The organism is Snodgrassella gandavensis, from assembly GCF_914768025.1.
In the GTDB taxonomy this organism is placed as follows: Bacteria; Pseudomonadota; Gammaproteobacteria; order Burkholderiales; family Neisseriaceae; genus Snodgrassella; species Snodgrassella gandavensis.
On record NZ_CAJZCE010000004.1, the window covers coordinates 1 to 57,671 of the forward strand.

48 protein-coding genes, 2 rRNA genes and 2 pseudogenes (1 of these 52 running past the window's edge) are annotated in these 57,671 nt (G+C 44.9%); 31 read left to right on the top strand and 21 right to left on the bottom strand.

The genetic code is table 11. The features are described 5' to 3' along the window. Positions 1 to 149: ribosomal RNA gene (locus tag MJ764_RS04245) — 23S ribosomal RNA — on the top strand; the annotation flags it as partial. A 108-nt stretch (positions 150 to 257) separates the two neighbouring features. Next, a 5S ribosomal RNA gene (rrf, locus tag MJ764_RS04250) occupies positions 258 to 370 on the top strand. A gap of 169 nt (positions 371 to 539) precedes the next feature. Here the strand turns inward: rrf and MJ764_RS11605 are convergent. The 3 genes and pseudogenes from MJ764_RS11605 to MJ764_RS04260 all read right to left on the bottom strand — a co-directional run. Next, positions 540 to 702 (bottom strand): annotated as a pseudogene (locus tag MJ764_RS11605) (transposase); the annotation flags it as partial. A gap of 119 nt (positions 703 to 821) precedes the next feature. After that, positions 822 to 1,964: an AAA family ATPase gene (locus MJ764_RS04255; protein ID WP_239324934.1), complete on the bottom strand. Its 1,143-nt coding sequence runs from the start codon at positions 1,962 to 1,964 to the stop codon at positions 822 to 824. Next, positions 1,964 to 2,824: an RNA ligase family protein gene (locus MJ764_RS04260; RefSeq protein WP_239324935.1), complete on the bottom strand. Its 861-nt coding sequence runs from the start codon at positions 2,822 to 2,824 to the stop codon at positions 1,964 to 1,966. The genes MJ764_RS04255 and MJ764_RS04260 overlap by 1 nt, the downstream gene beginning before the upstream one ends. 1,282 nt (positions 2,825 to 4,106) lie before the next feature. Between MJ764_RS04260 and MJ764_RS04265 the strand changes: the two genes are divergently transcribed. Next, the gene (locus MJ764_RS04265) at positions 4,107 to 5,294 is read left to right on the top strand and encodes a M20 aminoacylase family protein (protein ID WP_239324936.1); all 1,188 of its coding nucleotides are present in this window, start codon (positions 4,107 to 4,109) and stop codon (positions 5,292 to 5,294) included. Positions 5,295 to 5,334: 40 nt separating this feature from the next. Continuing rightward, positions 5,335 to 6,615: an MFS transporter gene (locus tag MJ764_RS04270; RefSeq protein ID WP_239324937.1), complete on the top strand. Its 1,281-nt coding sequence runs from the start codon at positions 5,335 to 5,337 to the stop codon at positions 6,613 to 6,615. Between the two features lie 60 nt (positions 6,616 to 6,675). On the opposite strand, the pseudogene MJ764_RS04275 reads toward MJ764_RS04270, so the two are convergent. Beyond that, positions 6,676 to 7,515: pseudogene (locus tag MJ764_RS04275) on the bottom strand (transketolase-like TK C-terminal-containing protein); the annotation flags it as partial. A gap of 12 nt (positions 7,516 to 7,527) precedes the next feature. On the opposite strand from MJ764_RS04275, the gene MJ764_RS04280 reads away from it, so the two are divergent. Both MJ764_RS04280 and MJ764_RS04285 read left to right on the top strand, forming a co-directional pair. Further along, positions 7,528 to 7,965, top strand: a complete 438-nt coding sequence (locus tag MJ764_RS04280) for an MFS transporter (RefSeq protein WP_239325272.1) — start codon at positions 7,528 to 7,530, stop codon at positions 7,963 to 7,965. Between the two features lie 49 nt (positions 7,966 to 8,014). Continuing rightward, positions 8,015 to 9,202, top strand: coding sequence for an MFS transporter (locus tag MJ764_RS04285; protein ID WP_239324939.1), 1,188 nt, complete (start codon positions 8,015 to 8,017; stop codon positions 9,200 to 9,202). Between the two features lie 165 nt (positions 9,203 to 9,367). Here MJ764_RS04285 and MJ764_RS04290 read toward each other — a convergent pair whose 3' ends face one another. After that, a complete protein-coding gene (locus MJ764_RS04290) occupies positions 9,368 to 9,988 on the bottom strand; it encodes a LysR family transcriptional regulator substrate-binding protein (protein WP_239325274.1) in 621 nt (206 codons plus the stop codon). A gap of 30 nt (positions 9,989 to 10,018) precedes the next feature. On the opposite strand from MJ764_RS04290, the gene MJ764_RS04295 reads away from it, so the two are divergent. Next, entirely contained in the window at positions 10,019 to 10,312 is a 294-nt protein-coding gene (locus MJ764_RS04295) for an MFS transporter (protein WP_239324941.1), read from the top strand. Between the two features lie 182 nt (positions 10,313 to 10,494). Here the strand turns inward: MJ764_RS04295 and tkt are convergent, their stop codons facing one another. Continuing rightward, positions 10,495 to 12,480: a transketolase gene (tkt, locus tag MJ764_RS04300; protein WP_239324942.1), complete on the bottom strand. Its 1,986-nt coding sequence runs from the start codon at positions 12,478 to 12,480 to the stop codon at positions 10,495 to 10,497. 292 nt (positions 12,481 to 12,772) lie between these two features. Between tkt and MJ764_RS04305 the strand changes: the two genes are divergently transcribed. Further along, complete coding sequence (locus MJ764_RS04305; RefSeq protein WP_239324943.1) at positions 12,773 to 13,090, top strand: ComEA family DNA-binding protein; 318 nt, start codon at positions 12,773 to 12,775, stop codon at positions 13,088 to 13,090. Between the two features lie 21 nt (positions 13,091 to 13,111). Here MJ764_RS04305 and MJ764_RS04310 read toward each other — a convergent pair whose 3' ends face one another. After that, positions 13,112 to 13,999, bottom strand: a complete 888-nt coding sequence (locus MJ764_RS04310) for a LysR family transcriptional regulator (protein ID WP_239324944.1) — start codon at positions 13,997 to 13,999, stop codon at positions 13,112 to 13,114. Between the two features lie 227 nt (positions 14,000 to 14,226). Between MJ764_RS04310 and MJ764_RS04315 the strand changes: the two genes are divergently transcribed. From MJ764_RS04315 to MJ764_RS04345, 7 genes are all read left to right on the top strand, one after another. Next, on the top strand, positions 14,227 to 15,585 hold the full coding sequence (locus MJ764_RS04315; protein ID WP_239324945.1) for a CitMHS family transporter: 1,359 nt from the start codon (positions 14,227 to 14,229) through the stop codon (positions 15,583 to 15,585). 42 nt (positions 15,586 to 15,627) lie between these two features. Continuing rightward, positions 15,628 to 16,965: an acyclic terpene utilization AtuA family protein gene (locus MJ764_RS04320; protein WP_239324946.1), complete on the top strand. Its 1,338-nt coding sequence runs from the start codon at positions 15,628 to 15,630 to the stop codon at positions 16,963 to 16,965. 2 nt (positions 16,966 to 16,967) lie between these two features. Then, on the top strand, positions 16,968 to 17,270 hold the full coding sequence (locus tag MJ764_RS04325; RefSeq protein ID WP_174828386.1) for an AtuA-related protein: 303 nt from the start codon (positions 16,968 to 16,970) through the stop codon (positions 17,268 to 17,270). Between the two features lie 130 nt (positions 17,271 to 17,400). Then, positions 17,401 to 18,054, top strand: coding sequence for an acetate CoA-transferase subunit alpha (gene atoD, locus MJ764_RS04330; protein WP_239324947.1), 654 nt, complete (start codon positions 17,401 to 17,403; stop codon positions 18,052 to 18,054). A 13-nt stretch (positions 18,055 to 18,067) separates the two neighbouring features. Then, positions 18,068 to 18,733: a 3-oxoacid CoA-transferase subunit B gene (locus tag MJ764_RS04335; RefSeq protein ID WP_239324948.1), complete on the top strand. Its 666-nt coding sequence runs from the start codon at positions 18,068 to 18,070 to the stop codon at positions 18,731 to 18,733. A gap of 30 nt (positions 18,734 to 18,763) precedes the next feature. After that, a complete protein-coding gene (locus tag MJ764_RS04340; RefSeq protein ID WP_239324949.1) occupies positions 18,764 to 19,945 on the top strand; it encodes an acetyl-CoA C-acetyltransferase in 1,182 nt (393 codons plus the stop codon). Positions 19,946 to 20,255: 310 nt separating this feature from the next. Continuing rightward, positions 20,256 to 20,543 carry a hypothetical protein gene (locus tag MJ764_RS04345; RefSeq protein WP_239324951.1) on the top strand — a complete coding sequence of 96 codons (288 nt, stop codon included), beginning with the start codon at positions 20,256 to 20,258 and terminating at the stop codon, positions 20,541 to 20,543. Positions 20,544 to 20,986: 443 nt separating this feature from the next. Here the strand turns inward: MJ764_RS04345 and MJ764_RS04350 are convergent, their stop codons facing one another. Continuing rightward, complete coding sequence (locus MJ764_RS04350) at positions 20,987 to 21,370, bottom strand: MAPEG family protein (RefSeq protein ID WP_239324953.1); 384 nt, start codon at positions 21,368 to 21,370, stop codon at positions 20,987 to 20,989. Between the two features lie 254 nt (positions 21,371 to 21,624). Here MJ764_RS04350 and MJ764_RS04355 point away from each other — a divergent pair, with 254 nt between their 5' ends. Beyond that, positions 21,625 to 22,800, top strand: coding sequence for a phosphoglycerate kinase (locus tag MJ764_RS04355; RefSeq protein WP_239324957.1), 1,176 nt, complete (start codon positions 21,625 to 21,627; stop codon positions 22,798 to 22,800). A gap of 620 nt (positions 22,801 to 23,420) precedes the next feature. Beyond that, positions 23,421 to 23,924: a Spy/CpxP family protein refolding chaperone gene (locus MJ764_RS04360; RefSeq protein ID WP_239324959.1), complete on the top strand. Its 504-nt coding sequence runs from the start codon at positions 23,421 to 23,423 to the stop codon at positions 23,922 to 23,924. A 102-nt stretch (positions 23,925 to 24,026) separates the two neighbouring features. Here the strand turns inward: MJ764_RS04360 and MJ764_RS04365 are convergent, their stop codons facing one another. The 7 genes from MJ764_RS04365 to recC form a co-directional block, all read right to left on the bottom strand. Then, positions 24,027 to 26,096 carry a TonB-dependent copper receptor gene (locus tag MJ764_RS04365; protein ID WP_239324961.1) on the bottom strand — a complete coding sequence of 690 codons (2,070 nt, stop codon included), beginning with the start codon at positions 26,094 to 26,096 and terminating at the stop codon, positions 24,027 to 24,029. A gap of 109 nt (positions 26,097 to 26,205) precedes the next feature. After that, entirely contained in the window at positions 26,206 to 27,522 is a 1,317-nt protein-coding gene (locus MJ764_RS04370; RefSeq protein ID WP_239324963.1) for a DUF445 domain-containing protein, read from the bottom strand. A 203-nt stretch (positions 27,523 to 27,725) separates the two neighbouring features. Further along, complete coding sequence (locus MJ764_RS04375) at positions 27,726 to 28,289, bottom strand: hypothetical protein (RefSeq protein WP_239324965.1); 564 nt, start codon at positions 28,287 to 28,289, stop codon at positions 27,726 to 27,728. A gap of 22 nt (positions 28,290 to 28,311) precedes the next feature. Beyond that, complete coding sequence (locus MJ764_RS04380; protein WP_239324967.1) at positions 28,312 to 28,695, bottom strand: hypothetical protein; 384 nt, start codon at positions 28,693 to 28,695, stop codon at positions 28,312 to 28,314. 354 nt (positions 28,696 to 29,049) lie between these two features. After that, positions 29,050 to 29,451: a hypothetical protein gene (locus tag MJ764_RS04385; protein WP_239324969.1), complete on the bottom strand. Its 402-nt coding sequence runs from the start codon at positions 29,449 to 29,451 to the stop codon at positions 29,050 to 29,052. Positions 29,452 to 29,504: 53 nt separating this feature from the next. Continuing rightward, the gene (recB, locus tag MJ764_RS04390) at positions 29,505 to 33,131 is read right to left on the bottom strand and encodes an exodeoxyribonuclease V subunit beta (protein ID WP_239324971.1); all 3,627 of its coding nucleotides are present in this window, start codon (positions 33,129 to 33,131) and stop codon (positions 29,505 to 29,507) included. Then, positions 33,128 to 36,355 (bottom strand): exodeoxyribonuclease V subunit gamma, encoded by a 3,228-nt coding sequence (recC, locus tag MJ764_RS04395; protein ID WP_239324973.1) that lies wholly within the window; start codon positions 36,353 to 36,355, stop codon positions 33,128 to 33,130. The genes recB and recC overlap by 4 nt, the downstream gene beginning before the upstream one ends. Positions 36,356 to 36,605: 250 nt before the next feature. On the opposite strand from recC, the gene MJ764_RS04400 reads away from it, so the two are divergent. Next, complete coding sequence (locus MJ764_RS04400; protein WP_239324975.1) at positions 36,606 to 36,977, top strand: hypothetical protein; 372 nt, start codon at positions 36,606 to 36,608, stop codon at positions 36,975 to 36,977. 80 nt (positions 36,978 to 37,057) lie between these two features. Here the strand turns inward: MJ764_RS04400 and dsbD are convergent, their stop codons facing one another. Together dsbD and folE2 are read right to left on the bottom strand one after the other, a co-directional pair. Next, positions 37,058 to 38,917, bottom strand: coding sequence for a protein-disulfide reductase DsbD (gene dsbD / locus MJ764_RS04405; RefSeq protein ID WP_239324977.1), 1,860 nt, complete (start codon positions 38,915 to 38,917; stop codon positions 37,058 to 37,060). A 154-nt stretch (positions 38,918 to 39,071) separates the two neighbouring features. Further along, the gene (gene folE2, locus MJ764_RS04410; RefSeq protein WP_239324979.1) at positions 39,072 to 39,845 is read right to left on the bottom strand and encodes a GTP cyclohydrolase FolE2; all 774 of its coding nucleotides are present in this window, start codon (positions 39,843 to 39,845) and stop codon (positions 39,072 to 39,074) included. A 256-nt stretch (positions 39,846 to 40,101) separates the two neighbouring features. Here folE2 and MJ764_RS04415 point away from each other — a divergent pair, with 256 nt between their 5' ends. From MJ764_RS04415 to MJ764_RS04435, 5 genes are all read left to right on the top strand, one after another. Further along, complete coding sequence (locus tag MJ764_RS04415; protein ID WP_239324981.1) at positions 40,102 to 41,259, top strand: trans-sulfuration enzyme family protein; 1,158 nt, start codon at positions 40,102 to 40,104, stop codon at positions 41,257 to 41,259. 20 nt (positions 41,260 to 41,279) lie between these two features. Continuing rightward, positions 41,280 to 42,062 (top strand): J domain-containing protein, encoded by a 783-nt coding sequence (locus tag MJ764_RS04420; protein WP_239324983.1) that lies wholly within the window; start codon positions 41,280 to 41,282, stop codon positions 42,060 to 42,062. A gap of 47 nt (positions 42,063 to 42,109) precedes the next feature. Then, a complete protein-coding gene (locus MJ764_RS04425) occupies positions 42,110 to 42,886 on the top strand; it encodes a ferredoxin--NADP reductase (RefSeq protein ID WP_239324985.1) in 777 nt (258 codons plus the stop codon). A gap of 215 nt (positions 42,887 to 43,101) precedes the next feature. Next, positions 43,102 to 43,518, top strand: coding sequence for a DciA family protein (locus tag MJ764_RS04430; RefSeq protein WP_239324987.1), 417 nt, complete (start codon positions 43,102 to 43,104; stop codon positions 43,516 to 43,518). Positions 43,519 to 43,753: 235 nt separating this feature from the next. Next, positions 43,754 to 43,963 (top strand): hypothetical protein, encoded by a 210-nt coding sequence (locus MJ764_RS04435; protein ID WP_239324989.1) that lies wholly within the window; start codon positions 43,754 to 43,756, stop codon positions 43,961 to 43,963. A 97-nt stretch (positions 43,964 to 44,060) separates the two neighbouring features. On the opposite strand, the gene MJ764_RS04440 is transcribed toward MJ764_RS04435, so the two are convergent. The 3 genes from MJ764_RS04440 to MJ764_RS11440 are packed head-to-tail and all read right to left on the bottom strand — an operon-like array spanning position 44,061 to position 45,672. Beyond that, on the bottom strand, positions 44,061 to 44,966 hold the full coding sequence (locus tag MJ764_RS04440; RefSeq protein WP_239324991.1) for a DMT family transporter: 906 nt from the start codon (positions 44,964 to 44,966) through the stop codon (positions 44,061 to 44,063). An 11-nt stretch (positions 44,967 to 44,977) separates the two neighbouring features. Next, positions 44,978 to 45,256: an SDR family NAD(P)-dependent oxidoreductase gene (locus tag MJ764_RS11435; RefSeq protein WP_420853925.1), complete on the bottom strand. Its 279-nt coding sequence runs from the start codon at positions 45,254 to 45,256 to the stop codon at positions 44,978 to 44,980. Between the two features lie 14 nt (positions 45,257 to 45,270). After that, the gene (locus MJ764_RS11440; protein WP_275415249.1) at positions 45,271 to 45,672 is read right to left on the bottom strand and encodes an SDR family oxidoreductase; all 402 of its coding nucleotides are present in this window, start codon (positions 45,670 to 45,672) and stop codon (positions 45,271 to 45,273) included. Positions 45,673 to 45,790: 118 nt separating this feature from the next. Here MJ764_RS11440 and MJ764_RS04450 point away from each other — a divergent pair, with 118 nt between their 5' ends. From MJ764_RS04450 to MJ764_RS04485, 8 genes are all read left to right on the top strand, one after another. Beyond that, positions 45,791 to 46,681, top strand: a complete 891-nt coding sequence (locus MJ764_RS04450; protein WP_239324993.1) for a LysR family transcriptional regulator — start codon at positions 45,791 to 45,793, stop codon at positions 46,679 to 46,681. Positions 46,682 to 46,695: 14 nt separating this feature from the next. Beyond that, the gene (locus MJ764_RS11610) at positions 46,696 to 46,881 is read left to right on the top strand and encodes a LysR family transcriptional regulator (RefSeq protein WP_239324995.1); all 186 of its coding nucleotides are present in this window, start codon (positions 46,696 to 46,698) and stop codon (positions 46,879 to 46,881) included. Between the two features lie 190 nt (positions 46,882 to 47,071). Then, positions 47,072 to 47,278: a hypothetical protein gene (locus MJ764_RS04460; protein ID WP_239324997.1), complete on the top strand. Its 207-nt coding sequence runs from the start codon at positions 47,072 to 47,074 to the stop codon at positions 47,276 to 47,278. Positions 47,279 to 47,631: 353 nt separating this feature from the next. Beyond that, a complete protein-coding gene (gene secA, locus MJ764_RS04465) occupies positions 47,632 to 50,298 on the top strand; it encodes a preprotein translocase subunit SecA (RefSeq protein WP_239324999.1) in 2,667 nt (888 codons plus the stop codon). A 267-nt stretch (positions 50,299 to 50,565) separates the two neighbouring features. Next, positions 50,566 to 51,342 (top strand): ferredoxin--NADP reductase, encoded by a 777-nt coding sequence (locus MJ764_RS04470; protein WP_239325001.1) that lies wholly within the window; start codon positions 50,566 to 50,568, stop codon positions 51,340 to 51,342. 110 nt (positions 51,343 to 51,452) lie between these two features. Further along, positions 51,453 to 52,370: a LysO family transporter gene (locus MJ764_RS04475; RefSeq protein ID WP_239325003.1), complete on the top strand. Its 918-nt coding sequence runs from the start codon at positions 51,453 to 51,455 to the stop codon at positions 52,368 to 52,370. A 1,294-nt stretch (positions 52,371 to 53,664) separates the two neighbouring features. Beyond that, positions 53,665 to 54,933, top strand: a complete 1,269-nt coding sequence (locus tag MJ764_RS04480; RefSeq protein ID WP_239325005.1) for an MFS transporter — start codon at positions 53,665 to 53,667, stop codon at positions 54,931 to 54,933. A 22-nt stretch (positions 54,934 to 54,955) separates the two neighbouring features. Then, positions 54,956 to 55,780: an amidohydrolase family protein gene (locus tag MJ764_RS04485; RefSeq protein WP_239325007.1), complete on the top strand. Its 825-nt coding sequence runs from the start codon at positions 54,956 to 54,958 to the stop codon at positions 55,778 to 55,780. An 848-nt stretch (positions 55,781 to 56,628) separates the two neighbouring features. Here the strand turns inward: MJ764_RS04485 and MJ764_RS04490 are convergent. Then, a protein-coding gene (locus MJ764_RS04490; protein WP_239325009.1) for a KAP family P-loop NTPase fold protein crosses the window boundary here: on the bottom strand, positions 56,629 to 57,671 show its 3' portion. The gene runs 391 nt beyond the window's last position; 1,043 of the gene's 1,434 nt are visible here — the last part of the coding sequence; the start codon falls outside the window, past its right edge; the stop codon is at positions 56,629 to 56,631.

Genomic DNA, 57,671 nt, shown 5'->3' on the forward strand with positions numbered 1-57,671 from the left:
TAAGCGTGAAACTCGCCTGAAGATGAGACTTCCCTAGGGATTTAATCCCTCTAAAGAGACGTTCGAGACCAGGACGTTGATAGGTCGGGTGTGGAAGAGTGGTAACACTTGTAGCTAACCGATACTAATTGCTCGTGAGGCTTGACTCTATCATTTGAAGGACTTCGTGCATGAGGGCATGTACAGAAGAGATGATAAAAGCTTACTGATGAATACACATCACCAAGATTAAGGCTTTCTGATTTGACAGTTTAATGTCTGGCGGCCATAGCGGGTTGGTCCCACGCCTTCCCATCCCGAACAGGACCGTGAAACGACCTAGCGCCGATGATAGTATGGATACCCATGTGAAAGTAGGACACCGCCAGACGCCCCATAAGAGAAGAACCCGGTTGAGAGATCAGCCGGGTTTCTTGCGTTGTGGCAAGTAGGGGTAGGAGGCAATGATTATAGATGCCTGCTAGCCAAACATAACAGCAGCCTTGGTGCTGCTGTTTGTATTTGAGACCTACAACTAAAATTGTAAATGTAAATATCCCTAGTTCCTTTAAGCGTTTGATATCATAGGTTTCCATACCACCATATTTATCCCGCCATTTATAAAAAATTGAATTACCGATGCCATATTTACGGCAGAGTTCTTTGACCGGGATACCAGACTTGAGTTTCTTTTAAAATAGCTACGATTTGATGTTCAGTCATCTTGTTTATGATTAAATCCTCTGTGGGTTAATGAAGAGAATTTTTTACTTTGAGGTTGTACTATTTTAGGGGATAGTTACATATTAGTCCCTATGAATATGATTAAATATGTTTAATAGTTATGAACTAATCAAATAACTCACCTTATTTGCTTCCGTTGGCATTGGAACTTCCCATTTATTTAATAATCGCTGAATGGTTTTGTTTGGCAATGTAGTATCTCGCGCCGAATTACGGCGATACAACTCTTTTTCTGCTTGTTCCAGATAGACGATTTCCACATTCGCATGATAAGCATAAAGCAAGTCAAGCGCTTTTTGACGCATCTCCTGCGATAAATGGGTTGCATTCCAAATAAAAGGTTGTTTTTCTCTTAACCATTGTTTGACCTTTGCTAGCACAAATTGCATAACAAGTCTCTCGTTTTTGCCATGCTTTAATTTTAGCTCAGATCTGGCATCATCATAGGAAGCAACAGCCCAAGTTGGGTAATGCTTTCTGATCCAACTATTTTTACCCGAGGCTGGTAAACCAGAGAGCATAATTACGTTAGAACCTTCTTGCGGAAATAATGAATAATCAGGTAATACATTACTGCCTCGAAAATATTGTACTCGAGTATAATCATCAACAAATTGGCGAGGGTGATGTAAACATCCCTCTTCAAGCGCTAGTTGCTTAAATAATTCGACTTCATCGAGTGCTCTTTTTTTATCAGCACAAATGCGACCCTTCATATCCGCTTTTGCTTGCAGACATAACATCCAAATAGGCAATTGCCATGATAAACGATGAATTAAATATTCAGGCGATCTATTTCTATGCGTATCACTTAATGCAAAAAAAGGCACTTGATGTACGCTAATGATTCGGCAGATTTGCTCGCGTAAATCAAATGGTACACCCATTCGCCATAATAAAATGCGACTACGAATCTCTCCTTTTTTGGAGTGCCTTGGTTGCGTAATTTTACCTGTATTTTCATCAATAACCGTGGTTTCAGGCTTAGCGATATCATGTAACAAAGCCGTCATAAATAATACAAACTGCTCATCTTGTGTTGCGTTGGTAAACTCTTCTTCCGCTAATAATGCACGCACTACCATTTGCGTATGAACCCAAACGTTACCCTCGCCATGGTGTGAGGGATCTTGTGGAGTGATGATTAAGTCATTCAACTCAGGAATACACGTTAACCATGGGCTAAAATCATCGGTTGCCAAAGTACTCGCTATTTGTTTTTTTAATGATTGGTAATTCATTATTTACCTCCATTTAGGCATCGATTATTCCAATTCACCGTTAATTGTGGACTATATAGCTCAGCATTTTGAGCCAATTGATTTGGAATAAAAGGCTGTTCACTATGGTGCTGACCTGCATCTAAAATCGCCTGAACAAAATCTTGCCTAACCCATTTTAAGCGATCAATCGTTTGCTCTTCTGATTCGATTTTAAGATATAACCCTTCCATCAAATCAGAATCATCACATTGTTGCCAGGCTTTACCTAGATCAAGTTTTTCACGCGCTACCATCTTTTCAAAACAAGCACGCCAATTGGCGGTTTTAGCTAAAGAGGGGGTAATTAGTGCTAATAAATCGCTTAATTTAGTAGGAGCAACTCCAGCAAACAACACAGGTACCGATAAAATAGGACCGCCAGCTAATAACTGATGTCGCTTTAACGTCGATAAAAAACAGTTTTGTTGCCTATCCCAAATATCAAATTCACAAAAATAATGAGGCAATGCATCATAAAAAATAGCATGTTTTTTATGTAACCATTCGCCATAAAGGATATAACGATCTTCTAGCCGCTCAAGCAACCAATTTTCGTGTACGCAAGCCCAATATTTTAATAGGTTAAATTGCCGCTCCCTAGCGCCACCCATCAAATAATGCCCTCGGGATTGAAGCAATAACTCACCGCTTGCTGAAAAACTAATTGCACAGTTTGCACCATCAAGTTTTTCTTCAACAACAATATATTGACCAGTTAATTGTTTATAAGGACGTTGTCCATGTTCACTATCACCAAATTGTAGTCGTGATCCTTCTAAATGAGGTGTTCGTGGATATTTAATTAATTCTAAATTTTGAATGCAATATTCCATTGTCATAATATTTTCTCCAAAAATAAGGGAAAACCGACAAGGAAAATCTATAAATTGATTTGCAATGAAGAAGCTTAGAAAAAGCTAAGAAAAAGACAATATGATAGAAATACTATGTCGGCATTAAGATAAAATGTGAACTACAGGCATTTTGCAACCTCGTTATAATGAAGTTATTTGATTAAAAAAACGGCGCTATTATCAAGAGTTGCTGATTTATTGTCAAGTTTAATGATAATAAATGCTGAGTTATGTTAAAAGGTAATGATAAATTATTGTTATTCAAAAATAAAAAAATCAATAAAATTAATGTGTTATATTATGTATTTTGGAGTGGTGATTAACACATCAAACAAATTTTTGGACTAGGCTACGTTTAGTCAAGTGGAAATCATAGCTAATGTGTAAAGACCGAACCGCAGTAAATAAAAAATTCAGGAAAATTTATAACATTGTCGTATTAATTCTTCGCGTTATTTACTGTAATTTGAGAAATTGCAGTAATGAATATACATAAAAAAACAAAGTTAATTCCTTATCACTGACAAGAGATATGGCGCTTATATCATAAAGAAAAAATAACCGTCACTGCTTTGGCTAAACGCTTTATGCTCTGTCATCCAATTATTTATAATGGGCTGAAGAAAGTCCGCTTGAAATTTTTTGTTTCTTTAATCAGTAAAAATGAACTTTATAAAACTATCTGTTATGGTACTAAACGTCTGGTTAATGTTGAAGTCCATTGAAGATAAATTAAGACGGCAAGCTATACACTATAATAAAACCTATCTAAGTGAAATGTTGCATGTCGACACCAAGCGTTTACCTTTACTTAAAAATGAAACAAAATACTAGAGAATATTTATTTGTCGGCATTGATGGTTTATCACGTGAGCTCTATGTGGGCATTTACTCGACAAATCTTAATTTAGCTAAGTGCAGTTTTTACAAAATGATGTGTTAGCCTAATGTCATTATAATATTGAATGTGTCTATTTTAATAATGAACGTGAATTGGAATGGCAACACATATTCAAATAATAAAATTAAGGGGTAGCTATACTGAAGTTGTTTTTTTATTTTAGTACTTATTAATTTGAATAGTGCCATTGTTTTTTTTCTAGTAATTAATCTGAATATAAATAACTTTAAATATTTTGATTTTTTAATTGCTTATGTTAAATATGAAATTTTTAAGATCAGGTATTAAATTATTTTATTTTGTCAATATTAATGCTGTTTGGTAAGCTATGATTTTTCTTTAAACTAAATGTGTAAAGGGATGTTTATGAAAGATGTGAGAGAGCTGGTTGAGGCTGAGTTAGGTACTTTTGTTCAATTGCGACATGATATTCATCAACACCCTGAATTGGCTTTTGCTGAGAATCGAACCAGTGATTTGGTTGCTGGTTTGTTGGAGCAATGGGGTTATACGGTTGAGCGGGGCATTGGTGGTACTGGTCTGGTTGCTCAACTTCGTGTTGGTAATGGTTCAAAGTGTATTGGTATTCGAGCCGATATGGATGCGTTGCCGATCTCTGAGGAAAGCGGTGTTGCTCACACTAGCAAGCATGCGGGCAAGATGCATGCCTGTGGTCACGATGGGCATACTACTATGTTGTTGGCCGCAGCCAAGGTATTGGCGGGCAGAAAGTCGTTTAATGGTACGCTGAATTTGATTTTTCAGCCGGCAGAAGAGTATGGCAAATCCGGTAGTGGTGCGATGCGGATGATTGCTGATGGTCTGTTTGAGAAATATCCGTGTGATGCGGTATATGGGATGCATAATATGCCGGGTTATCCACAAGGGCAATTGCATTTTTATGCTGGATGGATGATGGCTTCTTCTGATGTGGTAACAATTACGCTTAAAGGGGTAGGTGGCCACGGTGCGAAGCCGCATAATACGCACGATCCGATTGTGGCTGCTTCTTCTATTGTGATGGCCTTGCAGACGATTGTGTCACGTAATGTGAATCCACTGGATTCTGCTGTGGTGACTGTGGGTATGTTTCATGCCGGTGTGGCTAATAATGTGATTCCGGAACAAGCCGAATTAAAGCTGACCGTGCGTTGTTTTAAACCAGAAGTACGCAAGTTATTACAAGAGCGTATTGTGGCGATAGTACAGGCTCAGGCACAAAGTTTTAATGTGGTGGCTGAGGTGGATTATCAGCATGGCTATGCTCCTGTATTTAATACTACTAAGGAAACGCAGTTTGCGCGTCAGATAGCACGCGAGGTGGTGGCTGAGGAGAATATTGTCGACCAGACTGAACCAATGGCCGGCAGTGAAGATTTTGCATTTATGCTGGAAAAATGCCCGGGAAGCTATTTGTTTATTGGTAATGGTTTAAAGGAAGTGGATGCTGCTTCTGGTTTTGATTTGCATAATCCTTATTATGATTTTAATGATAAGAATATTGCCATTGGTGCGACTTACTGGGTAGCGCTGGCAGAACGTTTCCTGCAATAAATCCGATTGTGAATTTTTATAGAATAAAGGGAGTATTGATATGAGTACGGGACAAGTGGCGGTTGAACACAACAAACCACCGGCGAAGTCGATTGCGGCAGCGGTGGCTGGGAATGCACTGGAATTTTACGATTTTATTATTTATTCGTTTTTTGCAGTGCATATTGGTGAATCATTTTTCCCCGCAAATGATGGATACATAAGTTTGCTGTCTGCACTAGCTGTGTATGGAGTGGGGTTTTTTACGCGGCCGTTGGGTGGTGTACTTATTGGTGCTTATGCAGATAAAAAGGGACGTCGGGCAGCAATGATGCTGACGGTGGCATTGATAACCTTAGGTACGCTTGGGTTAGCGGCTACGCCCAGTTATGAAAAGATTGGGATTGCTGCGCCGATTATTGTGGTTATTGCGCGCATGATTCAGGGGCTAGCTTTGGGCGGTGAGGTTGGTCCGGCTTCTGCGATGCTGATTGAATCTGCGCCGCCAAATAAACGTGCATTTTATGCCAGTTGGCAGATGGCCAGTCAGGGGCTTGCGGTAATGGTTGCCGGTTTGATTGGTTATGCTGTTTCCAGTACTTTGACGCGAGAAGAGCTGGGTGCGTGGGGCTGGCGCATACCTTTTCTGGTGAGTCTGGCTCTGATTCCGATTGCTCTGTATATTCGCCGCGCTTTGCCGGAAACTCTGGAAGAGCCAACATATCACAATGATACTGAGATGCTAACGATAATATTCACCCGCTATAGAAAAGAGGTAATATTGGGCATCATGGTGTTGATGGCAACTGCTATTACTGCTCAGGTAGGCAATTATATGACTACTTTTGCTATCAATACGCTGAATTTTAACCCAAAGATTGCACAAATCTGTACTATTTCAGGTGGGTTGATGATGTTTCTGTTTTCTTTGCTGGCGGGACTTCTGGCTGATAAATATGGCCGTAAAAGCATTATGTTATGGCCACGTGTGGCTTTGATGTTGCTGATTGTGCCAATGTTGTATTTGCTGGTGAAAACGGAAAGTGTGGCAATGCTGTTAGTGGTGACGATGATGGTAACGTTGTTAACTGGTATGACTGGTGCCAGTAGTCTGGTAGCGATTCCGGAAATGATGCCGATTGCACTGCGCGCCACCGGGGTATCAATTGTTTATGCTATTGGTGTTACGTTGTTTGGCGGTACAGCACAGTTTATATTTGCTTGGTTGATTAAGCATTTCGGTGCGTTATCATTGGCTTATTATATAGTTGGTACCAGTGTATTATCTATTATCGCGATTTTGATGATGCCGGAAACGCGTCATGTTAATGTTAAAGATTAAATTGGCTGTAAGCTGATATAAAAAAGCCAGCAGATTTTGCTGGCTTTTTTGTGGCTGGGGTTAAATAACGCTTTTAACTACATCGACAACTTGATCAACTGTGAAGCCGAATTCCTGAAACAGCTGCTCTGCTGGTGCGGATTCGCCAAAACGGTTGATGCCGATAATAGCACCATCGCTACCAACATATTTGTACCATGAATCACTTACGCCGGCTTCTATGGCAATACGCGGTAAACCGGCAGGTAGTACGCTGTCACGATAGGTTTTGTCCTGCTGATCGAAGATATGGGTATTGGGCATGGATACGACGTGAGTGGCGATACCTTGTTCGGCCAGTTTGGTTTGGGCATTGATGGCCAGCTCAACTTCGGAACCTGTGGCAATGAGTACTGCCTGTGCAGATTTTTCGGAGGCTGCTTTCAGGACATAGCCGCCACGGCGGATATTGGCCAATTGCTGGTTATCACGCGGTATAAATGGCAATCCCTGACGGCTGAATATGAGACAGCTAGGGTGATTGTCTGCGGCTACAGCATCAGCCCAGGCTACTAGTGATTCGGCGCTGTCGCAAGGACGCCATACGCTCATGTTGGGAATCAGGCGCAAGGTAGCGATTTGCTCAACTGGCTGATGTGTTGGGCCGTCTTCGCCTAAGCCGATAGAGTCGTGTGTAAATACAAATATCGGGTTAATTTGCATCAGCGCAGCCATGCGCAGGGCATTGCGTGCATATTCGCTGAACATCAGGAAAGTAGCGCCAAATGGTTTGATACCGCCGTGCAGGCTCAGGCCGTTCATGATGGCTGCCATACCAAATTCGTGTACGCCATAATGGATGTAGTTGCCACCGCCTGTGGCTGTGACTGCGGTACTGCCTGACCAGTCGGCGAGGTTGCTCCGACTTCTGCGATGCTGATTGAATTTGCGCCGCCAAATAAACGTGCATTTTATGCCAGTTGGCAGATGTCCAGTCAGGGGCTTGCGGTAGTGGTTGCCGGTTTGGTTGGTTATGCTGTTTCCAGTAATTTGACGCGAGAAGAGCTGGGAGCGTGGGGCTGGCGCATACCTTTTCTGGTGAGTCTGGCTCTGATTCCGATTGCTTTGTATATTCGTCGAGCCGTGCCGGAAACTTTGGAAGAACCAACACACCATAGTGGGTCTCAGATGATAGAGGTAATATTTTCTCGCTACAGCAAAGAGATAGTGTTGGGAGTTATGGTGTTGATGGCAACTGCTATTACCGCTCAGGTAGGCAATTATATGACTACTTTTGCTATCAATACGCTGAATTTTGATCTAAAGCTTGTACAATGTACTATAGGAGAATATGATGAGCTATGGCTTTAATGAATAATTCAATTTAACCCCCAAAAAATTTATAATATGAGCGAATTACATGGAAAAAACAAATAATACATTTCCCACATTGAGCCTTCTTGCTTTAGCAACAGCACTGTTTATTTCAATTATGACAGAAGCTTTGCCTGCTGGTTTTTTACTATTAATAAGTGAAGATCTAAGTGTTACAGAAGCTCAAGCGGGTCAATTAGTGACTCTCTACGCATTAGGTTCTCTACTATCAGCTATCCCATTAACAATTGCTACACAAAGTTGGAATAGAAAAAAATTATTAGTAACAGTTATACTTGGTTTTGGCATTACTAATTTTATGACTGCATATTTTCTGTCTTTTACTATGATATTAATAGCTAGATTTTTAGCTGGTGTTTTTGCTGGTCTTTTATGGGCAATGGTGGCTGGTTACGCAACAAGAATAGTTAGTGATGATAAAAAAGGAAGAGCAATAACTATAGTTATGCTAGGGGTTCCGATAGCCTTATCTATAGGTATTCCATTGGGCACATTAATAGGTCAGTTAGTCGGTTGGAGATTAACTTTTCATATAATTACAATAATCTCTTTGTTGTTGGTCATTTTGATATGCCTAAAACTACCTAATTTAGAAGCATTAAAAACGAAGAAAAAGAATCCCATTTTTTCTGTATTATCTATACCTTATGTAAAATCGATCTTAGTAATAAATTTTATTTTCGCTTTTGGTCATAATATTTTTTACACCTATATATCACCATATTTACAACTTTCAGGAAATGAAATGAATGTCGATGTTGTTCTATTTATTTTTGGCATTTCATCGATTATTAGTATTGCTATTGTTGGGATATTTATTGATAAATATTTACGTAAGTTGATTATTTTATCTCTTAGTTTTTTTGCTATCTCCGGATTATTATTTTATGTTTTTGATAACATTTATTCGTTAATCTTAGTTTCAATTGTTGTATGGGGATTGGCTTTTGGAGGTGGAGCAACATTATTTCAAACAGCATCAGCAAAAATAACAGGAGAATCTGCTGATATTGCACAGTCTTTACTTGTATCACTTTGGAATTTGGCAATAGCTGGTGGTGTTTTTTGTGGCGGAATGCTGCTAAATGTTTTCGATGCAAGAGTATTACCAATCATGATGTGTATTTTGTTGGTATTAGCTCTTTTTATGGTTTTATTTGCTGGTAAACTTGGTGTTGGAAATGCAAGCGGAGACGATAATGTATCTAATTGATCTGCATGTTCACACTTTAGCAGGCTGTCATGGATATAGTTCAGTATACGAAAATATAATGTTTGCTAAAAAAAGAAAAATGGAACTGATTGAAATTACTGATCACGGGCTCGGGCTGGATGATTCTCCTCATCGATGCCATTTCTTAAAAATGATGAAATGGTGCTAAATACAAGTGGAAGTAAAGTAATCGATTTTTTTAAGTATAAAAAATAAATATTTGACCCTGTAAATAAATTTATTTTTCATCTCATTAATAAAAGTAAGAGCATCAGCACCTGCTCTTTCTTCATTCCAAGACATTCCTATTTCCCATTTTGATCCTTTTCCCATGAGTTCATGATATTTAATTTTTGATTTAATATTATGAACTAAATTATTAGGTAATATCGTTACATTTGAATGTAAATTGGACATAGATATAGTGTTGTAAACATTATTTGTGTAATGTACCTGTGGAAAATTTAGTGAGTTTCTTGAAAGAAATTTCGAAATTTTTTGAGATAGTTCAAAATGTGAATCACAATTTGGTAAACAAAGAGTATTTTTATCTAAAATTTGATTAATATCATTAAAATTATTAATCTGAAAATTGTCTTTTCGATTGGATATAATTACTAAATGGTCTGTGTCTATCTCTTCATATTTTATTTGTTTATTGACAGGCTTTTCCATAAAAGCTATATCTAACTCTCCAGATAATAGCCTTTTTTCCTGCTCTGCTGAAGCCAACTCATGTATTTGAATTTTTATCATTGGATGGTGTTCTGTATATCTATTTATCATTTCCGGTAATATATTTATAAAGGAAAATGTATGTCCGATATTCAAAACACCCGTTCTACTTCAGGTGGGTTGATGATGTTTCTGTTTTCTTTGCTGGCGGGACTTCTGGCAGATAAGAATGGCCGTAAAAGCATTATATTATGGCCACGTGTGGCAATGCTGTTAGTGGTGACAATGATGGTGACGTTGTTAACTGGTATGACTGGTGTCAGTAGTCTGGTAGCGATTCCGGAAATGATGCCGATTGCACTGCGCGCCACCGGGGTATCAATTATTTATGCTATTGGTGTAATTTATTTGGTGGTACTGCGCAATTTGTACTGACTTGGTTGGTTAAGCATTTTGGTGCGATATCATTGGCTTATTATGTGGTTGGTACCAGTGTATTATCTATTATCGCGATTTTGATGATGCCGGAAACGCGTCATGTTAATGTTAAAGATTAAATTGGCTGTAAGCTGATATAAAAAAGCCAGCAGATTTTGCTGGCTTTTTTGTGGCTGGGGTTAAATAACGCTTTTAACTACATCGACAACTTGATCAACTGTGAAGCCGAATTCCTGAAACAGCTGCTCTGCTGGTGCGGATTCGCCAAAACGGTTGATGCCGATAATAGCACCATCGCTACCAACATATTTGTACCATGAATCACTTACGCCGGCTTCTATGGCAATACGCGGTAAACCGGCAGGTAGTACGCTGTCACGATAGGTTTTGTCCTGCTGATCGAAGATATGGGTATTGGGCATGGATACGACGTGAGTGGCGATACCTTGTTCGGCCAGTTTGGTTTGGGCATTGATGGCCAGCTCAACTTCGGAACCTGTGGCAATGAGTACTGCCTGTGCAGATTTTTCGGAGGCTGCTTTCAGGACATAGCCGCCACGGCGGATATTGGCCAATTGCTGGTTATCACGCGGTATAAATGGCAATCCCTGACGGCTGAATATGAGACAGCTAGGGTGATTGTCTGCGGCTACAGCATCAGCCCAGGCTACTAGTGATTCGGCGCTGTCGCAAGGACGCCATACGCTCATGTTGGGAATCAGGCGCAAGGTAGCGATTTGCTCAACTGGCTGATGTGTTGGGCCGTCTTCGCCTAAGCCGATAGAGTCGTGTGTAAATACAAATATCGGGTTAATTTGCATCAGCGCAGCCATGCGCAGGGCATTGCGTGCATATTCGCTGAACATCAGGAAGGTAGCGCCAAATGGTTTGATACCGCCGTGCAGGCTCAGGCCGTTCATGATGGCTGCCATACCAAATTCGCGTACGCCATAATGAATGTAGTTGCCACCGCCTGTGGCTGTGACTGCGGTACTGCCTGACCAGTCGGTGAGGTTAGACGGGGTGAGGTCGGCAGAACCACCGACAAATTCAGGCAGGATTTGTGCCAGAATCTCGATGCTATTCTGACTAGCTTTGCGGGTAGCCACTTTTTCTGCCTTGCTGCAAACATCGTTTAGTGCATTTTGGACGTGTTCGGTAAAGTTTTCTGGCAGTTTGCCATCCATGCGGCGGATAAATTCCGCTGCTTCGGTTGGGTATTGTTGCTGGTAGCGGCTAAATAAATCCTGCCACTGCTGTTGCAGTTGTGCACCAGTGGCGGCAGCATTCCACTCGTCATAGATTTCTTGTGGAATAGTAAATGGTTCATGCGTCCAGTTCAGGGCTGTGCGGGTAGCCGCAATTTCTTCGGCTCCTAACGGGGCGCCATGGGTTTTATGGCTGCCTTCTTTATTGGCTGCGCCTTTGCCGATTCTGGTTTTGCAGCAGATAATTGATGGTTTGTCGGTTTCAGCTTTGGCAGCAGTAATGGCGGCACGGATCGCTGCTTCGTTATGGCCGTCTACGTTGGCAACGGTGTGCCAGCCGTAAGCAGCAAATCGTTCGGGAATATTTTCGCTGAACCAGTTATCTACTTTGCCGTCGATGGAGATGTTGTTGTCGTCATACAGCACAATCAGTTTGCCCAGTTTCAGGGTGCCGGCCAGTGAGCACACTTCGTGGGATATGCCTTCCATCAGACATCCATCGCCAACGAAAACGTAGGTATGGTGATCAACGATGTTAAAGCCGGGTTTGTTAAATTGGGCGGCGAGGATTTTTTCTGCCAGTGCCAGACCAACGGCATTACCGATTCCCTGTCCTAATGGGCCGGTGGTGGTTTCTACGCCATCGGTATAGCCATATTCTGGATGTCCGGGGGTTTTGCTGTGCAGCTGCCGGAAGTTTTTCAGGTCTTCGATGCTGAGGTTGTAGCCGCTCAGGTGCAGCAGGCTGTACAGTAGCATGGAAGCGTGACCGTTGGAAAGAATGAAGCGGTCGCGGTTGTAGAATTTGGGGTTGGCTGGGTTATGTTGCAGGAATTCGCGCCACAATACTGTAGCCATTTCGGCCATACCCATTGGTGCGCCGGGATGGCCGGAGTTGGCCTGTTGAATTGCGTCCATTGTTAGGAAGCGAATTGCATTAGCAAGATGTGATGCCATGAAGTTGCCTTTTGATGAGGGAAATAGGTGGTTGCAATAGCTATGTAAAGTAATGTGCTGAACCTTGCTGTGTGAGACAGGGTTTATCCAGTGTGGATTATCCTGAATCTGGGCAAACCTATCAAGGAAAGTGTGTTTGTTGTACTTATGCTGGTTATGGGTAGCTGGATATTTTTGATAATAAAAAATAATAATTGCATCAGTGTCGTTTATGTTTTATGCTTTTGGCAAATTCTATGTGCCGCTATTTGATGCTGAAACTCTTTAATCAGGTTTGACGGGAGATATAGAGATGCAGAAAATTTTTATGATTATGGTATTATTGTTTGGCATGGCTCCGGTTTGGGCTGCTGTGAATATTAATACTGCATCAACGCAACAGTTGCAATCATTACCGTATATTGGTGCAGTCAAGGCTCAGGCAATTGTTGATTATCGCAATACACATGGTTCTTTCCATTCTACAGAAGAGATTATGCGCGTAAAGGGCATTGGTAAGGCAACTTATGAGAAGTTGCAAAATGATATCAGTGTTAGCGGTGTAACAGTAAAGCCTACTGCATCAACTTCTAAACATCGTGGTGCATTACCGGCCACTGTTGCCAGATAATGGCCTGTGGTGTGCAGGCTGTTAATTGCTAAAAATGTTTGCTTTGATGTGGTGATAGAAGTTTTCTGCCTGTGCTGACAGTTTGCGCTCTTTATGCTTAATCAGATAGATGGAGCGTTCCAGATTCATATCTTTGATATCTTTAACCACTAGGTTTCTGTGCTCAAATTGAAATAGTGTCAGTCTGGGCACAAGACCAATGCCGTAGTTAGCTGCCACCAGTCCCATCATGGTGGTAAGCTGGCTAACTTCTAATACATAGTTAATCCCAAATAAATCAACAATTTTGTCCACGTAATGACGGATGCTGGTACCTTTGGTAAAGCCTATCATGTCATATTCAAGTAAATCTTTTAATTCAATGTTTTCTTTGCTGGCCAGTGGGTGGTTGATATGACAAATGAGATGAAATTTGTCTGAAAAAAGAAATTCAGAAGAAATTTCAGTCAGGGACGGGGATTTTGCGGTTAAGGCCAGTTCTGCGTGTCCTTGTAGTAGGGCTTGCAGACACAAATCCCATTGCGTATCGAGCAATTCAACTTTGATATTGGCATGCTGGTGATGAAATGTGGCTAAAAGCTGTGAAACCCATTGTACGACGATGGATGGCATGACGGCCACAACCAGTTTTTCTTGGTGATTGTTGGCATGCGAACGTATTTCTTTGGTGGTACGTTCGTAGGCAAACATGAGTTCGCGTGCCAGTTTGATGAAGTGGATACCGCTTTCATTCAATTGAACTTTACGTGTATCTCGGTCAAACAGGCGATAGCCGATTTCCTGCTCCAGATTAGCGATGAGACTGCTGAATGCAGGCTGAGACAGATGAATCTTTTGGGCTGCCCGGGTGAAGTTGTCTTCTTCTACCAGTGCCAGAAAGGCTTTTATCTGTTTGATTGATATATTCATATAGCATTAATTGCCAATATTTTAATTCTTGAACCTTTCACAATAGCATATTAATTGTAAGGATAATTTGAAGTTTATCAAATTTTCTATAGGTTGCCGGATTAATTGGTTTTGCTTATTAATCCATCTTTATTATCGATTAGACAGGCAGGGACGTTATGGTGAGAATGCTGGTGCTTTCTTGGATATTTTTTCTTTATTTATAACGACCCAAAAAGGGGGCATTTATGCTGGCATTAATAGGCATATTGACTATTGCAACTTTGCTATTTTGCATTATGAGCAAGCGATTATCGCCGATAGTCGCTTTGATTATTATTCCTATTCTGGGGGCGGTGGCAGCACTTTATATTGTACCGTTGTGTCAGAGTGGTCTGGGGGCAATGCCAGATTACACTACTATTCCGAAAATGGTGCTGGCAGGGATAGGCAAACTGGCACCGATGGCAGCAATGTTTGTGTTTGCCATTATTTTCTTTGGTGTGGTGAGTGATGCGGGTATGTTTGATCCGATTATTGCCAAAATTCTGAAGGTTGTGGGAACCAGTCCGAAGAAAATTATTATTGGTACTGGTGTTCTGGCGCTGATTGCTCATCTGGATGGCAATGGAGCGGTGACTTTTCTGATTACTGTACCAGCCATGCTACCTCTGTATGACAAACTGGGTATTGATAAAAGAATTCTTGCCGGGATTACTGCTCTGAGTGCTGGTGTGAATTTTTTACCGTGGACTGGCCCGATGATTCGTGCAGCAGGTGCCTTAGATGTGACGACGCATGAGCTGTTTACACCATTGATTCCGGCGCAGATTTGCGGATTGGCGTTTATGGTGTTTATGGGCTGGTACTGGGGGCGTAAAGAAGAGAAACGTTTGGGTCTGACTGGTTCGGGTGCTGGTGCTTCTGGGGAAGATACAGAAGCGGTAACGCATTTTGCACCCAAGGAGCTGACTGAAGAGGAACGTAAGCTGCGTCGTCCGCATTTATTCTGGCCGAATATTATTCTGGTGATTCTGGTGATTTTGGGGATGGTAATCACCAAAATAGCGCCAGTGGTTATTTTTATGGTGGCCTGTTGTATTGCACTGACGCTGAATTATCGTAAACCGGCTGAACAGTCTGCACGAATTAATGCTCATGCCAAGGGCGCATTGATGATGGCATCGATTCTGTTTGCCGCGAGTGTGTTTACGGGCATTATGAGTGAGTCTGGCATGTTGAAGGCCATGGCGGTTTATGCCGGCCATTATGTACCTGATGCTCTGTCTTCACATATTCCGTTTATTGTTAGTCTGGTAGCGATGCCGCTGAGTTTGGTATTTGATCCTGATTCTTATTATTTCGGCATTATGCCGGTGGTGGCAAATATTGGCGGATTCCCACCAATTCAGGTAGCACAGGCTTCTTTGTTGGGACAGATGACGACTGGTTTTCCGGTTAGTCCGCTGACTCCTGCTACGTTTTTGTTATGCAGTTTGTGCGGTGTGGACTTGGCTGACCATCAGAAATTCTGTATTCCGATTCTTTGGCTGGCTTCTATCGTGATGGCGATTGGCGCGGTGTTAACTGGGGTATTCCCGATATAAATAGGCTGTTTTGATTAGTTGAATGTGAAAGAGGTATGACCTATGAAAAAAATCAGGATTGGTTGTGGTGCCGGATATGGTGGTGACCGGATTGAACCGGCAGTAGAGCTGGCTGAAAAAGGGGATATTCAGTATTTGGTGTTTGAATGTCTGGCAGAGCGGACGATTGCGATTGGCCAGCGACAGAAAAAACATAATCCGGAAGCTGGCTTTAATGAATTATTGGCAGCGCGTATGCAGGCGGTATTACCGGCCTGTCTGGAAAAGGGTATCAAAATTGTTACTAATATGGGTTCGGCCAATCCGCGTGCGGCAGCCAAAGTAACAGCCGAGATTGCGCGTTCGCTGGGGACAAAAAATCTGAAAATTGCCATTATCGAGGGCGATGATGTTTATGAACAGGTAATGCAGCAGGATTTGCCGCTGGATGAGCTACAAAAACCGGTTTCGCAATGTGGTAAGAAAATTGTTTCTGCTAATGCTTATATTGGTGCGGAACCTATGGTTCAGGCTTTGGATAATGGTGCTGACATTGTGATTGCCGGCCGTGTTTCTGACCCATCTTTGTTCCTGTCAATCATGATGCATGAGTTCAAATGGGGTGCTGAGGACTGGGTTCATCTGGGTAAGGGTACTATCCTCGGGCATTTGCTTGAATGTGCTGGCCAGATTACTGGTGGTTATTTTGCTGATCCGGGCTATCGTGATGTGCCTGATCTGGCACGTCTGGGCTTTCCGATTGCTGAAATCAGTGCCGATGGTGATGCGGTGATTACTAAGGTTGAAGGTTCTGGCGGTATGGTGACGCCTGATACCTGCAAGCAACAGATGCTGTATGAAATTCATCGCCCGGATGAATATAAAACACCAGATGTGATTGCTGATTTCTCTAATATTACTTTCACTCAGGAAGGTAAAGACCGTGTTGCGGTTACTGGCGGTACTGGCCGTGCCCGTCCTGAAACACTGAAAGTATCAGTAGGCTATGAAGATGGTTTTATTGGTGAAGGGGAAATGAGTTATGCCGGTCCGGGCGCTGTAGAACGTGGCAAACTGGCTCTGGATATTGTTAAAGAACGCTTTGCCATTTCGAGTGTTACACCACAGGAAGTGCGCTATGACCTGATTGGGGTTAATTCTTTGCATGGTGCCACTTTATCCTGCAACAGCCAGCCTTATGAAGTGCGTGTCCGTGTTGCTGGCCGTTTTGCCACTAAGGCTGAAGCTGCTGTTGTCGGTAATGAGGTGGAAACCTTGTATACCAATGGGCCGGCTGGTGGCGGCGGTGCTATGAAGTCGGTTAAGGAAATTGTAGCAATGGACTCAACTTACATTTCCCGCGATCTGGTTAAAACCAATATTGACTATCTGGAGGTTTGATAATGAAGTTACGTGAAATTGCACATTCCCGTACGGGTGATAAGGGTAATACCTCAAATATTTCGGTAATTGCTTATCGGCCTGAAGACTATGAGCGTCTCAGAACGGCAGTCACGGCAGAAAAAGTAAAAGCGTTTTTTGCGGATATTGTGACCGGTGACGTGGTGCGTTACGAATTGCCGAATATCGGTGCGCTGAATTTTGTGATGTATGGTGCTTTGGGTGGTGGGGTAACCCGTACGCTGGCTCATGATATGCATGGCAAAGGGTTGAGTGCAGCGATTCTGGACATGGACATTGAGTAATTGCTGAACTGCTGGCGGTGCTTTTCCGGCACTGCCGGCAAGGCAATGCGATATGCCCTGATGTGCTCGTTGACTGGATAGGTGGTTACTTATTCTGTTCGGTTTTTTGTTTATCTCAGGTTAGAAGAGTATGAAAACGAAACAGCTCAGTTTGGCAGATGTGAAAAATCATCTGTGGGATGGCATGACTATTATGTTTGGCGGTTTTATGGGGGTTGGTACGCCCGCCAAATTGGTACAGGCAATTCTGGATGCAGGGGTTAAGGATTTAACGATTATTGGCAATGATACTGCGTTTGTAGAAACCGGTGTTGGCCCGCTGATTACGCATAATCGAGTTAAAAAGGTTATCACTTCACATATTGGTACCAATCCGGAAACCGGTAAGAAAATGATTGCTGGCGAGATTGAAGTGGAACTGGTGCCACAGGGAACATTGGCGGAGCGGATTCGTGCGGCTGGTGCCGGTTTGGGCGGGGTGCTAACGCCAACCGGACTGGGTACGGTCGTTGAGGAAGGTAAACAGAAAATTGTTGTGAACGGGCGGGAGTTTTTGCTTGAGTTGCCGTTGCACGCTGATCTGGCCATTGTAGAGGCAAAAACGGCAGATAAGCTGGGTAATCTGGTGTATGAACTGTCGGCGCAGAATTTTAATCCGTTGGTAGCACTGGCTGCGAAAACAGTGATTGTCGAAGCCAATAATATGGTTGAAGTGGGCGAGATTACGCCAGATGCAGCCATTACCCCAGCGGCATTGGTTGATTATATTATTTATCTGGAATAGGGGAAGAATCACCATGAATGCAAAAGAGTTAATCGCACGCAGAATTGCGATGGAATTTAATGATGGGGATGTGGTGAATCTGGGCATTGGTCTGCCGACTCAGGTGGCCAATTATGTGCCGGAAGATATTCATATTACTCTACAGTCTGAAAATGGTTTTCTGGGACTGGCGGCGCTCAATCCGGATGCGGCCAATCCTAATCTGGTGAATGCCGGTGGGCAGCCGTGTGGGATTGCTGCCGGTGGTTGTACTTTTGATAGTGCATTTTCATTTGCACTGATCCGTGGTGGTCATATTGATGCGTGTGTGCTGGGCGGGCTGGAAGTTGATCAGGAAGCCAATCTGGCAAACTGGATGGTGCCGGGCAAAATGGTGCCGGGTATGGGCGGTGCAATGGATTTGGTTACTGGTTCACGTCGGGTAATTATCGGTATGGAGCACTGTACCAAACATGGTGAATCGAAAATTCTGAAACAGTGCACGCTGCCGCTGACGGCAAAAAACAAGGTTAATCTGATTGTCACTGAACTGGCAGTGTTTGCCTTTGCTGACGGACAACTGGTTTTGCAGGAACATGCACCGGGTGTTGATCTGGATACGATTAGAGCTAAAACGCAGGCCGAGTTTGTGGTAGCTGAAGATTTTCGTGAAATGGCAATTAGTCAGCGTGGTTTGTAAGCCAGAAAACAGTCAGGTTGAGGAGTGGATATGGAAAGTGCAGTTATTGTCAGTGCGGCGCGTACGCCGGTAGGCAGTTTTAATGGTTCATTGGCCAGTGTGGGTACCGTAGATTTAGGCAAACTGGTAATTGCAGAAGCAATCAGCCGTGCCGGTGTTGGGGGTGCTCTGGTTGATGAAGTGATGATGGGCAATGTGTTGCAGGCAGGTCTGGGGCAGAATCCAGCACGGCAGGCAGCGCTGGCCGCTGGGCTGGCTGATACAGTGCCAGCTTATACAGTCAATAAGGTATGTGGTTCTGGATTGAAAACGGTGGCACTGGCAGCGCAGGCCATTGCTGCCAGAGATGCTGAGGTGGTGGTGGCTGGTGGCATGGAAAATATGAGCCGGGCACCGTATCTGCTTGATAGCCGTGCACGCTGGGGCTATCGGATGGGTAATCAACAGCTTATCGATACTATGGTACATGATGGGTTGACTTGTGCTACCAATCATTATCATATGGGGATTACGGCGGAAAATATTGCGCAGAAATACCAGATTAGCCGTCAGGAGCAGGATGAGCTGGCTTTACGTTCGCAGCAGCTGGCCGCACAGGCAGTGGCTGCTGGTGTGTTTGATGCCGAAATTGTGCCGGTGACGATTAAGTCGCGCAAAGGTGATGTTGTGTTTGCGCGCGATGAATATCCGCGTGCTGAGGCAACTGCTGAGGCGCTGGCTAAATTAAAGCCGGCTTTCAGTGCCGATGGTACGGTTACTGCGGGTAATTCGTCCGGTATTAATGATGGTGCGGCCGCTGTGGTGGTTATGTCTGAAAGCAAAGCCAAAGAACTGGGGTTACAACCTTTGGCACGTATTCGCAGCTATGCCAGTGCTGGTGTGAGTCCGGCACTGATGGGGCTGGGGCCGGTACCGGCTACGCAGAAAGCATTACAGAAAGCTGGCCTGACTTTGGCGGATATTGATCTGATTGAAGCAAATGAAGCTTTTGCTGCCCAGTTCCTCGGGGTAGGCCGTGAGCTGCACTTTGATATGGATAAAACCAATGTTTATGGCGGAGCGATTGCCATTGGCCATCCGATTGGTGCCAGTGGCACGCGCATTCTGGTGAGTCTGCTGTATGGTATGCAGGCCAGAGATGCGCAGCTTGGTTTGGCTACGCTGTGTATCGGCGGTGGTCAGGGTATTGCTATGATTGTTGAACGGATGTAATGCTGTAGATTCAATGTGATGCTGCCTTAATAACAGACCATATAACACAAGTGTTATATGGTCTGTTTTTGCGTCTGGACGGGCATCGGCTAACTATTTACCAGTTGGAAAATTTGGTTGGTAAGGGCTATTTTTTTGTTGGCTATCATTTGTAGGATATTAGCTTCACTCATGTGATGAGTTTAGTTGGTCAAGGCATATTTAGGTTTATTATTTATATATTTACAGATTAAAATCCAGTGGGAGGGGGTGTTCAAAAATCTATGCTGCTATGAATTATTGATTGCTGTTTTTTGAGGAGATAACACAAATGAAATTTCTAGTACTTACTACAGCATTAGTTATTTTGTCTTTTACAAGTCAGTTTTCGGAAGCCAGGTCAAACACACAAACAGATGATGCTATCAAGCAAAAAATAATTGATGCATCAATACAGCAGTATCCCAGTGTTTGCGCTTGTCCCTACAATACTGCCAGAAATGGTAGTTCCTGTGGAAAAAGAAGCGCATGGAGTAGGCCGGGTGGATATTCGCCCATTTGCTATAAAAATGAAGTGACCTCTGAAATGATTGATGCATGGAAAAAATCAAATCAATAATGATGTGTGATAGGAGTCAGTCTGCATCAGATTTTGTGTAAATAGTTTTCTATAAATAATCTGACGCGACTATCAAAATTAATCATAAACCCATTCATAGCCGATCTCTAGCTATGAATTGGCATTGTCTGTTATTGCGAAGTATTTATGTATATGGCATTAAAAATGCTTTTTTGCCCACTCAGATGAGTGGTAGTGTTTCAGCTATTTATTCTCAAAGTAAATTTCGCCAGTATGTATGCTGCTCATTAACAGGCCGGCACTTCATTTGCCGCAGGTAAGACTGTGACAGGCATGCAGTGACAGGTTATTCAGTTCTAGCCAAGTTTAAGCTTACCGCAAAGACAGCAACCATTTTGTGCAGACATTAATTATCTTCCTAGGGCTGAAAAGCCCGTAGTGTAACTCTGTAAACTGTTTTTTATATCAGCCGGTGTTTATATTCAGATGGCTGCGATATACAGGGCGATGATACACACAACGCCGAATCCCCAGATGCAGGAGCGGGCAAAGGATTTGTCGTTGATATAGCAGTAAAAATAACCCAGACGGCTGAGGATAAACAGGACGCTCCAAAAATTGATGGTGAACTGGGCAGCATTTTCGGTGGCATGGGCTATGATGACAGCGGCAGCGAATGGGGCAAAAATTTCGTAACCGTTTTGCTGGGCAGCGTTAGCGCGTGCGGCTTTGCCTTCAGCTTTGGCCAGAAATTCACGTGGCTGATGATTGTCGTCGGAGCCAAAACCACCACTTTTTTTAGCATAGGAAGCGGCAATCCATGGCAGTAGCATAGCAATTAAAACACACCAGTAAGCGAGAGTCATAATGTTTTTCCTATTTGTGTATGCGATTGTCTTGCAGTGAGATAAGTTAAAGGCGAGGGTGGGATGAAGTCATAATGGTTTTATCCTGCTTCTGACTTTACCCTATGGATAAATTATAAGATAATTTAAAGTTTTTCAAGTTTTTTGTGGTTTATAACTATTTCATCTATTTGATGCGCTGGTGATGTGGTCATCTGGCAAGTATGGGGCAGTATGGCGATTTTGTCGGCGTATTTCGTTTCGGGAACTCTACCATGTTGTTTAAAAAGTTGGCTGATCAGGATGTGTCTGGTAAGACTGTCGTGATTCGGGTGGACATGAATGTACCTATTAAAGATGGTGTCATTGTTGATGATACGCGCATTCGTGCTTCGTTGGCCTCAATTCGTTATTGTTTACAGCAAGGTGCAGCGGTAGTAGTGTTAACGCATCTGGGACGGCCGAAAGCGGGCGCGCCCAAACCGGAAGACAGTGTGGTGCCGGTGGCTCAGCGTCTGGGTGAATTGCTGGGGCAGCGTGTTAGGGTGATGGAAGACTGGCGTGAGCATAAACCCCAGTTGCAGACGGCAGAGGTGGTGATGCTGCCTAATGTACGCCTGAATATCGGTGAAAAGGAAAATGACCATGCTCTGGCTGCTGCTTATGCAGCGCTGGGTGATGTGTATGTTAATGATGCTTTTGGTACGGCGCATCGTGCTGAAGCTTCCACCGCAGCCGTGGCTGCGGCGGCACCATTAGCCTGTGCTGGCATGCTGCTGACAGCAGAACTGGAAGCGTTGACCCATGCGGTGCAGAATCCGCAGGCGCCGGTGGTGGCCATTGTGGGAGGGAGTAAAGTTTCTACCAAGTTGACCATTCTGGAAAGTCTGGCAGATAAGGTTGACTATTTGATTGTTGGCGGCGGGATTGCTAATACATTTTTGCTGGCACAGGGTTTGCCTGTTGGGCAGTCTCTGGCTGAAACTGATCTGGTGGAAAATGCACGGCAGATTATGGCCAAAATAGCGGCCAAAGGTGGCGATATTCCTTTGCCAACTGATGTGGTGGTAGCCAAACGTTTTGCTGAGGATGCGCCTGCTGAAATCAAAAATGTGGCGGATGTGGCTGCGGATGACATGATTCTGGATATTGGCCCGCAATCGGCGCAAAGGCTGGCACATATGATGAAAGCGGCAAAGACTATTGTCTGGAATGGACCGGTAGGGGTATTTGAGTTTGCCTCATTTGCGCAGGGTACAGAGGTGCTGGCTGAGGCGATTGCACAGAGTGATGCTTATTCGATTGCCGGTGGCGGGGATACGTTGGCGGCCATTGCTCAGTTTGGTGTGACTGATGACATCAGTTATATCAGTACTGGCGGCGGGGCGTTTCTGGAGTTTCTTGAAGGTAAGACTTTGCCGGCCGTGGCGGCGTTAACTGCCCGTGCCTGATTGCTGACAAAATCTGCCGGCATTATTGTGGTGCCATTGATTCTGGCGAAATCGCTATATGCAGCGATTTCGCTTTTTTCTTGCCTGTTAATTCTGGTTTGAATGAAAGGGCAGGCAGGGAGAGTACGCTTTGTCGTTAAGATTTTGTGTTGATAGGAATGAATGGTAGATGATGTAATCAGGGATTAATTTTTTTCTGTACGAGTTTAATTATTATCAGTTATGTCTGTATTTATTCTGTTGTTAAGTGGTCTGGCACTTGGCTACGGCGGGATTAGGCTGTTGACGCTGTTAATCTGGGCATGGATGCTTAGGGGCTGACTTACTGGATACGAATAATGGTATCTGCGTGAGCAGGATATCAAAACCGCTAAGGGGTAGGTGGTGATTTCTGCCGCAGGTATTAATCACATGTGATTGCTTATGTGTTGCCGAATAAAAAGTAAATCTGACTGGCAGGATAAAAATAGCACCTTATAGGTGCTGTTTTGTTTTTTGGGAATTAAATAAGATTGTTTACTAATTTATTGCATTTATATTCCTGTTTTTACGTTGATTTATGGAATACTGAGAAATAAAGATGTAATGTATTAATGACTAAAATAATAAGGAGTCATGTTATGAAAACTATTGCCCGTGTAGTAACGCTTGCTGCTTTGTCTTCCATGAGTGTGGGTGCTTTTGCTGCTGTAACTGCAACAGCACAACCGACTGCAGTGATGACTGAAACGGTGGTGGTACAGGAACAGACGCCGGTTAATGGTCTGGTAAATACTCATTCGATTCTGCCGCAGTTGAATCTGAGTACTCAGCAGAAGGCGCTGGTGCAGAAAATTGACCATCAATATGCTAGTCGGCGTCCGCTTCTGAGTAATGAAAATCGCCAGACGCTGGCTAATCTGCGTCAGGAACGCAAAAATCTAGTACTGAGCAAGTTGTTTGATGATGCTAGAGCTAAAAATATGATTGCACAGGAACAGCATATCTGGGCACAACAGCAACAGGCACGTGCTGACTATGATTTTTTACAGCTAAAACGTGAGCATGATATCTATCAGATTCTGACGCCAAAACAGCAACAGCAGTATTGGCGTTTGCGCCAGCAGCAGAAACTGATGTACTAAGACCACAGTAATTTTTCTGTTTCTGTCTGTAGTTTGAATTTGTCATTTCTAACCCCGGTTGCCGGGGTTTTTGTTTGCCTTGGCTCCGGGTGCGGGGATTTATCAGAAACGTATCTGTGCCCGTGCCCACAGGGTACGGCCTGGTTCGTTAACTCGGCGTTCCTGTACGGAGTAGGTGTCAAAATCGTAGGCAGATTTGTTTACTGCTTCGGCATAGGTTTTGTTAAAGACATTGTCGATGCCGATTTGCACCAGTGTGTTTTTGTTGGCTTTCCAGCCTGCATTTAAGGCCAGTGTGCCAAAGCCGCTGCTCTGGCCTAAATCCATGCCAGCGATATTGCCCTGGTTTTTGGCATAGCGGTGCTGACTGGTGGCTAGGCGCCACAGGGCACCGGCACTGAAGTGTTCATTTTCCCAGTTGAGGTAGGTGCGCCATTCCAGTGGCGGGGTTTGTGCCAGTGCTCGCTTGTCACTGCGGTTGCTGGCGTAGGTATAGGCAAGGCTGCCGCCCAGATTCCAGTGTGGCGCAAAATGCCAGTTGGTTTTGGCCTCAAAGCCATAGCGACGTGCATCTATCTGGCGGGCTGTATTTTTTCTGTTAATGCTTTGAATTAGAATAAAATTATTGATTTTACTGGCGAAGATGTCGATGGCACTGTTAATGCTGTTGCCCTGATAGCTCAGGCCGGCATCGATTTCATGATTGGTTTCCTTGCGCAGTTTTTCGCCATTGGCTTTACTGCGTTCCCAGTAATCGGGCGCGCGGTCAGCCAGACCATAGCCGATATAGCTGCTGATTCTGTTGCCACGATGTTCCAGACGGATAAATCCGGCATTTAATCCCTGATGCTGGTTCAGATAGTTTGAGGCAATGGCATTTTTCTGGGGATTAAACAGTGTGCTTGTCCAGTCGTGACGCAGGCCGCTAAACAGGCTGTTGCTGTCGTTCAGGCTCCATTCACTCTGGACATAGACTCCATGACGCTTGTAGGTCTGATTCCACATGAATGGCAGTTTGTAGTAGTTTTCTGCCTGCTGTTTATTGGTACTCATCACCATTGGCCGTGTGCTAACTGTATCACTCTGCCAGTCAGTACCGATTTCGCTGTGGGTGTTACCTAATTCTAGCTGTGCGGATAGTTTGGCCGATTTAATCTCGCGTGCCGGATTCATGACTGAATACATGCGTCGTATCGGCATGGCTGTGGTAGGCATGCCGCTCATACCTGCTGCCATTTTTCCCATGCTCGGTGTCATTTTCATCGGGGCAGGGATGCGCAGGCTGAAGTTATCCATTACATGGTCAATTTTGCTGCGACCATATTCAAACTGCACCTGACTTAACCAGTCAGTGAGGTTTTGCTGGCGTAATTTCATTGACCAGCCGTGGCGGTTAAACTGGGAACCGTCCATTTTGCGGTCTGCATAGCGGGCATGGCCGGTGCTATGTTCGTATTGCACGGCCAGCAGGGTGTCGGCAAAAGGGGTAAGTGCCGTCTGAACCATCTGGTTATTGCGCTTGAAGGCAGAATGAACGGTGTCACCATTGCCATCTTTGTAGTCTTTGGATTCATTGTGGCTGGCATTGAGTCGTAGCCAGCCATACTGATTGCCCAATGTGCCGTCTATATAGGCATCGCTGCGCCCAAATGAACCTTTGGTGAAAGCACTGTCCACTTTGGCTGTAGGGTGAGTCAGTGGTTTTTCATCGCGGATAAAGCGTACTGAACCGCTAATCATGCCCGGCCCATGATTGACGGCTTGCGGCCCTTTGGTAATGATTACCCGGTCGTAGCTGGCAGGGAACAAGTAGGAAGTTGGCGGATCCATGCGTCCGGGACAACCGCCGAGTACAAATTGGTCATTTGCGGTAATCAGCAGGCGCGAACCACCAAGGCCGCGCAGCAGGGGGTCACTAGAGCTGCCACCTTTGCGGATAACGCTCATTCCTGCAACGGATTTAAGTAAATCAGCGCCATCTTGTGCTGGCAGGGGCTGAAGAGCAGCTTTGGGGTCAATCACCTCGACACCCGGTGTATTCTGCTTCGAGGCAACAACGACTACTGGACTTAATTTGGCTGTGTGTTTTTCAGAACTGGCCGGCTGTGCCCGTACAGTGACAAAGAGGCACGACAGGCCAAGGAAGACGAGAGAGCGGTCACGAAAATGCATGGCAAGTACCTGAACGGATGGGATAATTTGATTTATTATATATTAATTAATATAAACAAATCTTTAAATAATTTTGTATCAGTGGGACAAGTAATATTGACAGGCATGTTCAGGAGGTTAGCCACTGGGAGATAATATAAATAATCAGGCCGATGCAGCCGCCTACCAGTGTGCCGTTGATGCGGATAAACTGTAAATCACGGCCAACGCTCAGTTCGAGTTTGTCGACCATCTGTTTGCTGTCCCAGCTTTTCACTTTATCAGCGATAAACTGGCTGACGCGATTTTTGTATTGGCGGATGGTAAATCGGGCACACAGGGTAATGCGGGTATCCAGCCGACGCATAAATTGCGGATACTGGCTGGCCTGTTGCTGCATATGGGCGCATAGACGCGTGAGTTGTTGTTGCCACCATGAGTTGCTCTGGCTGGTGTCATATTCACTCCAGCCAACAAAGCTATCCCATAAATCCATGATGCTTTGCTGCAATGCGGCTGAATGCAGCATTTGTTCCCGTCCGGCTGCGAGCTGCTGGTGCCAGTGCGGGTTGCGACGTAACTGGCGTTCGGTGACCAGAAGCTGTTTGCGGCAGGCACGCCAGAAAGTATGTTGCGGATTGGCCAGTACAGCATCTATATAGGAGTCTGCCCAGTTGAGTGCTTTGCTGGCTACCCAGTCGTCAATCTGGGCAGTAAGGGTAGTTTTCAGTGATGCTTTGAGTTTATCCCATGTGTTGGGGTCGGTTTTTTCGATTTTACCCACCCATGACAGCAGGCTTTTTTCAAGCTGGGCACGCGTTTGCTCATTTTGCAGCCACTGGCGCACTTGCAGTAACAGGGTGCGTAACAATAGTGTGTCGATACCCTGTTTATGGATTAACACTAAAATATTGGCCAGCGTTCTGCCCAAGCGGGCACCACTGTACTGGTGGTTGAGGAGCTGGCTACAGAATCTGGCGACATCACTGGCGGTGGCGGTACGCAATAGCAGTGGAATCTGGCGGATGAGAACAGGTAACCATTGTTGCTGGTTGTGTGGGTCAACCAGCCATTGCAGTGCTTTGCTGGCTGGATGCAGGCGATAGATGCGGCTGGCAATGGCTTTATCCTGCAAGAAATTATTTTCGATAAAGCGTCCGAGTTCATTGGCAATTTTGTCCTGCTTTTGCGGCAGAATGGCCGTATGTGGAATGGGCAGGCCTAGCGGGTGGCGAAACAGTGCGCTTACTGCAAACCAATCAGCCAGCGCGCCCACCATCGCTGCTTCGGCAAAGGCTTTCAAATAGGCCAATGCCGGATATTGTTTTTGCCACAGGCAGCTTATGACAAATAATGCACAGGCTGTTAGCAGCAGACTAGTCGCCAGTAAGCGCATCCGGCGCAAACGCTGGCGTTGCTGAAGGCTGATAACGGTGGCGGTGGACATGGTAATCGGTTTGGTTCAGCTAGGAGTAAATGTATCGCTACTTGAGCTTAGCAGCTAATATAAATATTAATTTGCGGATAAATGACTGAATCGACATCATTATAACGGACTTTTATGCAACTTTTTCTTTAGTTGATACGCCAATAGTCCCTATATAAAAAAGTTTGCCTGAATAAACTCAAACCGTTTAGTGTATATGCTGGTTATTTTGACAAACAAATTTTTAAGGCCTGTATCAACTGAATAATCAGAGCGCCAATATAATTTAAAATAATATACAGTGAAAAATAAACAATAAAAAACAGGCCTAAATGGTCTGACGTTGATAAGCTGAGCCGACCCACTAGTGGCAATAATACACTTACTGCCAGCAAATAATAGCCCGAACTAAAGGTTAAATAATCAACTAAGCCATTTGGTGCAAAACTACTTTTGATGGCGCGAATAAACGCCAATAATGAATAATACCAATAAAATACAAAGTTCAGTAACATCACCACTGACAGTACGATATCGATTAAATTACCCTTAAAATTAGGGATTATAATCCCTTTATTAATCAAGATATTATTACAAGTTACCACAAATAAACAAATAGCCGCTCTGATTAGCAAATTTTTATTGCTTAATTTATCTGTATCAACTTTTTTTGATGTTAACCAAGCAGTGGGTTTAGAAGCAAAAGCAGTATACCCACGCTTTAGTAATAAACCTTGGTGGATCACTTTAAGGATGATAATAATGAAAGCCCCAATGGCATTAGCCAATGCATAAACAAAAACCGGTAAACTAATGAAGATAAAGAAAAAGGGATGGGCATTTTCTCCTAAATAGTAGGACAAAACAAAAATTAGTAGATAACTGATTAAATAACAAAATAGCCTGTAAAATGACGGTAGATTTATCTACAGCAAGTGTGCCTGTATGGCACGGCGCAAAAACTTGTTTTATCGTTTGCCCAAATCCCCATAATAACGAGCCAGAGCAAGCAACCAAACAAAGAAGAATCAATAACGCTCCAATAAAAGCCATCGCACCTTTATCTAAAGGCGGGTACCAAAAGGGCGGTTCGAGCAGCTTCCAAAAGAGATGAAAAATCGCCAAAAAGATTACCGAAGCTTTCAGCAAGTTTATAGTGTTAAAAATGGCAACAGATGGCTTTTTTTTAGCCAATTAATTAACTCCTTATCAATCGAATTAACTGTAATGCGGTTATGGACAGGAAATGTTTAATGGTTAGTAACTTAATTTTGGATTTATTTGCCAGTACATTATTTTATTTGACTTTGTATTTGGCATTAGGTGGCGATAGAAATACAGCGTTTACTGCTTAGACGATAGTTAGATTAAAAAAGCAAATTGCTGCATATAATGGCGCCAAAATAATCGACAAAATAAGAGTAGAAACAATCCTATTTTGTCGCGTTTCCATCGTAAAAGACGTGGATAAAATCATAACCAGAGCTTTATCATTACCCGCATGCTCATGGCAGTGGTAATGGTTATCTCGGGCAGTTCGGAGATGTTTCAGGCAGGTGTCTGCGCAGTATGGCGTTTATATTGCCACCATTTGAACGCATAGCCACCAATCACTGGAATCAGGGCGTAAATAATCAGAGCTGGCCAGCTACCATACCAGTGTACCAATTTGGTGATGCTGCTATCACTATTGAAAATAACTTCGGCTGAAGCATGGTGAATGGCACGCCACCAGCACATAACCAAGAAACCCAGAAACAGCGGCCAGATGTTGCGGGTACGACCACGCTGCCACAATAGGAAAAACACCAGTGCCCACACCAGCGTTAGGGTGGTTACCAGTAAACCCGTATCAGTAGGCAGTTGCAGATAGCGGCAGATGATAAAGGTGATAGCGACCCAGATGCCGGCGAGTACGGCCATGATAAATTCTTCGGGTTTGTTTAGCATGCTGTTGCTTCCTTAGCGAAAATACGGCAATGACTGTCAATATACCGCAGCTATTATGCTTTGTCATGTTCTACCAGCCATGGCATCAGGCTGCTGGTGTCTATGTCCCATTGCCAGATGCCATGCTGGTTGTGCGGATTGAGGCCGCGCAGAAAAAGATAACGTACGCTGATGCTGGGCGGCAGTTGCTGGTGGCTGTGCAGGAAACGTGCACAGGCAATGCTGTAAATCAGTGCCTGAAGGTAGTAGTGATGTTTGGCAATGGCCGCGTCCATGTTTTCCTGTGCATAGTCGGCCAGACGATTACCCAGATGATTGGATTTGTAATCAATCACATATACCTGTCCGTGGATGTCTTCGCCCAGAAGGTCGATAGCGCCGTTGATGAAGCCGTTAACGGTGGCAAAATCCAGCTCCTGTGCTGCCTGAATGCAACACGCCGGCAGCCCGGAGGCACGGGCAAACCACTGTTGTAAATCTGCGATATTGAAGTCGGCAACATGCAGCATGAAGTTCATTTCTGCCACCCGTTGCTGCACCGGCAGGGTGGCAATGGTGGTGTGTGCTGACAGCGGACACTGGCGCACAGCATCGGTGAGTACCTGCATGGTGCCGCCATGCTCGCTGTCAAAACCGTAGCGTGCCAGGCAGGCCAGTATATGCTCCTGTTCAGCCGTACTGGCTGGCAGGCTGAATTCAGTCTGCTCCAGTATGGCATGCAGACACAGACCAGCGTTGATACCGCGCTCAAAAGCCAGTAGGGCAGTTTCGGCTTCGGTGCTGGTATTCAATGGCTGTATTTGCACTTCGGCCTGATCCAGTGCCGGTGCCAGTTTTTCTTCTTCGAGGTTCTGTTCCTGATGACGGTAATCATGTCGGCTCAGGCTGGTAAAGCTGGTATAGCGTACGGCGTGAAACGGGCGTGCAGTCAGAGTTAAGGCTCGATAGGGCTGTTCGGGAGCATTCTGGGCATGGACGCTGGTGGGTGCTACGCTGCCCTCACACCAGTGAAACAGTGCCGGGCTGCTATTGGCCAGACGGGTTTGCCACGCTGCGCGCAGGGTACTGGGCAGGTGTTTTTTATGGGTTTGCTGCCAGAATAGCTGTGATTCTTCCAGCGTACCTTCTGGCTGGCCGTCCAGCAGCCACGCCATGGGATTCGTGGCAGTGCTGTTGCAGGCGGCAGTGTACAAAACCAGTTGCTCGCGCGCACGGGTAAAGGCTACGTAATATAGGCGCAGGCTCTCGGCCATGCTTTCGCGTGCCAGTTCTTCACGGTCGCTTTCACTGAGCAGGGCTGTGGCAATCAGTTCGACACTATCCTGCTGATGCAGACGTTGCCAGTGCTCCTGATTTTTAACGGCTTGTTTGCCGTCCCATGCGAATGGACAGAATACCACTGGATATTCCAGCCCTTTGGATGCGTGCATGGTCACAATTTTCACCAGTGCCTCGTCACTTTCCAGCCGTAGCAGGTAGTTCTCATTGGCCGGACGCTCATTGCTGATGGCGTTGGCTAACCAGCCCAGCAGGGCATTGGCGGTAGGCAGCGTTTGTTCCGCATCAGCCAGTAGCTCGGCCAGTTGCCACAGATTGGTCAGGCTGCGTTCATTGCGCTGGCTGAGTAGTCTGGTTTCCATGCCGGTCTGGCTGGTAAACCACTGTATGGCGGTATAAATGCCATACTGCTGCCATTGTTCACGTGTTTGCAGTGCCAGTTGAATCCATTCGCTCAGGGTATTTTCATTCTGGTTCAGTTCTGCCAGTTGTGCCGCTGTCCAGCCAAACAGCACGCCGCCGAGGATAAAGCGCAGGGTTTCGGTACGCTGCGGTTGCAGCCAGAAGCGTAACAGTGCCATCACTGCCTGTGCTTCGGTACTGGCAAAAACCGACTGGTTGCCAAGGGAGACACTCATGATGCCACAACGTTTCAGCGCACTGGCAATCATGCTGCCTTCATTGTGTGAGTGCACCAGTACGGCAATATCACCGGCCTGTAATGGCCGATTACCCAGTTGCAGCTCGCCGCGCATACCCTGATTAATCATGCCCGCGATTTCATAAGCACAACATTCGGCAGCACGTACCCGCAGGCTGTCCTTGTTGGGGATAATTTCTTCGCCTTTGTCGTTAACCTCAATCTGCTCAGGCAGCCAGCGCACCACCACCGCCGGCACGACAGTGTTGTTTTGGCTGGTATGCAGACGGTTATCTGCTGCTTGTGCCTGTACCGGTGGATAATCAATGCCTTCGAGAATGAATGGCCGCTGTTTACCACTGAATAAATGGCCAATTGCCTGTACCAGCGCCTGATGGCTGCGGTAATTGGTGGTGAGGGTATAGCGCTGCTGTGGTGGGGTATCAGCGGCAGCACGCAGATAGGCGTGAATGTCGGCGCCGCGAAAGCGATAAATGGCTTGTTTCGGGTCGCCCACCATGATGAGCGGTCGGTTCTGTGCGGCAAACGCGGTTTTGAAAATCCGGTATTGTAACGGGTCGGTGTCCTGACATTCATCTACCAGTGCAATCTGCCAGGTTTGTGCCAGCGCAGCGGCCAGAGTTTCAGCCATCGGGTTATCCGCAGACAGCGCCATACCCACATCAGCGAGTAAATCGTCATAACTGCGCTGGTGGCTGTTACGCCGGTGCTCTTGTAGGCACTGGCGCACATGGTTAAAGCAGTCTAGCTGTAATTGCAGCACTACGCTGTTTTCTGCTGCCTGCATGGCGCTAACTGCGTCTGCCAGCTCGGCCAGCAAAGCAACTTTGGCTACCAGCTCATCGTTGAGTGTTTGCCCTTTTCTGGTTTTTTCGTGTAATTGGGCTGCGGCCAGTTTGGCGCATTTTTCCAGTGTGTCCGCTGAAAAAGCTTGACAGCTAGCTGTACTTTCCATGGCCTGTTGTAGTTCACTGAAAAGCTGCTGGTAGCTCTTCTGGCGGTAAACATTACCATTAAGCTGCGGATGTAATTGCCAGAATGCATCCTGAATACTGCTGAAATGGGTGCAGACTGTTTGCCATGCTTGTTGCCAGTTGTCATTAATGGCAGCCATGTCTACAGCAGGTGGCTGGCGTAGCTGTAAATCGGCCACGCCGCAATGCCTCCCCATTTCCTGCATAAGTCGGGCAGGGGTGAGTTTATTTGCTACAGCCAGCGTAGCCATGCGGCTGTTATTGCTTACCTGCCGGCGCCAGAAATCTTCAGCAAAGCGGCACAACAGTTCCGGGTCGGTATCTATGGTTTCTGTATCAAACGGTGTCTGGCACAAAAAGGCATAATCGGTGAGTACACGCTGGCAGAATCCATGAATGGTATAGACGGCGGCGCGATCAAACTGGGTAATCGCTGCTTGCAGGCGCAGTATCAGGCTGGCATCGTCATCCTGAGCGCGCGCACTATCAATCAATTGTTGCAGTACCGGGTCGTTTTGTTCCGGTGGCAGATTATTTTGCAGCAAGGCCAGTGCCTGATTCAGGCGGGTACGCAGACGGGTTTTCAGCTCTGCCGTGGCCGCCTTGGTAAAGGTTACGACCAGAATGGCATCAACCGGTAAACGTTCCAGTAACACCAGCCGCGCAAACAGGGCGGCGATGTTGAAAGTTTTGCCAGTGCCGGCAGATGCTTCAATCAGGCTCGTGCCGTGTAAAGGCATGGTAATCGGATTTAAGGCTTGGCTCATTGTTCTTTATCAGCGCTTTCCAGCGTCACCATCAGCGGCAGCAGTAATTCTTCAATCAGTTGCCAGAACAGGGGGCTATCAATTGGCAGCTCTTCATCGCGGCCAAATACCTGAGCTACTTCAGGATAGTCGGCCTGCGGTTTACCGTTGTGGCTGTCCATATAGACTTTAAAGGCTGCGCTGCGTTCTTCGGCGCCATGCCCGGGTGCACAGTTTTTCTTTTGTCGGCGTTTATACCAAGAACGGGCTGTGCTGAGACTGGTTTTCGGAAAAAACGGCAGTGGCCGGCTTTGTCCCAACTGGTAATATTCCAGCCATAAAGCCAGTTGTGCCTGCGCATCTAGCCGGCTTAGTGCTGCCAGCTTACGCGGTTTGGCTGGATACAGTTCGTATGTATCCTGTGCACACTCAGCTTCGGTTGCACAGAAGAGTAAATGGCGCAGGTATAATTCAATATTATCCGGTGCAGTGGGCGCTTGACAGCGTTCAAGCAGTTGGCCGCACTGGTGTAGATGGCAGATGTTACCACTGAGCTGTAGCTGCTGATGATTAAAGACAAAAGTAATATCAGCCACAGCCGGGCTAAACAATATTTCGCTATCCAGAGCCAGTGTCTGCGTGCGTAGCGTCTGGCTGACAATCACACCCAGCTCACCTTCCGGTATTAGCCCGCTGACGGCCAGCGCTGCATCTACATCGGTAAAATCCAGATGTTGCTGGCGTGCGCGAGTGTAGGCAGTATAGATTAGTGCACTGTTTTCAATGGCAAATGGTTCCGCTGCGCTCACCGCCGTTTCCTGATACGGTGCCTGCCATTGTAACTGTTGCTGGAGCCAGTGGCGTACCGGATTGCGCCAGAAACGGATGAAAGATTCAATATCAATTTCCTGATTATTTTCTTCCGGTTCAATAGTCGTTGCATAGAAAGGTGTAGGTGGGATGATTTTCTGATTCAGTGCATCGGCATAATCACGGCGACAGCTAGCTAAATCACCATTGAAATAGCGATAGGAAAACGGCTGTAACGGATGCTGGATGATATGCTGCTGATTAAACTCCAGTGGATTGCAGCCGGTCATGGCTGCCAGTACATCGGTAAGTTCATATAGCAGAGCCGAGGGCGCCAGTTCTTCATTTTTGCGGATATCCTTACCGACATAGGACAGATACAGTTTTTCGCGTGCGCTCAGAATGGATTCCAGAAACAGATAGTGGTCGTCATTGCGGCGGGCACGGTCGCCCCGGCGCGGATGCTGGGTAATTAAATCGAAGGCGGCCGATTTTGTGGTGCGCGGAAACTCGCCATCATTCAGACCCAATAGGCAGATACAGCGAAAGGGCAGGCTGCGCATCGGCACCATACTGCAAAAAGTAATGCCACCACGGAGAAATCCAGCCTGACGGGTACTGGATAAATGATTCTGTAAATGCTCAATGGCAATAACCGGTTCAATAGGCAGCTCAAACTGTGCCAGTGCAGCCTGTGCCTGCCAGTCGGCCAAACTGGTCTCCAGTTGCTGCATCGCATTACCGGCCAGAGAGTCTGCATCGGCCAAATCTCGCAGTAACTGCCGAGTACGCGTAATCCATTCTGTAATGGTGGCTGCATTCTGCCAGCGCGTATGATGCTCAATCAGGCAATCAATTAACTGTTGTGCACGTGCCAGAATTTCAGTCTGGCCAATATCACCGAACCACGGAAGCTGTTGTTGCCACAGTGCGGTGTGTTTATTGTCTGGCAGCAGCCAGCCCAGTACAGTACGCTCACGCGCTTGCTGCCAGGTAAAATGTTTGCCCTGACCGCCATATTTATTGCGCATATCTGCATTCACACCCCAGCGTACCCCCTGTTCACGCCAGACACGGTTTATCAGCGCCACATCGCTGTCGTTTAAATCGAAGCGTGCGCGCAGGGCGGATTCGTCTAGCAGGGGCTGTATCGTTTCAATATCAAAGCGGCTCTGCATCAGTTGCAGCAGTTTTTCCAGCAATTGCAATAAAGGTTCTTGCAGACTGATCTTAACGTCGGCTATGTTGTAAGGCAGGGCAGGTGTATTGCCCTGATTCTGGCCGAATACGGCATGGATAAACGGCAGATATGGCTCAATATGTGGGGTGAGTACGGCAATATCCTGTGGCTGCCAGCTCGGATGTGCTGCCAAGTCCTGAAGTAGCTGCTCTTTCAGAATTTGCAGCTCACGCAGGCGTGAATGTGCAGCAACAATCTGGATGGAGCTATCATAGGCCTGCCGCTGGTAGGGTGGCTCAGTCTGTTTCGGATGTTGCAGACACTGAATATCGTTTTGCAGCCGATGCAGCAGACTGTCAGCTACTTCACCGCATTCAGCGTACACAGGTGGCATATAGACTACTTCACCCAAATCATTGAGTGCATCAAAAAAATCCCGTCCCTGTTTACCCAAGCTGGCCAGTAAAGGATGGCCGACCACGCTCAGATCAGCTTCCTGATTATGTAGCAGTAAATCGGCAGAAAGCACATTGCCCCAGTATTCAGCACATGGATTAACTGCAAATACATGCACATCAGTATGTTGTGCCATTGCCTGAAATGCTTGCAGATAAACTGGTGCCAGTGTGGCAATCCCGAATACAAAAATTCGTTGCGGCAGGTGTTCTGCACCTAGCTGTGCCAGAAAGTTCTGCATCAGGCCGGCGCGATGGGGCGAATCAGTTTCATTACTCAGCCAGTGCCATAATTCTGCCTGCCAGCCTTCGTCTTCACCCAGATGGGCAGACTCACCGGCTTGCCAAATATTTATCCAATCATTGCGATAGATTAAATATTGGTCAAACATATCAGCAAGTTTTCCGGCTAAATGGTAAGGTGCCTGTATACTGCTATCAAGATAAGATTGCAGTGCTCTGGCAGTCTGGCATAATTGCGGCTGCTGAAATACCGCACTGCGAAATAAAGCCAGCAGACGCCAGCGTAACACTTCCGACTGAAACGGATTAAGTTTTGGCGTCTCTGGTAATATCTGATGGGTTAGTTGCCAAATATAACCGGCAGGCAGGCTGAAATGCAGATTGGCGGCAATGCCGTGCTCCTGTGCCAGATAATGGTTCAGATAGCGGCGCATACCCTGACTCTGTACCACGATTTCTGTGGCCGCCCACGCTGATTGCGGTGAGGTATGCTGATATACGCTGGCAAACAGAGCAGCTAAATCAGCTAATTGATTGGATTGATAAACATACAACATAACAGCATCCGCCACCGGTTAAGGTTGTTATTATAGCCGCACCGAAGTCGTTTGCGTTTGACACTGAACAGGATTTTGCGCCTTTGGCCAGATTTCTTGTACAGACTCAAAAGCACATACTTGGATGTTGAATAGAAAGATTTTTTTTATTAAAAAAAAGTTAATGCTGGTCAAAAGCCGGAAAAAATTGGAAAATAGATTATCAAATACCCTGCCATAAGTAATATGGCAATAAAAGAAGGATATCACAGTGAGATTTGATGGCGTCATTGATGAATTGGCGGCAACTAAAGGTGTCATGGCGTGTGCTGTCGTGGACTATGAAAGTGGAATGTTTATAGATGGTGTCAGCCCGTCAGGAATGGATCTGGACATTTTGTCTGCCGGCAATACCGAAATTGTGCGTTCGGAGGTTAAGGCAATTGCCCGCCTGTATGGTCAGGATAATAACGAAGATGCCATAGATGATATTCTCATTAGTCTGCAAAAACAGTATTATTTATTGCGGCCGATGAAGAATGTTAAGGGCGTATTCATGTTTATGGTGCTCGACCGCACAATCGCCAATCTGGCACTGGCGCGGCGTGCTCTGAAAGTGGCCGACCGCCATTATCGTGACTGAATACAATTAAACTTAATTTGCCAGTAGAGTTTGCTCTCTGTGCAACAGCCTCCTTTTTATTATAAAAGGAGGCTGTTAATTTATTGCGCTTTCTGAATCTGTTTGTCATACCAGCTTAACAGTTCCGATGCTGGTACATAGCCAACCAGTGGCTGGCTGCGATAGCCATTACTGTGAACCACAAATAAACCCGGTGGCCCGTATAAACCATATTGTTGCATCATCCGGCGCTGTGCTGGGGTGTTATTGGTGACATCAATCTGTAAAAATCGCTCCTCTTCAATCACCCTCCTGACTGAAGCTTTGCTTAAAGTAAATGCAGTCATTTCCTTACAGGAAATACACCAGTCTGCATAGAAATCCACCAGTACCGGCTTATCAGGGTTATCATCGAACAGTTGTTGCATGGCCTGACGCAGTTGTTCCGGTTCTTTGAAATAGCGGCCAAAATACTGATTATTTGGCGGCGTCAAAGTTAGAAAACGGTGCAGAGGTGTGGCATAGTTCACCATACTGGCCGCCACAAAAAAAATTCCGCTAATCAGAAACAGTACACCGGCTACCGCATTAAACCAGCGCTGGCGTCCCTGTGAGTGATACCACTGCCAGCCCAGATAGAGTGCCGGTACCAGCATAAGCAGGGTATAAATACTTACCACCAGATAGTAATGCAGAAATGGAGTGGCAATGTAAGTAGCCGCCCCCAGCAGCATCAGCCCGAACAGGTATTTCACACCAGTCATCCAGCCACCGGCACGTGGCATAATGTGAACACCGAATACCGAAATCAGAATCAGCGGAATGCCGGTGCCCAGTGCCATCACATACAGTGCCATACCGCCTAGCGTAGCATCACCACTCTGACCAATATAGCCAAGGGCAAAGGCCAGTGGCGGCGCCACACATGGGCCGACAATCAGTGCTGACAGCGCACCCATCACCATTACAGACAGCAAGTGTCCACCGCGAAAACGGCCACTGACATGCTGAAAGAAAGTCTGCCAGCGCGTGGGCAGTTGAATACTGTACAAATCAAACATCGATAGAGCCAGAATCACCAGTATGGCCGCTGCGGCCAGTACTACTGCCGGCTGTTGCAGCCAGCCTGTCAGAAATGACCCCGTGCGTGCCGTGACAATACCCACAATAGTGTAAGTAAAAGCCAGTCCCTGCACATATACAAATGACAGCACAAACGCCCGCCATTTAGTCGTTTTCTGGCGTGAACCCATCACAATGGCCGAAACAATCGGTAGCAGGGGATACATGCATGCGGTCAGGCTCAGACCCATCCCGGCAATAAAAAAGGTCATTAAATTGGTAATCAGCGTTGCCCGAGAGAGCTGGAACAAACTATCGCTGCCAGAGCTGCCAGACCACTCAGTTGGCTGGGCTCTTTCTGGTGGCTTAGTGAAAGCACTTACATCCGGCTGTCCATGCAGTGGATGAGACACAATAGAATATTTGCCGGTTCGGCTGATGGTTAACGTATTTTCCACTGGCGGATAACAGATACCCGCTTCGGCACAGCCCTGATACGATAGGGTTAACTGATACGGGACAGTTTGTGCGCCTGCACTATAGCGCCAAATCACATCAGCATGGTCATAGTAAACCTGCTGCGTACCAAAAAACTCATCATGTTTCTGTGTACCTGACTGGACAAACTGTGCAGCATCAAGCAGACCGGCCGGTTGAGTAGAAGCCTGAATTTTATTCCGGTACAGGTAATAGCCTTTAGCAATAACAAAACGTACCCGAACATCCTGATCATGAACAACTACTTGCGGCACAAAAGCCTGCTCTGGTGCCAATAGTTTGCCATTATCATCAGCGGCCAATGCAGTGTGGCTTAGTCCCAGTAGCAAAAACAGTAGCAGAAATAACAGTTTTAATAGGGAAACCGTGCAGGCACGCAAGCGAGAAGAAATGTGATACATAAATGTCACAGTAAACAGTGTAATTTCAACCTGAACAACGAACAAAGAGAATGACTACCAGCTAAATCGTGCAGGGTAGCCATTCATCTCCCCTTAATCTTTCTTGACTTTACCCATATAAATACAGATAAAGCTTAAATCTGAGTTTGTCAGTTTACGGGTATTGTATCAGCGCATAGGCAGAATGATTATGAATTGATTCAAAATTTTCACTTTCTACTGTAAAAGACTGAATGCGGGCATCAGCTTTCAGTGCTGTGGCTACATCTCGTACCATGTCCTCAACAAATTTTGGATTATCATAAGCATATTCAGTGACATATTTTTCATCTGGTCGTTTTAACAGTCCGTATAGCTGACACGAACCCTGCTGCTCCACCAGATCAATAATTTCTTCAATTGCCACCGCCTCAGTAGAAATCAGTGTAACCGTAACATGTGAACGCTGATTATGTGCCCCATATGCCGAAATTTCCTTGCTGCAAGGGCACAGACTGGTTACCGGAATGATTACCTGCAAACTATGCTGATAAACACCATCATTAATCTGGCCACTGAGCATCACCTCATAATCCAGCAGACTGGAAATAGCGGTTACCGGTGCCTGTTTGCGCCGGAAAAAGGGAAAGCGCATACTGATTTTACCTGCTGTTGCCTGAAGCTTCTGCAACATATCGGTGGTTAGCTGCTGAAGTGCTACAAAATCAATACTGCCCTGCTGTGCCTGCATTAACTCGATAAAACGCGACATATGCGTGCCTTTCTGCTCGGCCGGCAGCGATACAGTCATGGTTAAATCAGCTACAGTATGCTGTTCACCGGCAGCGCAAATAATACTTAGCGGCAGCCGCAAGCCCTTCACACCAACCTGATTGATTGGCATATTGCGTTTATCAACACTGCTTTGCACATCAGCAATAATGTCCATTCTGATGGTTTTCCTCGCGAAACAAATCTGAATCCAGCCAGACCGGCATAATAAAACCACACAAACCGGCGGCATATAAGACATAAAATTATACTTTATGGCTTAATTCCGAGCAAATCAGTCGGGATTAGTAATGAAGAAACAGCATACTGCCTGATATACGGTGTGCGTGCTAAACTAGATACCCGCAACGCAAATGTCCTCAACGGTATAACAGTTGCCTGAATAGCATAACCAGTAACATATCGGAGAAAATATGAAATTTGCCACACAGACCATTCATTCCAGTTACCAGCCGGAACAACATAACCGTGCTCTGATGCCACCGATTTATCAGAACAGCATGTTTGCCCTGCATGAAATTGGTGAAAATATTCCGTTTCGCTATGCGCGTATCTCCAATCCAACACGGCAGGTGCTAGAAGATACAGTAGCCGAATTGGAAAATGGCTGTGCTGGCTTTGCCTATGGTAGCGGCATGGCCGGAATTGATGCCGTATGGCGTACTTTTCTGCGCCCGGGCGACACCATTGTTGCTGTTGCCGATATTTATGGTGGCGCCTACGACCTACTGACTGAAGTGTATGCACAGTGGGGCGTTAACGTCATTTTTGCCGACCTCACCGATCCGGCCAACCTTGACCGCATACTGGCACAGACCAAAGTGAAAATGGTGTGGCTGGAAACCCCGAGCAACCCCCTGCTGCGTCTGATAGACATAGCTGAACTGGCCGCCAAAGCCAAAGCGGCCGGTGCCATCGTTGGCATCGATAATACCTTTGCTACCCCCTATGTACAACAACCGCTGAATCTGGGTGTGGATATCGTATTTCATTCTGCTACCAAATACCTGTGTGGCCATTCCGATGTGCTAATGGGTATTGTTGTGGTTAAAGACCCGGCACAGGCCAGATTACTGCGTGCCCTGAGCACCAATACCGGAGGCGTGGCCGGCCCGATGGATTGTGCACTGGTATTACGCGGTATCAAAACACTGGTTGTGCGCATGGAGCGGCATCTGGCCAATGCCGCCGAGCTGGCCAAACGTTTGCAGCAGCATCCGGCAGTAGAAAAAGTTTTTTACCCCGGCCTGCCCGAGCATGAACACCATGACATAGCCTGCAAGCAAATGCAGCATGGTTTTGGTGGTGTAGTATCGATTTATCTGCGCCACAACAGCCGCGAAGCAGCCAACAGCGTGATTAAAAACCTGCGCCTGATTCGCATGGCTGCCAGCCTCGGGGGCGTAGAAAGCCTGATTAACCACAGTGCCAGCCAGTCGCACAGTGGGATGAGTACAGAAGTCAAAGAATCGCTGGGCATTCGTGAAGGCTTGCTGCGCATTTCTGCCGGTATCGAAGACATCGAAGATATCTGGAATGATATCAACCATGCACTCAATACCTTGATTTAACCTGTGTAAGTGAAAAATCCGTGCACAACTATTACGACGTATTAAATGTTGCTCCGGGAGCGTCCGACGAAGTGATTCGTGCGGCCTATCGAGCCTTATCACAAAAATACCATCCTGACCGCAATCCACATAATCCACAGGCACACCAGCGCATGGCCGAAATTAACCAAGCCTATGCCGTGCTATCCGACCCAGAAAAGCGTCATCATCATGATGTGTGGATTGCACGACAAAACCTACAGGCTCGCTTGTCACCGGCATTGCTCTCACGCAGGCAAACCCCGTTTGCGCCGCCAGCCTTACTGCCCAATCATGAAGACAAAATAGTTGTTCTGCATGAACATGGCCATGGCTGGTTGTGGATAGTGGGTATCGCCATCCTGATTGCCATGGGCGGCGTCTGGTGGCGACTGGCACATCCGCCAGTAGATAATACCCCGGCACCAAGCAGTACACCCGTACTGGCAGCACCCAATGGCCAGCTCTTCCCGATCAAAGCTGCCTATGTTTCCGGCTATCCCATTCTGCGCCAGCGCGGTAATAACACCATTGTGGTACATGCCACATCCTTGCAATCGCCGGTATTTGCCCAATTATACGAACTGCACGCCGGTAAATTTACCGCTATACGTACCTTTTACATTCCGGCGGGCGAAACCTTTACCCTGCATAAAATCGGCGATGGCAATTTCAGCCTACAATACCAACGTATCAACGATGGTAAATGGGCAGTGAGCGATGGTATTGAAATCAGCAATACCGAGGCCAGCCGAAAATATCAGGATATCGATATCAGACTGTAAACCAATACCGCCACCGGCCAGCCGGTGGCATACACAGGAATAACTGCATGCAGGCTGTCGCAGAAGCCAAATTCACCGAAGAAACCGTATTATGGGTTAAGCAGCATACCCCGAAACTGCTAACCTTTGCCATTACCCGGCCAGAAGCTTATCGTTTCAGTGCCGGCCAGTTTTCGCGTCTGGGCTTTCGTGACGGAGCAGGATTTATCTGGCGTGCCTATTCCATCGTCTCTGCCGAATATGCAGAAACGCTGGAATTTTTTGTGGTATTGATTGAAGAAGGGGCAATGAGTTCCCGACTGGCGCAACTACAGGCCGGCGACCATATCCTGCTGGACAAAACCGCTTTTGGCTTTTTACTGCCCGGCAGATTTACCGATGGTGAACAACTGGTGATGCTCAGTACCGGCAGCGGCATAGCACCGTTTTTGTCCATGCTGCAACAGCCGGCTGTCTGGGAGCGTTTCCAGCATATCGGGCTAGTACATTCCGTCTCTCATGCCAGCGAGCTGATTTTCAGCCAGCACATAAACGACTTAATTCACCACCCCTTGATTGGCGAATATACCGGCAAACTATCTTACCAGCCGGTAGTCACCCGCGAAAGCATAGCAGGAGCACTCAACCAGCGCTTGCCACAGTTATTGCAAAAAGGCACATTGGCAACAGCATTAGGCCTGACTTTTACCCCCGCGCAGACCCGCTTTATGTTGTGTGGCAATCCGGCCATGGTGGCCGACACCTTTAAGGCTTTACTTGATATGGGCTACAGCATGCACCGCAACAAAACACCCGGACAGATTATCATGGAAAACGGCTTTTAAACGGCCGTGTATAACCATCCTCATACAAAGTTTCCACAAACTGCCTTTTATTTACCGTCGATGGGGCTTGATATTGCGCTAATGGTTGCTTGCACAAATTACCATTGATTTTTCACCCGAATTTATATCTACAATAAGGGTAAACCATAGCCGTTACTAGTGGCTATAAAGGTAAATACCCTGATGTTATTAATAATCTACGTTAGTATACTGGTATGAATCTGAATCGTTTTGGCAAGAAAAATGCCCAGCTTAATCAGTTGCTGGTGCAGTCGGCACACTGGCAACGTTTGAGCACCTGCCTTAAACAGGAGCTACCGGCCAGCATGCGTGCCCATTTCAATGTAGCCTGTGTACGCGACGGCTGTGTAGTGGTGATTGCCCATAATAGTATGGCTGCCTCACGCTTACGCATGGTATTACCAGCGTTATTACCGCAACTACAGCAAATTGATGCCACAGTCGAAAGCGTAAAAATTAAGGTACAGCCACTAGAATCGAAGCCCGAGGCGGTTAAACGTGCCAGTTTAAGCCCTGTAGCACGTGGAGCATTGGCGCGCTCGGCACAGGCTTTAACCCATCATCCCGAGCTGGCAGCAGCGTTACGCCGCCTAAGTGAAAAAAGCAGTTAGGCCGATATGGCTGCGTGCTAACAATAGATTAAAAATCTGGCTAGAATTGTCTAGCCAGAAAAATTTACCCCAATACTTGAATAGCACTGAATTCAATTATTATCATTCAGAGCAAAAATATGAGAATACCGCACAAACTCTTATGCAGCTTATTACTTATGTTTAATTTATCTGCATGGGCGGCAGCCACAAAAACCGATACCACAGCAGGAACACAATTTGAAGCAGCGCTATTATGCAAAAGCGCACCTATGCAGAAAACCTAGTTGCAAAACTCGATGAAGTGAATACAGTGATAGCCGATAAAGGTTATGACAGCGAGCCTTTTCGGTGCTTTGTTCGTCAAAAAGGCGGACGAACGGTGATTGCTAAACGTAATTATGGTAAGGATATAGATAAGAGCAGTATGGATACATATGAACTTGCGAAGGAAGAAATGAAGTAACCATACAGTGATAGGTTAGATGATCAAAAAATAATGTGAGCGGTTGGTTAATCACATTATTTTCTTGTAAACGGTTTTGATTTTTATCAAACTAAATCTAGCTACTTTTCATAATAACTTTATACGCACCGGTAGCATAAATAACTCCGCCAATAACTAAAACCGCTCCCATTAATTGTAATACATTTGGGATTAATCCAGTTATTAAAGCAAGTAACATTGTGAATACAGGTACTAAGTTGAAAAATATAGACGTATTAGCTGCTCCAAGTTCTTTTATACCGACATTCCAGAATAAGTAAGCCAAAACAGAACCGGCAATTCCCATATAAATGAGTATTATATGATTAGATATAGAAATACTGATTACTTCTTTTATTAAACCGCCTTGGTAAACAGAGAACAACACAATCCCAAGTGTGCCAAATAACATCGTAAAACTTGTTGTTTGTAACGGTGTTGAATTGGATATGAATTTACGGCACCCCACTGTATAAGTTGCCCACGCTAAATTACCTAACATGATGATTAAATCGCCTCGGCTAAATTCTAATTTGATTAAATTAGATATATTACCATTACTGATCACTAGGATTACTCCAACTAAACTAATCAGCATACCAATTCCCTGAGATCTGGTTATTCGATGTTTATCAATAATTGCAGCAATTAAGGTTGTTATCACTGGTGATGTGGCCATAATAAGAGCCCCATTGATTGGTGATGTTGTTTGTAGTCCAATAAAAAAAGCCAAATTAAATCCAGTTATACCGCACAGCCCAAGTAAGACAAATGGTTTCCAATTTAACTTAAATGTAGTAATGCTATCTTTATCCTTAATTATCATAAAAATTAAAATGGCTAATGCAGCAATAACAAAACGTTCAGAGGCTGCTGAAAGAGGAGATGCCTGTGCAACCACAATTGCACCAGCATTAAAATTTGAACCCCAAAAAAAAGCAGATAATGTAACCAGTAACAATGCAAGTTTATTATTTTTCATCTTAATTTCCTTTATTCCCACAAGAAGGCATCTAATTCTATTGAGGATATCAGCAATTCTCTTGGAGTATTAAGTAAATACATTACCGTTTTAGCTACGTCACTAGCTTTAATCATGCAAGATTTTTGTTTTTCGGAAATAGTAATGTATTGCCTCATATTCTCTCTAAAATCAGTGTCAACTTTATCCAGAACAATATTAGAAACTTTAATTCCTAGCGGTTTACAATATTCTTTCAATCCAGTAGTTAAACCCTGAACGGCGTGTTTTGACACTGAATATGAATACATATTAGCACTTCCTTTTAATCCCCAGATAGATGACATATTAATAATATGGGGGGTTGACTTTCTTTTAAAAGCGGTAGTAACTCACGCGTTAAAAAGAAATATCCACTAACATTTACATCAAGTGTATTTCTCCATTCCTCATCAGTAGTAGAAACAGGATTATTGAAATATGACACACCAGCGACATTAATTAATACATCTATAAAGTCCAATTCTTTTTTTGCTATTAATGCAACATCTTTTATTTTCGAAGGATCTGTTACATCAAGTTTATAGATGAATACATTTTCTGAGTCTAATTTATTTATATTTTTTTCCACTAGATAAGTAGCAAAAACTTTATGCCCCTGTAATAAAGCTAGTTGAGCAATTTCATTGCCAATACCACTTTCAGCTCCAGTAATAAATATATTCATAAGCAAGTTCTCCTTTTAAAATCTAACAATTCTTATTACATTAAATTAATGTATATTTAATTTTATTTATAATTCATTTATAATACAATAAACAAAAAAACAACGTTAAATTTCAAAAATGAAACCATCTCTTGATGACTTACTAATTTTTATTAGTGTAATTAAAGAAGGTAGTATTGTTAGAGCATCAAAAAAACTATCAATACCATCTCCTACAATAAGTCGGCGCTTAACTCAATTGGAAGAAGCAATAGGCGGTCGTTTGATGTATCGATCCAGCAGAAAGATTGCTTTGACTACTTTGGGCCAGATGTATAATGATAAGTTCAGAAACTTAGTTGAAGAATTTGTCGAAGCAACAGAAAATTTAGATGATTATCATCATAAATTATCAGGAACTATAAAAATAACAGCACCAATAAGTTTAACTCATCAATGGTTTGGTAAATGTATTTTTTCATTTATGAAAGAATATTCAGGCATTAAAATAGATTTAATGGCTACTAATCGAATTGTTGATTTAGCTGAAATGAATATTGATATCGCAATCCGCGTTGGAAACCTAAAAGATAGTGATTGGGTGGCAAAAAAGTTATTATTGTCAAAAAATATATTATGTGCATCTGAAAAATACTTAAAAGAAATAAATGGTTGCCCTCATCCGGTTAATTTATTGGATAAAAATTTAATTTGTTCTCATGATAAAGTAGATTGGCTATTGACAAATATAAATACACAACAATCATATGAAGTCCAAGCAACGCCATGTTTAATTATAGATGATACAGACCTTATCATTGATGCTGCTAAAGAAAGCATGGGGATTTGTTTTGTTCCATCACAGTTTGTTGCTCAAAGTATATCCAATCATGAATTGCAACAGGTTTTACCCAACTGGATAGGTAACCCTCGGCCCATATATTTAATATTTAAAGACCGGAATTATATGCCTAACCGGGTAAGAGTGTTTAAGGAGTACATTGAAAATTATGTTAATACAAATAAATAGGAACTTTAAACATCGTGAACATTTATAGTAAAAGATTACCAACCATTAAACAATTGCAATATTTCGTAGCCGTTTGTGAAGAAAGTAGTTTCAGGGGAGCAGCAGAAAGGTTAGGAGTGAGCCAACCTCCACTTTCAGTCCAAATCAAAGATTTGGAAGAAAAGTTAGAGGTGATTTTGTTTTTAAGAAATTCACATTGATGCACGTGATTCAGATATAACTACACAGCTTAATAAACAAAAAATTACAGTAAAAAATCTCGAAAAAGACGGCCTCATTAATCTGGAATATCGCTTTACCAAACCGCTACAGATTGCAAATGCTTCAGTTTCTGTTATTCGATATCTGGGCGATAGCGGTTCATACTTTTTTGCCGTAGCCAAAGGAGATATGGCCAGATTTGCTAAATCTATTGGAGCCAAACCCGTACCGGTTCAGTTAAAAGAGACTCTTTCCTGGGGCGATATAAACCAGTACTATCAACATACAACTGACGTAACTGCTGATAATCCCTATCCAGACACTATTCTTATCGGACGAGACAAAACTTCGAAACAGGGTGAATTTTATTTTGGCTGCTTACGATTTGATTATTAATCATTTAAAAAAACAAAACCGTAACAATAATATAACCTTTACAGCTAAACTTAACCATTCTCGATATCCCTTAACCACATTATTATCCGCATTGCAGATGATATTTTTTATAGACACTGCTGTATTAACCACAGCAGCAACAGCATCTTTTACCACAGACAGCGCTTGGAAAAAACAGTTTCACCTTTATATTAACCACCATAAACAGCAACCTATAACTTTAAACCAGTTTCTGATGGCTCATAATTGGCACACGCATGCAAACAGCCATACAGTAGTGTAGATGCTTGTGTTAAAATTCCCCATTTCATGCTTACTTTTTATTGCGCCTGCTGGTGCCGGACTATTGATTTATGTTGAAAAACTTAGCTAAAAAAATTCTCGGAAGCCGCAACGACCGGCTTCTGAAACAATATCGTAAAGAAGTATCCAAAATCAATGCCCTCGAACCAAAAATTCAGGCACTGAGTGATACCGAACTACAGGCTAAAACTGCTGAATTCAAACAACGTCTGGCTGATGGCGAAAAACTCGACAACCTGCTGGTAGAAGCCTTTGCCGTATGCCGTGAAGCCAGCCAGCGTATCCTTGGCATGCGCCACTTTGATGTTCAGCTCATCGGTGGCATGGTACTGCATCACGGCAAAATTGCGGAAATGCGTACCGGCGAAGGAAAAACACTAGTAGCTACCACTGCCGTCTATCTCAATGCATTGGCCGGCAGAGGCGTACATGTCGTTACCGTAAATGATTATCTGGCCGCACGCGACGCCAGCATCATGCGCCCGCTATACGAATTTCTGGGCATGACAGTTGGTATCATCGTCAGCAACATGGATCATGAGGATAAACAAGCCGCTTATCAGGCCGATATCACCTACGGTACTAACAACGAATACGGCTTTGATTACCTGCGCGACAACATGGTGCGCGACCTGAGTGAAAAAGTGCAGCGTGAACTGTCGTTTGCCGTAGTCGATGAAGTCGACTCCATCCTCATTGACGAAGCGCGTACCCCACTGATTATTTCCGGCCAGGCCGACGATAACGTTACCCTGTATCAGGTAATGAACCAGATTCCGCCACAACTGATTGCACAGAAAAGCGAAGAAGGAGAGGGCGATTACTGGGTAGACGAAAAAGCACGGCAGGTTGTCCTCAGCGATCAAGGGCATGAACACGCCGAACAGATTCTCAGCAGCATGGGGCTGTTACAGGAAGGCGATTCCCTGTATTCCGCCACCAACATCATGCTGATGCACCACCTGATGGCCGCATTGCGTGCCCATACCCTGTACCAGCGCGACCAGCATTACGTCGTACAAAATGGCGAAGTAGTGATTGTGGACGAATTTACCGGCCGCCTGATGGCCGGCCGGCGCTGGTCTGATGGCCTGCATCAGGCAGTAGAGGCCAAAGAAGGCGTAGAAATCAACAAAGAAAACCAGACACTGGCTTCCATCACCTTCCAGAACTTCTTCCGTCTGTACGACAAACTGGCCGGCATGACTGGTACAGCCGACACCGAAGCATTTGAATTCCAGAATATTTATGGTTTGGAAACCGTTATCATCCCGACAAACCGGCCGATGGTACGCAAAGACCTGAACGACCAGATTTACCGCTCCAGCGAAGAAAAATACGAAGCTGTTGTAGCCGATATCAAAGAGCGCCATGCCAAAGGCCAGCCGATACTGGTAGGTACCACCAGCATCGAAAATTCCGAGCTAGTATCCGCCTTACTGAATAAAGAACATCTGCAACACAATGTTCTCAATGCCAAAGAACATGCACGTGAAGCCGACATCATTGCTCAGGCCGGCCGGCCGGGCATGATTACCGTCGCCACCAACATGGCCGGCCGTGGTACCGACATCGTACTTGGCGGCAACATCAAGCCACAGATAGATGCCATCAATGCCGATGACAGCCTCACTGAAGCAGCTAAAGCAAGCAAAATCGATACACTGCAACAACAATGGCAACGCGACCATGATGCCGTGATTGCTGCCGGCGGTTTACACATTATCGGCACCGAACGCCATGAAAGCCGCCGTATCGACAACCAGTTGCGTGGTCGTGCCGGCCGGCAGGGTGATGCCGGTTCCAGCCGCTTTTACCTGTCGTTTGAAGACCCATTACTGCGCCTGTTTGCCCTTGACCGTGCCACCGCTATTCTCAACCGTCTGGCTCCCGAACGCGGCGTAGCCATAGAAGCCGGTATGCTTAATCGCCAGATTGAAGGCGCGCAGCGCAAAGTGGAAAACCGCAACTTCGACATGCGCAAACAGGTACTTGAATACGACGACGTAGCCAACGACCAGCGTAAAGTGATTTATCACCAGCGTGCCGATATTCTGGCCAGCAACGACATCGATGGCCTGATGCAGGAAATTCGCCATGATGCCATCGTTGATACCGTAGACAGCTTTATCCCGCCAGACAGCATGGAAGAGCAGTGGGATATTTCCGGCCTCGAACAAAAACTGGCTGCCGATTACCACATCGACGTTTCCATCAGCGACTGGCTCAAAGACGATAACAGCCTCGACAACGAAAGTATTTGTAAACGTCTGCTCGACATCGTCGAAAAAGATTACGCCTACAAAGTCGAGCTGGTTGGCATCGATACCATGCGCAGATTTGAACGCGATATCATGCTGCAAATCATTGATAGCCGCTGGCGTGAACATCTGGCTGATATGGATTACCTGCGTCAGGGGATTCACCTGCGCGGCTATGCCCAGAAAAATCCGAAACAAGAATACAAACGCGAAGCATTTGAAATGTTTCAGACCATGTGGAGCAACATCCGCAATAGCGTTGCCTCACTGCTGATTTCCGTGCAGTTTGAACAGGCGCAGGCTGAAGAACAGCCAGAAATCCCTGCTGCTGCCAGAATCGAAGATGAAGATTTTAGCCCCAAAGCTATGGAAGCTCGTGGCATCATCGTACGCCGCCACGACCCCTGTCCATGTGGCAGCGGCCTGAAATACAAATTGTGTCACGGCCGCCTGTAATTCTGGTTAAATCGAAATAAATCAACAGGTTGTCATCAGAATGGCAGCCTGTTGATTTATTTGTACCAGCCGCAGACAAAACACACAAATCAGCCTGCATTTATTAAAGTGAATACTCTAAACCCCATTGAACAGCGCATCAAATTGTCTTAAAATTCACACCTTACGCCAGAGGCCAGAGTATAAACTGCCCCAAAACGGCAACAGACAACTGGCGTGTTTTCGGTTTACGCTAATAATACCGCTTTCCTTAACCATGGATAATTAATGGCAGCCTACAACACACAAAAAGTCCTGTCCGTACACCACTGGACAGATGCATACTTCACATTCACCTGCACCCGTGACGAATCATTACGCTTTCAGAATGGCCAGTTTGTCATGATTGGCCTGATGGTAGATGGCAAGCCACTGATGCGTGCCTACAGTATCGCCAGTGCCAACTGGGAAGAAGAGCTGGCTTTTTTCAGTATCAAAGTACAGAACGGCCCATTAACCAGTCGCTTGCAGCATCTACAAGTAGGCGATGAAGTTCTCGTGAGCAAAAAGCCCACCGGCACCCTGATTGCCGGCGACCTCAATCCCGGCAAAAACCTGTATCTGCTGTCTACCGGTACCGGTTTAGCACCATTTCTCAGCGTTACCAAAGACCCCGATATCTACGAACAGTTTGAAAAAATCATCCTGATTCACGGCGTACGCTACAAAAAAGATTTGGCTTATTACGACCATTTCACCACCGAATTACCCAATCACGAATATCTGGGTGAAATGGTGCGCGAAAAACTGATTTACTATCCCGTGGTTTCCAGAGAAGACTACATTCATCACGGACGCCTGACTGATTTAATGAAATCCGGTAAACTCTTTACCGACATTGGCCTGCCACCGATTAATCCGGCAGACGACCGCGCCATGATTTGTGGTAGTCCGGAAATGCTCAAGGATACCTGTGAAACCCTTAACAGCTTTGGTTTAACCATCTCCCCGAAAATGGGGCAGCGTGGCGACTACGTTATCGAACGCGCTTTCGTTGACCAATAAAGCTTAAATGCATATTCACAGGCAGTCATTGTTATCCAATGTGCTGCCTGTTTTGTACCTGCTGGCAGCCACAACCGCCCATTACCTTACTTTCACCCTAAGAACCACCCATGCAAAATTTAATTCCCCTGCTAATCATCCTCATTCCCCTGCTGGCAGGATTTTGCATACCCGTACCAGCGCGTGCCATCAACTGGCTTAACCGTGGCCTGACATGGCTGGTATATCTGATTTTATTCCTGATTGGCCTGTCGCTGGCACAAATCCCCAACCTTAGCGCACAGTTGACTAACATCAGCCTTACCGTAGGCATATTGTTTCTGTGCCTGATAGCCACCAATCTGCTGGTATTCATCTGGTTCGACCGCCGCTATCCATGGCGCCTAAACCGGCAACAATCAGCCGGCCAGTGCGGCGACATCAGCATTATAGGCAGCCTCAAACAGGTTGGTAGCCTGCTCGTTGGGCTGATAGCCGGTAACTACTTATCTTTTAGCTGGTTAGGCGACCCACAGGCTGCCGTCAACAAGGCACTGATAATACTGCTGTTATTGGTAGGCATGCAGCTACGCAGCAGCGGCATCACCCTGCAACAGGTATTTCTCAACCGCCGCGGCGTCATCAGTGCCGGATTATTCACACTGGCCAGTCTGCTCGGCGGCCTGATATTTGCCCTGATTATGCCTGACGTATCCATTAGCAAAGGGCTGGCGCTCAGCAGCGGCTATGGCTGGTATTCACTTTCCAGCATCATCATGACTAAGGCCTATGGCGCAGTCTGGGGCAGTATCGCCTTATTCAACGACTTGGCACGCGAATTCTTTGCCCTCATCTTTATCCCCATACTGATGCGCCGCTATCCCACCACCGCCGTTAGCATTGGTGGTGCCACCAGCCTAGATTTCACCCTGCCGGCCATTCAGGCTTCCGGTGGCATTAGTGCTGTTCCTTTGGCCATCAGCTTTGGCTTTATTGTTAATATTACCGCGCCAATATTGATGGTGGTTTTCTCATCATTGCCGTTTTAGTAACAGATTATACATTTAAAACATTTACGAAAGCCCAAATGCCTGTCAGCGATAGCGCTTATTACGGGCATAATCACCGAATCATCTCGTAACTTGGGTTGGTAATAATAAGCACAGCAGGCTTAAACCAATACTAGAACAACTCATTGCAATCATAATTAGAATAACTTCCCTGTAGTTCCTGTACCCAAGCTTTACGAGCCTTGGCGGGCACTAGAGCTTTTTTATGATTTCCTTCTGTAGCTGAGATTTCAAACTCAGCTCGGCAACCGTCTGTTAAAGCTTACGATTTTCAGCATCCAGTTCCTTTAGGCAGTTGATATCAGACATTTGCATACCGTCGTATTTTTCCCACCATTTGTAAAAGCCCAATTGCCTACGCCCTGTTTCAAGCACAGCTCTTTAACCAGAATACCGGCTTTTGCTCCTTTTAATATAGATACAATTTACTGCTCAATCATTTTTTCATATTTAAATCCTCTTTGGGTTAATTAAGAGAATATTTTACCTTTGCGTTGTGCTGTATTTAGGGAGCAGTTACATTTAAATAATTAAAAATAAAAACATATTCTAATTTATAACCCACAAAGTCAAATTTATACGTTTAAGCGAATGCGTAACAGACAGAAGGCATAGCAGCCGGCTACAACGCGCATATAAATAACAGACCATTACTACACACAGAAACGCAATAAATTATGCTATTAGTATATATACTGATACCACTGTTGATGTCATATCAAAAAAGTACCATAACCAAACAACAGCTCCGCATAAAACACAGTTTCGACAATCACCCATGTAACAACCGTAATTATTTAATTTTAAATTAATGACTGTTGCTGATATTTTTTTTATAAAATAGCCATCTGTCAGCAATTATTAATATAATAAAAAAATTTACAGTAAAAGAATTGCGCAACATGCGCCACATTTATTAGAATTAAATTATTTTGTTTATTTATAATCATAATTAACAATAAAGGATGCCCTGAAATCAACCATTTGCTGTATCTAATTGTTGTTGTCTACAAGCAGTACCGTATTTCATTAAGCCCGTTTTAATTAGTACACACCTGTGTATATATTGGTAATTAATAAATTACTGATTTTTTAAAGAATCAAATAAGCACAGCTTCGCCGATTTGTTTTAATTCAACTAAACAAAGTTTTTTTATTGGCGATAAATGTTGTTAAGAGTAAATTAAAGACATAAAGTTCTAAAAAACTTTATTCGGCTGCAAACAAATTAAAACTATATATTCTCGAAAATAGACAAAGAAAGAAAACCTTTATGTTTATGTGGTATCGGGCAGTATCAGGAAATGAGAGAAAAACCTTTTGGGCATGCTTTGGTGGCTGGGCACTAGACGCTCTGGAAAGTCAAATGTTTGGTTTAGTTGTTCCATCGCTGATTGCCTATTTTGCCATTAGCAGAGGAGAGGCCGGATTATTCAGCAGTGCCACACTGGTCACGTCGGCCTTGGGCGGCTGGTTTGCCGGAGCCCTTTCAGACCGGTATGGACGCGTCAAAACATTGCAAATCATGATTGTATGGTTTGCATTTTTTACATTTCTGGCAGCATTTGTAACCGATTACTACTGGCTGCTGGCTTTAAAAGCCTTGCAGGGATTTGGTATTGGCGGCGAATGGGCGGCCGGTGCCGTACTTATGGCCGAAACCATTACCAGCCAGTATCGCGGTAAAGTTATGGCGATAGTACAAAGTGCCTGGGCAGTAGGGTGGGGATTGGCAGTCATACTGTTTTCAGTAACCTTCAGTCTGGCACCAGAAAATATAGCTTGGCGCATCATGTTTGCCGTAGGCTTACTGCCGTCATTACTGATTTTCTATGTACGCCGGCATGTACAGGAACCAGTAAAACAAGGTACAGTAATACAGAAAAACGAAGACAGGCAATCCATAGCCAGCGCACTGTTCGGCATTTTTTCACCTTCATTGATTCGCACTACCATACTCGGTGGTTTATTGGGTCTTGGCGCTCATGGCGGCTATCACGCCATCATGTCGTGGCTGCCTACCTACCTCAAAGAAGAACGCCACCTTTCCGTGCTTAATTCCAGTGCTTATCTGGCGGTAATTATTTTTGCTTTCTGGTGTGGCTGTATGGCCAGCTCAATCCTGCTTGATAAAATTGGCAGACGTTTTAATGTTGCCTTGTTTGCCATCTGCTGCGTCATCACCGTACGCATTTACCTGTTTGTTCCCTTAACCAATACCCAGATGCTGTTCCTTGGCTTTCCGCTGGGTTTTTTTGCTGCCGGCATCCCCTCCAGTCTGGGCGCCTTGTTTAATGAGCTCTACCCACAGCAGTATCGTGGTGCCGGAGTAGGTTTCTGTTACAACTTTGGCCGTATTCTGTCCTCAGTATTTCCGTTCCTTGTGGGGCACATGAGCGCATCAATGTCTCTGGGGTCAGCTATTGGTATCGACGCCAGTTGGGCTTACTCAATAGTAGTGATTAGCGTCTTGCTGCTACCCGAAACCAAAGGGCGCGATTTAAAACAGATTAATCCGGATGGGCAGATTTCTGAGAAATAAAAAAATAGAAAAGAGAAATAAAATGAATCAAGTGATAACTGGCAGAATAGACAGCCATGCACATGTGTTTAATCTGGCTTTGCCAATGGTAGCCAGCCGGCGCTATACTCCGGCACAAAGTGCGCCACTGGAAAACTATCTGGTTCATCTGCACGGCCTTGGCTGCACGCACGGCGTACTGATTCAGCCGAGCTTTCTGGGTTGTGATAACAGCTTTATGCTACAAGCCATCGCACAGGCCGCGCCCCGTCTTAGAGGCGTAGCCTGCGTCGACCCCACAATCACCTTGCCTGAGCTACAGGCAATGGATAGGGCAGGTATCGTCGGTATACGCCTGAATGTTATAGACGGCATCCAGCCCCAGCTCCAATCCGCTCCGTGGCAAAACCTGCTCGACAAAATCAAAACTCTTAACTGGCATGTGGAACTACATTGCCGCAGTAACAAACTGGACGCCATGATTACCACCTTGCTCAAACACCAAATCCGCGTAGTAGTCGACCACTTCGGCCGGTCAGCGGAGGGAGTACCCGCTCGTGATAACGGTTTTCAGCGGCTACTACAATGGGGGCATAGCGGAATGGTGTGGTGCAAACTTTCCGCGGTATACCGCATTAGTGCTGCCGCGGCCGACGGGCATAAATTTTTTGCCGCCGCCATCCCCTTATTACTGGAAAATTTCGGCAGCCACCGCCTGATGTGGGGCAGCGACTGGCCGCATACCCAGTACGAACAACAAATCAACCCCGAGTATCTGGCTACCCAACTGAATATGCTGTTACAGGATAAACAACTGGCATCAGCCTTATTGTGGGATACACCAGCAAAACTGTTCAGATTTATCTAAAATATTGCTTAGTAGAAGTACGGACAACATTGCCTGACAGTGATTACAAAACATATCGCCATTGTGAATCTGCACCATAGGGTAAGCTGAATAGCTAAAGCCGGCAGCCAACTTGCCGGCACTGCAAACCATATCCTGAAAACTATCGCGCACAAGCAAATACCAGTACCGGGGTAGATAAGCAAACTGCTAATAGCTGGAAATTAATAGCCAAAAATTTAGCGTTCAGAATCCGCACGCCATGGCACACAAAATATCGCATTATCATAAAAAGTTAGCAGCAATATAGCCAAGCAAAGCAAAAAGAGTGATATCAACAAGCTAGCCTGTAAATTTGCAGCTTCGAATACCGCAAACCTGCCTGTGCAATGCATCGCATAAAGGCTTTGCCATCCACCGCCAATAATTAGCTCCGCTTTCTTAAACGCCACAGCTAAAGCACATCTGAATAATGCCCACCGGCAACAATACCAGCCGCTTAAAAGAAATGCACACACAAGAGTTTGCCATTAACCCAAGAGCCAGCAGTTTAGATTCAATAACAAACAGCTATTAACAACAGCCTCAAAAGCAGCAAAACCGGCTGCCCAGCAGCGCCGATGATGACAAACTGCCTGATTATTCCAAGCGTACACCAAAACAAACCCACAAACCGCCTTGCCGGCGGTTTATTGATTGAGATGAACAACGCAGCCAGTTGCAAGTCGCAACCAAATTTCTGATTTCAGGGATTTGAGTTCCACTGATACACTATACGATTTTGTCAACTACAAGTGCTATATCACTTAAGCGTGCAATTATACAAAGGCACACAGTAAAAAATTTTGTCTTTGATTGCTCTTTAAAATTTAATTTAATTGGATTAGATTCCCATTTAAATCAATAATTTTAATGATAAAATTGAGTTCGTTACCAAAGTTTCTATAATTGTGATCAAGCAGACTATAAAAAGTATACCTTTCAGGTGGCAAATCGTATTTTTTTAAATACGATTTAAATAGTTCCGCTTCTCCCATACCCGTAATGGTTATATTCTTATATTGTTTAACTTTAATAAAGATAATTATTGCTTTTAGCCAGTCAATATTTATATCAATGTTATTATCTTGACTAATCAAATAGCTATTGATATGTTTAATTAAGATATCTAAATCGTCAACATCTTCGCTATTAATTATTATTTTATATAATTCAATGAACTTAGTTTTCAATATAATAAGGAAAAATGTAAAAAAATAGTGGGTGTGAATATTTCTGCCATAATTTGAATTATTTTCTTTCAGTGAAGTTTGATAGTCAACTCTTAAAACCAGATTTAAAGTATTAAAAAATGATTCTTGTTCCCTCAATGTAAGATTATATTTATTTAGTAAAAAGCAATAACGCTCAAAAAAATAATCAGAATTTTTTATAAAATTTTCGATTTTATATTGATATATTAATCCCTTAAAAAATTCTTGATTTTTTTGTGGTTTAGGTAATAAATAATCAAAATCAATAAACCGGCGCAGATACCCATCAACATCCAGCCCCTGCCCATACACAGCCCTGATAGAGTGGCCTAGCTGGGTTTTATCCGTAGCCAGCACAAAGATAATATTATCCACATTAAACAGATGTTTGGCCTTTTCCAGTACCTCAATAGCAAAATTGGGACGACAGCGATCCAGCTCATCAATAAAAATTACCAGCGGCTTATGAGCGTCGCCATCCGCATAGCAGCGAGCCAGCTTACTTAAAGCCTCTTTGAAGTTGCCCAGTGTCTTGCGTGACTCTTCGTATTTGGTAATCTGTTCTTTTACCAGTGATTCACTTAGATTACCAGATGCTTTGGATACTTCATCGGCATCGGTTAAGCTACCACAAACCGCTTTAATAATTAGATTGACCA

Bases quoted from the DNA above. Each gene is read 5' to 3' on its own strand.
- MJ764_RS04255 (WP_239324934.1), bottom strand. From the start codon at position 1,964: ATGAATTACCAATCATTAAAAAAACAAATAGCGAGTACTTTGGCAACC.
- MJ764_RS04260 (WP_239324935.1), bottom strand. From the start codon at position 2,824: ATGACAATGGAATATTGCATTCAAAATTTAGAATTAATTAAATATCCA.
- MJ764_RS04265 (WP_239324936.1), top strand. From the start codon at position 4,107: ATGAAAGATGTGAGAGAGCTGGTTGAGGCTGAGTTAGGTACTTTTGTT.
- MJ764_RS04270 (WP_239324937.1), top strand. From the start codon at position 5,335: ATGAGTACGGGACAAGTGGCGGTTGAACACAACAAACCACCGGCGAAG.
- MJ764_RS04280 (WP_239325272.1), top strand. From the start codon at position 7,528: ATGCTGATTGAATTTGCGCCGCCAAATAAACGTGCATTTTATGCCAGT.
- MJ764_RS04285 (WP_239324939.1), top strand. From the start codon at position 8,015: ATGGAAAAAACAAATAATACATTTCCCACATTGAGCCTTCTTGCTTTA.
- MJ764_RS04290 (WP_239325274.1), bottom strand. From the start codon at position 9,988: ATGATAAATAGATATACAGAACACCATCCAATGATAAAAATTCAAATA.
- MJ764_RS04295 (WP_239324941.1), top strand. From the start codon at position 10,019: ATGTCCGATATTCAAAACACCCGTTCTACTTCAGGTGGGTTGATGATG.
- tkt (WP_239324942.1), bottom strand. From the start codon at position 12,480: ATGGCATCACATCTTGCTAATGCAATTCGCTTCCTAACAATGGACGCA.
- MJ764_RS04305 (WP_239324943.1), top strand. From the start codon at position 12,773: ATGCAGAAAATTTTTATGATTATGGTATTATTGTTTGGCATGGCTCCG.
- MJ764_RS04310 (WP_239324944.1), bottom strand. From the start codon at position 13,999: ATGAATATATCAATCAAACAGATAAAAGCCTTTCTGGCACTGGTAGAA.
- MJ764_RS04315 (WP_239324945.1), top strand. From the start codon at position 14,227: ATGCTGGCATTAATAGGCATATTGACTATTGCAACTTTGCTATTTTGC.
- MJ764_RS04320 (WP_239324946.1), top strand. From the start codon at position 15,628: ATGAAAAAAATCAGGATTGGTTGTGGTGCCGGATATGGTGGTGACCGG.
- MJ764_RS04325 (WP_174828386.1), top strand. From the start codon at position 16,968: ATGAAGTTACGTGAAATTGCACATTCCCGTACGGGTGATAAGGGTAAT.
- atoD (WP_239324947.1), top strand. From the start codon at position 17,401: ATGAAAACGAAACAGCTCAGTTTGGCAGATGTGAAAAATCATCTGTGG.
- MJ764_RS04335 (WP_239324948.1), top strand. From the start codon at position 18,068: ATGAATGCAAAAGAGTTAATCGCACGCAGAATTGCGATGGAATTTAAT.
- MJ764_RS04340 (WP_239324949.1), top strand. From the start codon at position 18,764: ATGGAAAGTGCAGTTATTGTCAGTGCGGCGCGTACGCCGGTAGGCAGT.
- MJ764_RS04345 (WP_239324951.1), top strand. From the start codon at position 20,256: ATGAAATTTCTAGTACTTACTACAGCATTAGTTATTTTGTCTTTTACA.
- MJ764_RS04350 (WP_239324953.1), bottom strand. From the start codon at position 21,370: ATGACTCTCGCTTACTGGTGTGTTTTAATTGCTATGCTACTGCCATGG.
- MJ764_RS04355 (WP_239324957.1), top strand. From the start codon at position 21,625: ATGTTGTTTAAAAAGTTGGCTGATCAGGATGTGTCTGGTAAGACTGTC.
- MJ764_RS04360 (WP_239324959.1), top strand. From the start codon at position 23,421: ATGAAAACTATTGCCCGTGTAGTAACGCTTGCTGCTTTGTCTTCCATG.
- MJ764_RS04365 (WP_239324961.1), bottom strand. From the start codon at position 26,096: ATGCATTTTCGTGACCGCTCTCTCGTCTTCCTTGGCCTGTCGTGCCTC.
- MJ764_RS04370 (WP_239324963.1), bottom strand. From the start codon at position 27,522: ATGTCCACCGCCACCGTTATCAGCCTTCAGCAACGCCAGCGTTTGCGC.
- MJ764_RS04385 (WP_239324969.1), bottom strand. From the start codon at position 29,451: ATGCTAAACAAACCCGAAGAATTTATCATGGCCGTACTCGCCGGCATC.
- recB (WP_239324971.1), bottom strand. From the start codon at position 33,131: ATGAGCCAAGCCTTAAATCCGATTACCATGCCTTTACACGGCACGAGC.
- recC (WP_239324973.1), bottom strand. From the start codon at position 36,355: ATGTTGTATGTTTATCAATCCAATCAATTAGCTGATTTAGCTGCTCTG.
- dsbD (WP_239324977.1), bottom strand. From the start codon at position 38,917: ATGTATCACATTTCTTCTCGCTTGCGTGCCTGCACGGTTTCCCTATTA.
- folE2 (WP_239324979.1), bottom strand. From the start codon at position 39,845: ATGGACATTATTGCTGATGTGCAAAGCAGTGTTGATAAACGCAATATG.
- MJ764_RS04415 (WP_239324981.1), top strand. From the start codon at position 40,102: ATGAAATTTGCCACACAGACCATTCATTCCAGTTACCAGCCGGAACAA.
- MJ764_RS04425 (WP_239324985.1), top strand. From the start codon at position 42,110: ATGCAGGCTGTCGCAGAAGCCAAATTCACCGAAGAAACCGTATTATGG.
- MJ764_RS04430 (WP_239324987.1), top strand. From the start codon at position 43,102: ATGAATCTGAATCGTTTTGGCAAGAAAAATGCCCAGCTTAATCAGTTG.
- MJ764_RS04435 (WP_239324989.1), top strand. From the start codon at position 43,754: ATGCAAAAGCGCACCTATGCAGAAAACCTAGTTGCAAAACTCGATGAA.
- MJ764_RS04440 (WP_239324991.1), bottom strand. From the start codon at position 44,966: ATGAAAAATAATAAACTTGCATTGTTACTGGTTACATTATCTGCTTTT.
- MJ764_RS11435 (WP_420853925.1), bottom strand. From the start codon at position 45,256: ATGTATTCATATTCAGTGTCAAAACACGCCGTTCAGGGTTTAACTACT.
- MJ764_RS11440 (WP_275415249.1), bottom strand. From the start codon at position 45,672: ATGAATATATTTATTACTGGAGCTGAAAGTGGTATTGGCAATGAAATT.
- MJ764_RS04450 (WP_239324993.1), top strand. From the start codon at position 45,791: ATGAAACCATCTCTTGATGACTTACTAATTTTTATTAGTGTAATTAAA.
- MJ764_RS04460 (WP_239324997.1), top strand. From the start codon at position 47,072: ATGGCCAGATTTGCTAAATCTATTGGAGCCAAACCCGTACCGGTTCAG.
- secA (WP_239324999.1), top strand. From the start codon at position 47,632: ATGTTGAAAAACTTAGCTAAAAAAATTCTCGGAAGCCGCAACGACCGG.
- MJ764_RS04470 (WP_239325001.1), top strand. From the start codon at position 50,566: ATGGCAGCCTACAACACACAAAAAGTCCTGTCCGTACACCACTGGACA.
- MJ764_RS04475 (WP_239325003.1), top strand. From the start codon at position 51,453: ATGCAAAATTTAATTCCCCTGCTAATCATCCTCATTCCCCTGCTGGCA.
- MJ764_RS04480 (WP_239325005.1), top strand. From the start codon at position 53,665: ATGTTTATGTGGTATCGGGCAGTATCAGGAAATGAGAGAAAAACCTTT.
- MJ764_RS04485 (WP_239325007.1), top strand. From the start codon at position 54,956: ATGAATCAAGTGATAACTGGCAGAATAGACAGCCATGCACATGTGTTT.